General features: G+C 60.7%; 52 protein-coding genes, 6 tRNA genes and 1 pseudogene (1 of these 59 cut by a window edge). 14 read left to right on the forward strand and 45 right to left on the reverse strand.

What is annotated here, in order from left to right; translation table 11 throughout:
- The 14 genes from B1722_RS21210 to B1722_RS21275 all read right to left on the reverse strand — a co-directional run.
- On the reverse strand, positions 1-273 hold the beginning of the coding sequence (locus B1722_RS21210; RefSeq protein ID WP_007950805.1) for a TetR/AcrR family transcriptional regulator. The gene continues 366 nt to the left of window position 1, outside the view; 273 of the gene's 639 nt are visible here — the first part of the coding sequence; the start codon lies at positions 271-273; its stop codon lies off the left edge, out of view.
- Between the two features lie 352 nt (positions 274-625).
- Positions 626-1,417 (reverse strand): TatD family hydrolase, encoded by a 792-nt coding sequence (locus B1722_RS21215; protein WP_041069202.1) that lies wholly within the window; start codon positions 1,415-1,417, stop codon positions 626-628.
- A gap of 15 nt (positions 1,418-1,432) precedes the next feature.
- Positions 1,433-1,789, reverse strand: coding sequence for a PilZ domain-containing protein (locus B1722_RS21220; RefSeq protein ID WP_027612362.1), 357 nt, complete (start codon positions 1,787-1,789; stop codon positions 1,433-1,435).
- Positions 1,790-1,831: 42 nt separating this feature from the next.
- Positions 1,832-2,815, reverse strand: a complete 984-nt coding sequence (locus tag B1722_RS21225; RefSeq protein WP_086794188.1) for a DNA polymerase III subunit delta' — start codon at positions 2,813-2,815, stop codon at positions 1,832-1,834.
- Entirely contained in the window at positions 2,808-3,440 is a 633-nt protein-coding gene (gene tmk / locus B1722_RS21230; RefSeq protein WP_041069196.1) for a dTMP kinase, read from the reverse strand. Before tmk ends, B1722_RS21225 begins: the two co-directional genes overlap by 8 nt.
- Before the next feature lie 19 nt (positions 3,441-3,459).
- Complete coding sequence (mltG, locus tag B1722_RS21235; protein WP_041069194.1) at positions 3,460-4,614, reverse strand: endolytic transglycosylase MltG; 1,155 nt, start codon at positions 4,612-4,614, stop codon at positions 3,460-3,462.
- A 3-nt stretch (positions 4,615-4,617) separates the two neighbouring features.
- Positions 4,618-5,433 carry an aminodeoxychorismate lyase gene (pabC, locus tag B1722_RS21240; RefSeq protein WP_041069189.1) on the reverse strand — a complete coding sequence of 272 codons (816 nt, stop codon included), beginning with the start codon at positions 5,431-5,433 and terminating at the stop codon, positions 4,618-4,620.
- Complete coding sequence (gene fabF, locus B1722_RS21245) at positions 5,433-6,677, reverse strand: beta-ketoacyl-ACP synthase II (protein ID WP_003227039.1); 1,245 nt, start codon at positions 6,675-6,677, stop codon at positions 5,433-5,435. Before fabF ends, pabC begins: the two co-directional genes overlap by 1 nt.
- A gap of 108 nt (positions 6,678-6,785) precedes the next feature.
- The gene (acpP, locus tag B1722_RS21250; protein ID WP_003175607.1) at positions 6,786-7,022 is read right to left on the reverse strand and encodes an acyl carrier protein; all 237 of its coding nucleotides are present in this window, start codon (positions 7,020-7,022) and stop codon (positions 6,786-6,788) included.
- A 196-nt stretch (positions 7,023-7,218) separates the two neighbouring features.
- The gene (gene fabG, locus B1722_RS21255; RefSeq protein ID WP_007967600.1) at positions 7,219-7,959 is read right to left on the reverse strand and encodes a 3-oxoacyl-ACP reductase FabG; all 741 of its coding nucleotides are present in this window, start codon (positions 7,957-7,959) and stop codon (positions 7,219-7,221) included.
- Between the two features lie 16 nt (positions 7,960-7,975).
- Positions 7,976-8,914: an ACP S-malonyltransferase gene (gene fabD / locus B1722_RS21260; RefSeq protein ID WP_041069180.1), complete on the reverse strand. Its 939-nt coding sequence runs from the start codon at positions 8,912-8,914 to the stop codon at positions 7,976-7,978.
- Positions 8,915-9,037: 123 nt separating this feature from the next.
- Complete coding sequence (gene plsX, locus B1722_RS21265) at positions 9,038-10,048, reverse strand: phosphate acyltransferase PlsX (RefSeq protein ID WP_084234183.1); 1,011 nt, start codon at positions 10,046-10,048, stop codon at positions 9,038-9,040.
- A gap of 4 nt (positions 10,049-10,052) precedes the next feature.
- On the reverse strand, positions 10,053-10,235 hold the full coding sequence (rpmF, locus tag B1722_RS21270; protein WP_003179396.1) for a 50S ribosomal protein L32: 183 nt from the start codon (positions 10,233-10,235) through the stop codon (positions 10,053-10,055).
- 13 nt (positions 10,236-10,248) lie between these two features.
- On the reverse strand, positions 10,249-10,776 hold the full coding sequence (locus B1722_RS21275) for a YceD family protein (RefSeq protein ID WP_003204262.1): 528 nt from the start codon (positions 10,774-10,776) through the stop codon (positions 10,249-10,251).
- A 105-nt stretch (positions 10,777-10,881) separates the two neighbouring features.
- Between B1722_RS21275 and B1722_RS21280 the strand changes: the two genes are divergently transcribed.
- Positions 10,882-11,460, forward strand: a complete 579-nt coding sequence (locus B1722_RS21280) for a nucleoside triphosphate pyrophosphatase (RefSeq protein ID WP_041069150.1) — start codon at positions 10,882-10,884, stop codon at positions 11,458-11,460.
- An 86-nt stretch (positions 11,461-11,546) separates the two neighbouring features.
- Here B1722_RS21280 and sppA read toward each other — a convergent pair whose 3' ends face one another.
- The 3 genes from sppA to rluC are packed head-to-tail and all read right to left on the reverse strand — an operon-like array spanning position 11,547 to position 14,172.
- Positions 11,547-12,536, reverse strand: coding sequence for a signal peptide peptidase SppA (sppA, locus tag B1722_RS21285; protein WP_027612352.1), 990 nt, complete (start codon positions 12,534-12,536; stop codon positions 11,547-11,549).
- A gap of 24 nt (positions 12,537-12,560) precedes the next feature.
- The gene (locus B1722_RS21290; protein WP_086794189.1) at positions 12,561-13,223 is read right to left on the reverse strand and encodes an HAD-IA family hydrolase; all 663 of its coding nucleotides are present in this window, start codon (positions 13,221-13,223) and stop codon (positions 12,561-12,563) included.
- Complete coding sequence (gene rluC / locus B1722_RS21295; protein WP_007950779.1) at positions 13,210-14,172, reverse strand: 23S rRNA pseudouridine(955/2504/2580) synthase RluC; 963 nt, start codon at positions 14,170-14,172, stop codon at positions 13,210-13,212. The genes B1722_RS21290 and rluC overlap by 14 nt, the downstream gene beginning before the upstream one ends.
- A gap of 699 nt (positions 14,173-14,871) precedes the next feature.
- On the opposite strand from rluC, the gene rne reads away from it, so the two are divergent.
- Positions 14,872-18,108 carry a ribonuclease E gene (rne, locus tag B1722_RS21300; RefSeq protein ID WP_086794190.1) on the forward strand — a complete coding sequence of 1,079 codons (3,237 nt, stop codon included), beginning with the start codon at positions 14,872-14,874 and terminating at the stop codon, positions 18,106-18,108.
- 148 nt (positions 18,109-18,256) lie between these two features.
- Here rne and B1722_RS21305 read toward each other — a convergent pair whose 3' ends face one another.
- From B1722_RS21305 to B1722_RS21360, 12 genes are all read right to left on the reverse strand, one after another.
- Complete coding sequence (locus B1722_RS21305) at positions 18,257-18,847, reverse strand: nucleotidyltransferase family protein (RefSeq protein WP_041069139.1); 591 nt, start codon at positions 18,845-18,847, stop codon at positions 18,257-18,259.
- Positions 18,844-19,824 (reverse strand): XdhC family protein, encoded by a 981-nt coding sequence (locus B1722_RS21310; RefSeq protein WP_041069137.1) that lies wholly within the window; start codon positions 19,822-19,824, stop codon positions 18,844-18,846. Before B1722_RS21310 ends, B1722_RS21305 begins: the two co-directional genes overlap by 4 nt.
- A complete protein-coding gene (locus B1722_RS21315) occupies positions 19,824-22,145 on the reverse strand; it encodes a xanthine dehydrogenase family protein molybdopterin-binding subunit (RefSeq protein ID WP_086794191.1) in 2,322 nt (773 codons plus the stop codon). The genes B1722_RS21310 and B1722_RS21315 overlap by 1 nt, the downstream gene beginning before the upstream one ends.
- The gene (locus B1722_RS21320; RefSeq protein ID WP_041069131.1) at positions 22,142-22,612 is read right to left on the reverse strand and encodes a (2Fe-2S)-binding protein; all 471 of its coding nucleotides are present in this window, start codon (positions 22,610-22,612) and stop codon (positions 22,142-22,144) included. Before B1722_RS21320 ends, B1722_RS21315 begins: the two co-directional genes overlap by 4 nt.
- Before the next feature lie 395 nt (positions 22,613-23,007).
- Entirely contained in the window at positions 23,008-24,027 is a 1,020-nt protein-coding gene (gene murB / locus B1722_RS21325; protein WP_041069128.1) for a UDP-N-acetylmuramate dehydrogenase, read from the reverse strand.
- On the reverse strand, positions 24,024-24,488 hold the full coding sequence (locus tag B1722_RS21330) for a low molecular weight protein-tyrosine-phosphatase (RefSeq protein WP_041069125.1): 465 nt from the start codon (positions 24,486-24,488) through the stop codon (positions 24,024-24,026). The genes murB and B1722_RS21330 overlap by 4 nt, the downstream gene beginning before the upstream one ends.
- Positions 24,488-25,252 carry a 3-deoxy-manno-octulosonate cytidylyltransferase gene (gene kdsB / locus B1722_RS21335; RefSeq protein ID WP_041069122.1) on the reverse strand — a complete coding sequence of 255 codons (765 nt, stop codon included), beginning with the start codon at positions 25,250-25,252 and terminating at the stop codon, positions 24,488-24,490. The genes B1722_RS21330 and kdsB overlap by 1 nt, the downstream gene beginning before the upstream one ends.
- Positions 25,249-25,434, reverse strand: coding sequence for a Trm112 family protein (locus B1722_RS21340; RefSeq protein ID WP_003174668.1), 186 nt, complete (start codon positions 25,432-25,434; stop codon positions 25,249-25,251). The genes kdsB and B1722_RS21340 overlap by 4 nt, the downstream gene beginning before the upstream one ends.
- Before the next feature lie 21 nt (positions 25,435-25,455).
- On the reverse strand, positions 25,456-26,466 hold the full coding sequence (gene lpxK, locus B1722_RS21345) for a tetraacyldisaccharide 4'-kinase (RefSeq protein WP_086794192.1): 1,011 nt from the start codon (positions 26,464-26,466) through the stop codon (positions 25,456-25,458).
- Entirely contained in the window at positions 26,466-26,894 is a 429-nt protein-coding gene (locus B1722_RS21350; RefSeq protein WP_027612340.1) for a biopolymer transporter ExbD, read from the reverse strand. Before B1722_RS21350 ends, lpxK begins: the two co-directional genes overlap by 1 nt.
- The gene (locus tag B1722_RS21355) at positions 26,891-27,526 is read right to left on the reverse strand and encodes a MotA/TolQ/ExbB proton channel family protein (RefSeq protein WP_003227083.1); all 636 of its coding nucleotides are present in this window, start codon (positions 27,524-27,526) and stop codon (positions 26,891-26,893) included. The genes B1722_RS21350 and B1722_RS21355 overlap by 4 nt, the downstream gene beginning before the upstream one ends.
- Positions 27,527-27,637: 111 nt before the next feature.
- On the reverse strand, positions 27,638-29,851 hold the full coding sequence (locus B1722_RS21360; protein WP_086794193.1) for a DNA internalization-related competence protein ComEC/Rec2: 2,214 nt from the start codon (positions 29,849-29,851) through the stop codon (positions 27,638-27,640).
- Between the two features lie 136 nt (positions 29,852-29,987).
- Between B1722_RS21360 and B1722_RS21365 the strand changes: the two genes are divergently transcribed.
- Positions 29,988-30,506: a DUF2062 domain-containing protein gene (locus B1722_RS21365; protein WP_041069099.1), complete on the forward strand. Its 519-nt coding sequence runs from the start codon at positions 29,988-29,990 to the stop codon at positions 30,504-30,506.
- Positions 30,507-30,671: 165 nt separating this feature from the next.
- On the opposite strand, the gene B1722_RS21370 is transcribed toward B1722_RS21365, so the two are convergent.
- The 4 genes from B1722_RS21370 to B1722_RS21385 all read right to left on the reverse strand — a co-directional run bounded on the left by B1722_RS21370 (position 30,672) and on the right by B1722_RS21385 (position 33,840).
- Positions 30,672-31,451 carry an ABC transporter permease gene (locus B1722_RS21370; protein WP_041069097.1) on the reverse strand — a complete coding sequence of 260 codons (780 nt, stop codon included), beginning with the start codon at positions 31,449-31,451 and terminating at the stop codon, positions 30,672-30,674.
- Positions 31,448-32,380, reverse strand: coding sequence for an ABC transporter ATP-binding protein (locus B1722_RS21375; protein WP_041069096.1), 933 nt, complete (start codon positions 32,378-32,380; stop codon positions 31,448-31,450). Before B1722_RS21375 ends, B1722_RS21370 begins: the two co-directional genes overlap by 4 nt.
- 133 nt (positions 32,381-32,513) lie before the next feature.
- Positions 32,514-33,137 (reverse strand): glutathione S-transferase family protein, encoded by a 624-nt coding sequence (locus B1722_RS21380; protein WP_041069094.1) that lies wholly within the window; start codon positions 33,135-33,137, stop codon positions 32,514-32,516.
- Between the two features lie 43 nt (positions 33,138-33,180).
- Positions 33,181-33,840, reverse strand: coding sequence for a transglutaminase family protein (locus tag B1722_RS21385; protein WP_041069092.1), 660 nt, complete (start codon positions 33,838-33,840; stop codon positions 33,181-33,183).
- 247 nt (positions 33,841-34,087) lie between these two features.
- On the opposite strand from B1722_RS21385, the gene B1722_RS21390 reads away from it, so the two are divergent.
- A complete protein-coding gene (locus B1722_RS21390; protein ID WP_047295702.1) occupies positions 34,088-36,535 on the forward strand; it encodes an acyl-CoA dehydrogenase in 2,448 nt (815 codons plus the stop codon).
- Between the two features lie 89 nt (positions 36,536-36,624).
- The gene (locus B1722_RS21395) at positions 36,625-37,032 is read left to right on the forward strand and encodes a PA2817 family protein (protein WP_041069086.1); all 408 of its coding nucleotides are present in this window, start codon (positions 36,625-36,627) and stop codon (positions 37,030-37,032) included.
- A 64-nt stretch (positions 37,033-37,096) separates the two neighbouring features.
- Here B1722_RS21395 and B1722_RS21400 read toward each other — a convergent pair whose 3' ends face one another.
- On the reverse strand, positions 37,097-38,095 hold the full coding sequence (locus B1722_RS21400) for a LysR family transcriptional regulator (RefSeq protein ID WP_041069083.1): 999 nt from the start codon (positions 38,093-38,095) through the stop codon (positions 37,097-37,099).
- A 90-nt stretch (positions 38,096-38,185) separates the two neighbouring features.
- On the opposite strand from B1722_RS21400, the gene B1722_RS21405 reads away from it, so the two are divergent.
- The 4 genes from B1722_RS21405 (at position 38,186) to B1722_RS21420 (ending at position 42,251) form a co-directional block, all read left to right on the forward strand.
- Positions 38,186-38,812 (forward strand): serine-tRNA(Ala) deacylase AlaX, encoded by a 627-nt coding sequence (locus B1722_RS21405; protein ID WP_041069080.1) that lies wholly within the window; start codon positions 38,186-38,188, stop codon positions 38,810-38,812.
- An 89-nt stretch (positions 38,813-38,901) separates the two neighbouring features.
- Positions 38,902-39,672, forward strand: a complete 771-nt coding sequence (locus B1722_RS21410; protein ID WP_041069077.1) for a 2OG-Fe(II) oxygenase — start codon at positions 38,902-38,904, stop codon at positions 39,670-39,672.
- Between the two features lies 1 nt (position 39,673).
- On the forward strand, positions 39,674-40,312 hold the full coding sequence (locus tag B1722_RS21415; protein WP_041069074.1) for a LysE family translocator: 639 nt from the start codon (positions 39,674-39,676) through the stop codon (positions 40,310-40,312).
- 199 nt (positions 40,313-40,511) lie between these two features.
- Complete coding sequence (locus tag B1722_RS21420; RefSeq protein ID WP_041069071.1) at positions 40,512-42,251, forward strand: dipeptidase; 1,740 nt, start codon at positions 40,512-40,514, stop codon at positions 42,249-42,251.
- 131 nt (positions 42,252-42,382) lie between these two features.
- On the opposite strand, the gene B1722_RS21425 is transcribed toward B1722_RS21420, so the two are convergent.
- The 6 genes from B1722_RS21425 to B1722_RS21450 form a co-directional block, all read right to left on the reverse strand.
- Positions 42,383-42,458, reverse strand: a tRNA-Gly gene (locus B1722_RS21425).
- A gap of 3 nt (positions 42,459-42,461) precedes the next feature.
- Positions 42,462-42,537: transfer RNA gene (locus tag B1722_RS21430), tRNA-Glu, on the reverse strand.
- A gap of 55 nt (positions 42,538-42,592) precedes the next feature.
- A tRNA-Gly gene (locus B1722_RS21435) sits at positions 42,593-42,668 on the reverse strand.
- Positions 42,669-42,674: 6 nt separating this feature from the next.
- Positions 42,675-42,747: transfer RNA gene (locus B1722_RS21440), tRNA-Glu, on the reverse strand.
- Positions 42,748-42,851: 104 nt separating this feature from the next.
- Positions 42,852-42,927 (reverse strand) — tRNA-Gly (locus B1722_RS21445).
- 2 nt (positions 42,928-42,929) lie between these two features.
- Positions 42,930-43,005 (reverse strand) — tRNA-Glu (locus tag B1722_RS21450).
- A gap of 384 nt (positions 43,006-43,389) precedes the next feature.
- On the opposite strand from B1722_RS21450, the gene B1722_RS21455 reads away from it, so the two are divergent.
- A complete protein-coding gene (locus B1722_RS21455) occupies positions 43,390-44,148 on the forward strand; it encodes a hypothetical protein (protein ID WP_174377049.1) in 759 nt (252 codons plus the stop codon).
- Positions 44,149-44,792: 644 nt separating this feature from the next.
- Here B1722_RS21455 and B1722_RS30175 read toward each other — a convergent pair.
- From B1722_RS30175 to B1722_RS21475, 4 genes and pseudogenes are all read right to left on the reverse strand, one after another.
- Positions 44,793-45,674 (reverse strand): methyl-accepting chemotaxis protein, encoded by an 882-nt coding sequence (locus tag B1722_RS30175; protein WP_371851394.1) that lies wholly within the window; start codon positions 45,672-45,674, stop codon positions 44,793-44,795.
- Positions 45,654-46,760: pseudogene (locus tag B1722_RS30180) on the reverse strand (HAMP domain-containing protein); the annotation flags it as partial. The pseudogene B1722_RS30180 and the gene B1722_RS30175, both read right to left, overlap by 21 nt.
- Before the next feature lie 108 nt (positions 46,761-46,868).
- The gene (locus tag B1722_RS21470) at positions 46,869-48,221 is read right to left on the reverse strand and encodes a PLP-dependent aminotransferase family protein (RefSeq protein WP_086794195.1); all 1,353 of its coding nucleotides are present in this window, start codon (positions 48,219-48,221) and stop codon (positions 46,869-46,871) included.
- 193 nt (positions 48,222-48,414) lie between these two features.
- The gene (locus tag B1722_RS21475; protein WP_041073750.1) at positions 48,415-49,176 is read right to left on the reverse strand and encodes an SDR family oxidoreductase; all 762 of its coding nucleotides are present in this window, start codon (positions 49,174-49,176) and stop codon (positions 48,415-48,417) included.
- 237 nt (positions 49,177-49,413) lie between these two features.
- Here B1722_RS21475 and B1722_RS21480 point away from each other — a divergent pair, with 237 nt between their 5' ends.
- Positions 49,414-50,418, forward strand: a complete 1,005-nt coding sequence (locus tag B1722_RS21480; RefSeq protein WP_086794196.1) for an NADP-dependent oxidoreductase — start codon at positions 49,414-49,416, stop codon at positions 50,416-50,418.
- A gap of 130 nt (positions 50,419-50,548) precedes the next feature.
- Here B1722_RS21480 and pyrF read toward each other — a convergent pair whose 3' ends face one another.
- On the reverse strand, positions 50,549-51,247 hold the full coding sequence (gene pyrF, locus B1722_RS21485; RefSeq protein ID WP_041073746.1) for an orotidine-5'-phosphate decarboxylase: 699 nt from the start codon (positions 51,245-51,247) through the stop codon (positions 50,549-50,551).
- 283 nt (positions 51,248-51,530) lie between these two features.
- Here pyrF and B1722_RS21490 point away from each other — a divergent pair, with 283 nt between their 5' ends.
- From B1722_RS21490 to xopAW, 3 genes are all read left to right on the forward strand, one after another.
- On the forward strand, positions 51,531-52,292 hold the full coding sequence (locus B1722_RS21490; RefSeq protein WP_371851393.1) for a response regulator: 762 nt from the start codon (positions 51,531-51,533) through the stop codon (positions 52,290-52,292).
- The gene (locus B1722_RS21495; RefSeq protein WP_086794198.1) at positions 52,292-53,341 is read left to right on the forward strand and encodes a HAMP domain-containing sensor histidine kinase; all 1,050 of its coding nucleotides are present in this window, start codon (positions 52,292-52,294) and stop codon (positions 53,339-53,341) included. The genes B1722_RS21490 and B1722_RS21495 overlap by 1 nt, the downstream gene beginning before the upstream one ends.
- A 145-nt stretch (positions 53,342-53,486) precedes the next feature.
- Positions 53,487-54,332: an EF-hand domain-containing protein gene (gene xopAW / locus B1722_RS21500; RefSeq protein ID WP_041073739.1), complete on the forward strand. Its 846-nt coding sequence runs from the start codon at positions 53,487-53,489 to the stop codon at positions 54,330-54,332.
- The last annotated feature ends 190 nt before the right edge of the window (positions 54,333-54,522 follow it).

A 54,522-nucleotide genomic window follows, 5' to 3' on the forward strand; every position in this document is an offset into this window, starting at 1 on the left:
GGCACGGGACAGCGCTTCCTTGTCCTTGTCGACATCGGCCGAATGCAGCAGCTCGTTCAAATCGCGCTCGTAATCGAGCATCAGCCGCAGATAGATCTCGGCCTTGGATTTGAAGTGCTTGTAGATCGTGCCTTTGCCGATACCCACGGCATCAGCAATCATCTCGACGGTGACACTGTCTTCACCTTGTTCGAGGAACAGCTTGAGCGCGGTATCGAGAATTTCTTGCTCGCGGCGACGAAACTCACGGACCTTACGAGGTTCTTTGTGCATAAGAAAAGGTCTGTAGGGGTCAAAATTCGAAGCCGCGTATTATGCCTAACTTGCACAAAAATGCACGGATCATCCGACCATATCTGTGTTTCTTGTTCATTTTGCGAACGCTGAGGCGGCAATGAGAACTCAACTGAAGCGCACGTATTCCAAATTTGTTTAAAAACCCCGACCGCTCAACTGGACTGAACGCCAGACTGATCAATACTTGAACTGTCGGGCGGCATCTCCCCCAAGTGCCGTGCCGGTAAAGGTACCAAGGGACCGCGTGCCTTTGTTTTACTCCTAATGGTCTTAACCCGGATTCACCCCCCAGAACCCGGGTTTTTTTTGCCTGCGATTTGCCGATGACCTACATGGCAGATTTGACAGAGGCCAGCGGAAACAGGCGCTTGAAGTTCTCGGTCGTCTGCTCGGCAAACCGCTCATAGTCTTCCCCACGCAGCATCGCCAGAAACTCCGCCACCTCGCGCACGTACTGCGGCAGGTTCGGTTTGCCGCGATACGGGATCGGCGCCAGATACGGCGAGTCGGTCTCCACCAGCAAGCGATCGGCCGGCACCTTGCTCGCCACATCGCGCAGAGCGTCGGCGTTGCGGAAGGTGACGATGCCCGACAGGGAAATGTAATAACCCATGTCCAGCGCAGCCTTGGCCATGTCCCAGTCTTCGGTGAAGCAATGCAGCACACCGGCCTGGGGCAACGCCGCTTCGCGCAGCAGTTCGAGGGTATCGGCACGGGCGCCACGGGTGTGGATGATCACCGGTTTACCGGTCTGCCGGGCAGCTTGCAGGTGCAGGCGGAAGGATGCCTGTTGCAGCTCGGCGGCTTCCGGCTCGTAGTGATAATCCAGACCGGTTTCACCGATCGCCACCACTTTCGGGTGATTGAGCTCATGCAGCAGCCAGTCCAGCGCCGGCGCCGCGCCCGGTTGCACATCCAATGGGTGCACACCGACCGAGCAATCGACGTCGTCATAGCGCTCGGCGAGGGCTTTGACGTCGGCGGCGTTGTCGGCACTGACGCCGATGCACAGAAAATGCCCGACCCCACGCTGGCGGGCCGCATCAAGTGCAGCATCCAGCGAGCCGTCATGGGCGGCGAGGTCGAGGCGATCAAGGTGACAATGGGAATCTACGAGCATAAAAGAGACGGCTACTTACATCGTATGAGTGGGACGGTCGGATTTCAGGGCTCCGGCCAGATGGGTTTCGATGCGACTGCGGGCGGTGTTGTCGCCCTCGTTGAATTGCACGCCGACGCCGGCTGCGCGGTTGCCCTGAGCGCCTTTGGGGGTAATCCAGGCGACCTTGCCGGCCACCGGGATCTTCTCCGCCTCGTCCATCAGGTTCAGCAGCATGAACACCTCGTCGCCCAACTTGTAGCTCTTGTTGGTCGGGATGAACAGGCCACCGTTCTTGATGAACGGCATGTAGGCGGCGTAAAGCACCGATTTGTCCTTGATCGTCAGGGATAGGATGCCGTTGCGCGGCCCGGGGCTGATGGCTTCATTCATGTTGACCTCCACTGCTGATGTTCAGAGTCTAGGTACACATTCTTATCTTTGACCAGGCAAACCCGCCCATTGCACCAACAACGCTTCCAGCAGCAGTGCCGGGTTGAGGTTGGCTTTGCTCAGGACTTTCTGCCGCTGGGCGAGAATCCAGTCCTGAATATCGAGGACTTTGCCCTGAGCGCTTTTCTGCGCCAGGTACTGCACGACTTTGCGCATATCGGTCAGGCCGAGGCCGGCTTCATCCTGGGTCAGTTGATAGCACAGGATCAGGCTCGACCAGTCGCAGAACCAGTCGAACAGGCGCAGCATCGGAATGCTTTTCCATTCTTCGGCCAATTGTGTCGGCGATTGCTGCTGCTTGAGCAACTTCTTCACCCCTTCGACCACCTGCGCCCGCTGCTCACGCACGCCCTGGGACTGCAGACTGACTGCCGCCAATGGCGAACCTGCCGCCAGCGTCAGCAATTCGATGCGCTCCTCTTCGGAACACTCCGGCAGCGCCTGTGCCAGCCATTGCAGGCTCATGGCCTCACCGGGCAGCGGACACGCCTGCTGCACGCAGCGGCTCTTGATCGTCGGCAGCAAACGGCTCGGCTGGTGGCTCACCAGCAACAGCACGGTATCGCCGGAAGGCTCTTCAAGGCTTTTTAGCAAGGCGTTGGCGGCGTTGATGTTCATCGACTCCACCGGTTCGATCAGCACCACCTTGCGCCCACCCAGTTGCGCGGTCTGCACCACGAAACTGACCAGATCGCGGACCTGATCGACCTTGATCGCCTTGTCGGCTTCCTCGGGCTCAAGGATGTAATTGTCCGGATGACTGCCTGCCTTGAGCAGCAGGCAGGATTTGCACTCGCCGCACGCTTCCGGCGTAGGACGCTGACAAAGCAGGCTGGCCATCAGACGTTCGGCCAGCGCGCGCTTGCCGATCCCGGCCGGGCCGTGCAGCAAATACGCGTGAGCGTGCTGACTGCGTCCGGCCAGTTGCTGCCAGAGGCTGTCCTGCCATGGATAGGCCTCAGCCACGAATCAGCTCCAGCAAGTTCGGAATCAAGGTATCCAGCGATTGCTGAACCTTGACCAATGGCTGACCGGCATCGATGCGCACATAGCGCGCAGGATCAGCCTCAGCGCGCTTGAGAAACGCATTGCGCACGGCTTCGAAAAACGCCCGGCCTTCCAGCTCGAAACGATCCAGACGGCCACGGGCACTGGCACGAGCCAGGCCCATTTCCACCGGCAGATCGAAAATCAGTGTCAGATCCGGACGCAAGTCGCCCTGAACGAACGTCTCCAGCGCAGCAATACGCTCCATTGACAAACCACGACCGCCGCCCTGATAGGCATACGTCGAATCAGTGAAACGATCACACAACACCACCGCGCCACGGGCCAGTGCCGGACGAATCACTTCGGCCAGATGCTGGGCGCGCGCGGCGAACACCAGCAACAACTCGGTGTCGGGGTTCATGACCTCATCGGCCGGGGCCAGCAGCACGTCGCGAATCCGTTCGGCCAGTGGCGTTCCGCCGGGTTCGCGAGTCAGCACCACTTCGATACCTTCAACGCGCAGACGCTCGGCGAGGTACTCGCGGTTGGTGCTCTTGCCGGCGCCTTCCGGGCCTTCCAGGGTAATAAACAAGCCAGTCACAGGCAGTCCTTAATCAAAGTCATTGCGCGTTTTGCGGTGCCGCCGTCTCAGGCTCGGCAGCAGGGGCTGGCGCAGGTTCCTGAGGCGGAACTTGCGGTAGCGCCTCAGGGCCGGTGTCCGGGGACGCCGCCGGCGCATTCGCCGGGGCCGGGCTGGAGCGGTAATCGGCGCGGCGCTTGAGCTGGAATTCGCGCACCGCAATATTGTGTGCGTCCAGGTCATCGGAGAACACGTGACTGCCATCACCACGGGCGACAAAATACAGACTGTTGCCTTCCACGGGGTTCAGCGCGGCGTGAATCGCCTCGCGACCGACCATGGCAATCGGCGTCGGCGGCAACCCGGGAATCACATAGGTGTTGTAGGGCGTCGGCTCCTTGAGATGAGCACGGGTCAATTTGCCGGTGTAGCGGTCGCCCAGGCCATAGATCACGGTCGGGTCGGTCTGCAACTGCATGCCCAGCGCCATGCGGCGCACGAACACGCCGGCAATCTGCCCACGCTCCTGCGGCACACCGGTTTCCTTCTCTACCAGCGACGCCATGATCAGCGCCTGATAAGGCTCGCTGTACGGCGCATCGGCCGAGCGGTTTTCCCACTCCTTGGCCAACACTTCATCGAGCCGGTCAAAGGCCTTCTTCAGCAATTCGACATCGGAAACGCCCCGCACGAAACGGTAGGTATCCGGGAAGAACCGACCTTCCGGGAACAATCCACGATGACCGATTTTCTCCATCACTTCGCTGTCGCTCAAACCCTTGAGGGTTTGCTCGATCTTTTCATCTTTTGCCAGCGCGGCGCGGACCTGGTGGAAATTCCAGCCCTCGACCAGCGTCAGACTGTATTGCACCACTTCGCCACGCTTCCACAAGTCGATCAGACCGTTGACGGTCATGCCTGGCAGCATGCGGTACTCGCCGGTATGGATCGGTGTGCCGGCCAGATTGAAGCGCCAGTAAATGCGCAACCAGAAGGCGTCCTTGATGACCCCATCGGTTTCGAGTTCAAGAAAGGTGCGGGTCGGTGTCGAGCCTTTCGGCACATCCAGCAGTTCTTCCCGCGTGATGTTCAGAGGCTGTTCCAGCGCCGAATGAATTTTCCAGGCGCTGGCGCCCAGTAGCAGCCCTGCCAGAACCAGTCCGGTTTCCAGCAGCAGCAAGAATTTACGTCTCACGAATCAGGCATCCAGTAGCGCGCGGGCAATGGTTTGCAGTTTACGGGTGAGCGGGCCAACCGGCCAGCTCAGTGCAGCGTAGGCGCGTACCGGCCAGACGCCATAAACGCTGTTGCAGATAAAGACTTCGTCAGCCCATTGCAGCTGTTCGAGGCTGACATCGGTAATTTGGGTGGGGATGGCCAATGACTCGGCCTGAAACAATAGTTCGGCACGCATCACACCGACCACGCCACAGCGCTTCAGATCCGGGGTGATCAGTACGCCGTCGCGCACCAGAAACAGGTTGCTGAACACGCCTTCGATGACGCGTCCGGCCTGATCAAGCATCAAGCCTTCGGCGTGTTCGCCGTCGCGCCATTCGGCGCGGGCAAGCACTTGCTCCAGACGATTCAGATGCTTGAGCCCGGCCAGCAACGGCTGGCTCGACAGCCGCGTGACGCAGGGAAACAGACGCACACCCTGCTCGCCATGCACCGCAGGATAAGCCGCAGGCGGGTTGCCTTGCAGGATGCGCCGACCCTGCGCCGCAGGATCGGGCGCGTAGCCACGCAAGCCATCACCACGGGTGAGGATCAGCTTGAGCACGCCCTCGCCCATTGCTGCGGCATAGGCCCGCAGTTCCGTGCGAACCTGATCAATATCCGCAGCGATAGCCAGACGCGAGCAGCCCTCGGCCAACCGCGTCAGGTGACGATCCAGCAATATCGGCTGGCCGCCGTGCACGGCGATGGTCTCGAACAGCCCATCGCCATAAGCCAGGCCGCGATCTTTCAGCGACAGAGCGTCAGCCGGCTGACCGTCGACCCAGCTGTCCATCAGCCGGCGAACCGACGGAACGCCAACGTGCCGTTGGTGCCGCCAAACCCGAAGGAGTTGGACAGGACGACATCGATGTCCATGTTGCGCGCCGTGTGCGGCACGAAATCGAGATCGCAGCCTTCATCCGGCTCGTCGAGGTTGATGGTTGGCGGGGCCACCTGGCTGTTGATTGCCAGCACACTGAAGATCGCCTCGACCGCGCCCGCCGCACCCAGCAGGTGACCGGTCATGGACTTGGTGGAGCTGACCGCCAGGTTGTAGGCGTGATCACCGAACACGGTCTTGATCGCGTTGGCTTCGGCAAGGTCGCCGGCCGGGGTCGAAGTACCGTGGGCGTTGATGTACTGCACCTGGTCGATGTTGATTTTCGCATCGCGCAAAGCATTGGTGATGCAGCGCGCTGCACCAGCGCCATCAGCGGGTGGCGAAGTCATGTGGAACGCATCGCCACTGGTGCCGAAGCCGATCAGCTCGGCATAGATGGTCGCGCCGCGAGCCTTGGCGTGCTCGAGCTCTTCGAGCACCAGCGCGCCGGCACCGTCGGACAGCACGAAGCCATCACGGCCCTTGTCCCATGGACGACTGGCGCGAGTGGGTTCGTCGTTGCGGGTCGACAGCGCACGGGACGCGCCGAAGCCGCCCATGCCCAGACCGCATGCGGCCATCTCGGCACCACCGGCGATCATCACGTCGGCTTCGTCGTACATGATGTTGCGCGCCGCCATGCCAATGCAGTGCGTACCGGTGGTACAGGCAGTGGAAATGGCGTAGTTCGGCCCCTGTGCACCCAGATGGATGGACAGAAAACCGGAAATCATATTGATGATCGAGCCTGGCACGAAGAATGGCGAGATTCGGCGCGGGCCCGTCTCATGCAGGGTACGGCTGGTTTCTTCGATATTGGTCAGACCGCCGATGCCCGAACCCATGGCCACGCCAATGCGTTCACGGTTGGCGTCGGTGACTTCCAGACCAGCATTGCGAACAGCCTGAAAACCCGCGGCCAGACCGTACTGAATGAACAGGTCGAGCTTGCGTGCTTCCTTGACCGACAGGTATTCCTCGACATTGAAGCCCTTTACCGAGCCGCCAAAACGGGTGGAATAGGCAGAAAGGTCGGTGTGTTCGATCAGACCAATGCCACTGCGGCCAGCCAGAATGCCCTGCCAGCTGCTTGGCACATCCGTGCCCAGTGGCGACAACATACCCATACCGGTGACTACGACGCGTCTACGCGACACAGCACTCTCCTTTTTCAAATGACGACTTTGCATCAGGCCTAAAGAAAAAACCGCACGCCATGATGGCAGTGCGGTTTTTCCATGACAGCAGACAACGATTACAAACTATTACGCCTGGTGGCTAGTAACGTAGTCGATTGCAGCTTGTACAGTAGTGATCTTCTCAGCTTCTTCGTCAGGGATTTCGGTCTCGAATTCCTCTTCCAGAGCCATCACCAGCTCAACGGTGTCAAGGGAGTCGGCACCCAGGTCTTCAACGAAGGAAGCAGTGTTGACCACTTCTTCTTCTTTAACACCCAGTTGCTCGGCAACGATTTTCTTGACGCGCTCTTCGATGGTGCTCATACCTTGTTTTCACTCCTAATGGACAAATTCAGGCAGCTGGCCAGTGGGTAAGTGTATAGAAAGGCTTTTCAGCTTTTCAACTGAAAGCTTCACTCCTCAAACCCTGCGGCCCTCTGCCTATAAATAGATTGCAGCTTTATAACGGATTTTAGACAGCTCGTATGACATTTTTTTGAAGCAATCCGTCACATTTTACTTACATGTACATCCCACCGTTCACCGGGATTGTAGCCCCAGTGACGTATGCCGCACCGTCGGATGCAAGAAAAGCGACCACCGAGGCGATCTCTTGAGCTTGCCCCAGACGGCCCAGCGGAATCTGCGTCTGCAAGGCTTCACGCTGTGCTTCCGGCAGTTCGCGGGTCATATCGGTGTCGATGAACCCTGGGGTTACCGAGTTGACCGTAATCGAACGCGAACCGACTTCACGCGCCATCGCACGGCTGAAACCTTCCAGACCGGCCTTGGCGGCTGCATAGTTTACTTGGCCTGCGTTGCCCATGGCACCCACCACCGAGCCAATACTGATAATTCGGCCCCAGCGCGCTTTGGTCATGCCACGCAAAACGCCCTTGGACAGGCGATACAGACTGTTCAGATTGGTATCGATCACGTCGTACCATTCATCGTCTTTCATGCGCATCATCAGATTATCGCGGGTGATGCCAGCATTATTGACCAGAATGGCCGGCGCACCGAACTGCTCCTGAATGCTCGCCAGCACCGCGCTGACCGATTCGTCGCTGGTGACGTTCAGTTCCAGACCCGTGCCCTGGATACCGTGCTCTTTCAGGGTGGCAGCAATGGCCTCGGCGCCTTTGGCGGAGGTCGCGGTGCCAACAACGATGGCGCCCTGACGACCCAGTTCCAGTGCGATGGCCTGGCCGATACCGCGGCTTGCACCGGTGACCAGTGCAACTTTACCTTGCAGACTCATGCAAGTTTCTCCTGATTCAGGCCAGCGCTGCACGGGCGGCAGCGAAAGCGTCTGGGGTATTGAGGTTGGAAGTCGAAACGCCTTCGGCGCAACGTTTGTTCAGACCGGCCAGGACTTTGCCCGGACCGCATTCGACCAGACTGGTGGCGCCTTTGGCGGCCAGGGTCTGGACCGATTCAACCCAGCGAACGGGCTTGTACAGTTGTTCGAGCAGATCACGCTTGAGGGTTTCCAGATCGGCCGGCACTTGCGCGCTGACGTTCTGTACGACCGGGATCTGCGGTGCCTGCCAGTCGATGGCAGCGATGGATTCGGCAAAGCGCTCGGCTGCCGGACGCATCAGCTCGCAGTGCGACGGCACGCTCACCGGCAACGGCATGGCACGTTTCGCACCACGGGCCTTGCAACCTTCAATGGCACGCTCGACGGCAGCCTTGGCACCGGCAATCACCACCTGGCCCGGCGAGTTGAAGTTCACCGCGCTGACCACTTCGCCTTGCGCCGCTTCGGCACAGGCGGCCAGCACATCAGCGTCTTCCAGACCGAGAATCGCAGCCATGCCACCCTGCCCGGCCGGAACGGCTTCCTGCATCAGCTGGCCACGGCGCTCAACGAGTTTCACCGCATCAGCCAGGCTCAGGCTGCCAGCAGCAACCAGCGCGCTGTATTCACCCAGGCTGTGACCGGCAACGAATGCCGGACGCGCGCCACCTTCAACCAGCCACAGACGCCACAGGGCGATCGAGGCGGTCAGAATGGCCGGTTGGGTTTTATCGGTTTGATTGAGCAGCTCTTCCGGGCCCTGCTGGGTCAATGCCCACAGGTCATAGCCCAGAGCCTCAGAGGCTTCTTTGAAAGTTTCGAGGATCAGCGGATGTTCCGCGCCCAGCTCGGCCAGCATGCCGAGGGACTGCGAACCCTGTCCTGGAAAGACGAATGCGAGGGAAGCAGACATGTAACAAGCCCCTAATGATCTTGTCGTCGGAAAGTGACGCCCCACCGGGGGACGCAAGAAACTGACAGTTGGATGGCCCTTTGAACCGGGCGGTCACATTTAAGCATTGTCCGACGAAAACGCCTAAGACAACAGATCCTCCAGACGACCGTGGAGGCGCTCGGGGAGGTTCTCCTGAATCTCGATCAGCGCGCGCTGAATCGCGCTCTGAAAGCCCTGAACCCCGGCCGAACCGTGACTTTTCACCACGATGCCCTGCAAGCCGAGAAAACTTGCGCCGTTATGTCGCGCAGGCGCCAGATCCGCCTGCAGACGCTTCATCAATGGCAGGGCCAATGCACCCACCACGCGGGAAGCGAAGCTTTGCTTGAACAAGGCCTCGATACGCGCAGCGATCATCGTCGCCAGGCCTTCGCTGGACTTGAGCAGGATATTGCCGACAAAACCGTCACAGACCACCACATCCGCCTCGCCGCGATACAGGCCATCGCCCTCGACAAAACCGATGTAGTGGATGCCGCGCGCCGCCTGCAACAAAGTCGCCGCCAACTTGACCTGCTGATTGCCCTTGATGTCTTCGGTGCCAATATTCAGCAACGCGACACGCGGCCGGGCGATGCCCAGCGTCTGCGCCGCCACCGAGCCCATCACCGCGAACTGCAACAGATGCTCGGCGCTGCAATCAACGTTGGCGCCCAGGTCGAGCAACTGGCAATAACCCTTCTGCGTCGGAATCGCCGCCACCATCGCCGGCCGATCAATCCCCGGCAAGGTCTTGAGCACGAAACGCGACAGCGCCATCAACGCCCCGGTATTGCCGGCGCTGACACAGGCCTGGGCCTTGCCGTCACGCACCAGCTCCAGGGCGACACGCATCGACGAATCCGGCTTGCCACGCAAGGCCTGGGTCGGCTTTTCGTCCATGGTGATGACTTCAGACGCCGGGACAATCGTCAGGCGCGCGCGATCGGCAGCCGATTGGCCGTTGATCAGTTCTTCAAGAAGGGAGGGTTGACCGACGAGGGTCAGGTGCAGCGAGGGCGTAGCAGAAAGGCAAGCAAGGCTGGCCTGAACAATGCTGCGGGGACCGAAGTCCCCGCCCATTGCGTCAATCGCGATGACTTGAGCGGACAAGTGATTACTCGTCAGCGCCCTTGTCGATCACTTTACGGCCACGGTATACGCCTTCTGGCGATACGTGGTGACGCAGGTGAACTTCACCAGTGGTTTTTTCTACAGACAGGGTGCTAGCCTCGAGAGCGTCGTGCGAACGGCGCATGTCACGGGCAGAGCGGGATTTTTTGTTCTGCTGAACAGCCATAATTGATTAACTCCTAAACGTTTGGGTCACGCTTTAACTGCGCCAATACACTGAACGGGTTGGACCGCGTTACCTCGTCCTCGCTCGGTTCGGGCTCATCTGCTCCCGCCGGCTGCTGGCATTCTTCCGGATGATGAGCAGGCACAATGGGCAAGGCGAGCAGAAGCTCCTCCTCGATCAGTGACTGCAGATCCAATGGATCTTCGCCCAGTTCCAGCACGTCATAACCTTTCGGTAACGACTGGGTATTCGCACCCTCCTTCACAACAGCGTAACTGCATTCGCTGTGGATCGGCAGGGTGACCAGCTCAAGACAACGCTGGCAAACCATTTTGACTTCGGTGTCGATAAAGCTGTGGATCACCACAGATTTACGTTCATCTCGCTCAAAAACGAATTTGGCCTGCACCGTACCGACATCGTCGGAAAGCGGGTCGCAGAGTCTCTTCAAATCGGCCAGCAGCAGTTCACCTTGAAGGGTGGTGCCACGGTCAGCCAATTTGCGCGGGTCAACGTGAGGTGGAATCGGGTCATTCAACATAGGCGCAGCATTATAGGGATGCCCCCACCCATGTCAAAGGAAATTGTGCCCTGTCCGTCACTTGCGTGCCTCCGCTAGAATTCGCGCCTGCCTCAGGAGACGTCAATGCTGCCTTTATTACTTGCTTCGAGCTCGACTTATCGCCGTGAATTGCTCGCCCGCCTGCACCTGCCGTTCGTCTGCAGCTCGCCGGATATCGACGAAAGCCACCAGCCGGGCGAATCCGCCATCGAACTGGTCAAGCGCCTCGCCGAACAGAAAGCCCGCGCACTGGCCGCCAGCTACCCCGCTCATCTGATTATCGGCTCAGACCAGGTCGCAGTGCTCGGCGAACGGATCATCGGCAAGCCACACACCTTCGACAGGGCTCGCGAGCAACTGCTGGCCGCCAGCGGCGCCAGCGTGACCTTCCTCACCGGCCTGGCCCTGCTCAACAGCCAGACCGGCCACTGCCAGGTCGACTGCGTGCCATTTACCGTACACATGCGCCAGCTCGACGAGGCGCGCATCGAGCGCTACCTGCGCCTCGAGCAGCCCTACGACTGCGCCGGCAGCTTCAAGGCCGAGGGCCTGGGTGTGAGCCTGTTTCAGTCCACCGAAGGGTCTGACGCCACCAGCCTGATCGGCCTGCCACTGATTCGCCTGATCGACATGTTGCTGGCCGAAGGCGTGCAAATCCCTTAAAGCAAAAGATCGCAGCCTGCGGCAGCCCCTACATTGTTCTCTGTAGGAGCTGCCGCAGGCTGCGATCTTTTGATCTTTACAACGAATCAGCGCAACGAAGGCCCGTGGAACCCCATCCACATCGCCAACTGCTCAGCGACACTGGCACCGAGCTTTTTCGAGAAGCGGTCGAACGGCGATTCCTGAACCGTGAAATCCACCAGCTCTTTCTCGCCAATCACGTCCCGCGCCACCGAACTGGCATTCCCCAAACCATCGATCAGGCCCAGCGGCAGCGCCTGCTCGCCGGACCAGACCAGCCCGGAGAACAGCTCCGGATGCTCCTTGTCCTTCAGACGATCGCCACGACCCTGCTTGACGCTATTGATGAACTGCTTGTGCGTGGTGTCCAGCACGGTCTGCCAGAACGCAGTCTCATCAGGCTTCTGCGGCTGAAACGGATCGAGGAACGACTTGTGCTCACCCGATGTATAAGTGCGACGCTCGACGCCGAGCTTGTCCATGGTGCCGACAAAACCGTAACCGGCCGCCGTTACACCGATAGAGCCGACCAGACTGGCCTTGTCGGCATAGATCTGATCCGCCGCACTGGCGATGTAATAGGCACCGGACGCACCGAGATCGGAAATCACCGCGTACACCTTGGTATCCGGATGCAGGCCGCGCAGACGCTTGATCTCGTCATACACATACCCCGACTGCACCGGACTGCCGCCAGGACTGTTGATCCGCAGGATCACGCCCTTGACCTTCTTGTCCTCGAAGGCTGCCCGCAGACTACCGACGATATTGTCAGCGCTCGCAGGCTCCTTGTCAGCAATCATGCCGGTGACGTCGATCAGCGCGGTGTAGTTCGGGCCACGGGTGGCGCTCTTCTCCATGTCCATCAGCGGCGTGAACAGGATCAGCGCAACAAACAGATAAACAAACGTCAGCAGCTTGAAGAAGATCCCCCAACGCCGTGAGCGACGCTGCTCCTGCACACTGGCCAGCAGAGTCTTTTCCAGCAGCTTCCAGCTTTTCTCGTCACCGTCGTCGGCACTTGCCTTGGCCGGTGCTTTCCATTCGTCGGTCATGCGCTGTACCCCAGCAAAAACGTATTAAGCCTGCTGCCCCAGCCAGGCGTGCAATTCACTAAAACGGTCGATCGACAGGCGCGGCTCGAACTGCTGCAGCGACTCGATCGACTGCGCGCCATAGCTGACAGCCACCGACGCCATGCCCGCATTGCGCGCCATCAGCAGATCGAAGGACGAATCCCCGACCATCAGCGCCTGCTCGGGCCGCACGCCGCAATGCGCGAGAATCTGCTCCAACATCAACGGATGCGGCTTGCTCGCGGTCTCGTCGGCGGCGCGGGTGATATCGAAATAATCTTCCCAGCCATTGGCCTTGAGCACCCGGTCCAGTCCACGACGATTCTTGCCGGTCGCGACCGCCAGGTGATAGCCCTGCTCGCGAAACGACGCCATCGACTCGACCACACCCTCGAACAGCGGCGAAGGCACGGCTTCTGCCGCGATGTAATGATCGGCGTAGTACTCGCGAAACAGGGTCATTTCGGCATCGCTGATGTCCGGGTACAAGGTACGGATTGCCTCGGGCAAGCCCAGACCGATGATGCCCTTGACGGCAAAATCATCGCGCAACTCGAAACCGGAACGAGTGGACGCCGAATGCATCGCCTCGACAATCCGACCAATGGAATCGGCGAGGGTGCCGTCCCAATCGAAAATCAGCAGTTTGTAATCAGATGGGCGCACTCAATCGCTCCACGGTCTTGGCCCACATTTCATCCACTGGGGCTTGCAGCTTGAGTTCACCGCCATCGGGCAGTGGCACGGTCAGCATGTAGGCGTGCAGAAACAGGCGCTTGCCGCCCAGATCACGGATTTCCTTGCTGAAACCGTCATCGCCGTACTTGGTGTCGCCGGCAATGCAATGCCCGGCGTGCAACGTGTGGACGCGGATCTGGTGGGTGCGCCCGGTGATCGGCTTGGCTTCGATCAGGGTGGCAAAGTCACCAAAGCGGCGCAGGACCTTGAACACGGTCACCGACTCCTTGCCCTCCTCCTCGTCGACCTCGACCATGCGCTCCCCGGAGCGCAGGTTGCTTTTACCCAGTGCCGCGCGGACTTGCTTGATCGAAGTCGCCCAATTGCCACGCACCAGTGCCATGTAGCGCTTGTCGACACCATCGCCACGCAAGGCGGCGTGCAAGTGCCGCAACATGCTGCGCTTCTTGGCGATCATCAGCAGGCCGGAAGTGTCACGGTCGAGACGATGAACCAGCTCCAGCTCCTTGGCATCGGGACGCAACTGACGAAAGGCTTCGATCACCCCGTAATTCAAGCCGCTGCCGCCGTGAACCGCAATGCCGGCGGGCTTGTTGATCACGATCAGGGCTTTGTCTTCGTAGACAATCGAGGCTTCCAGACGCTGCAACAGGCCTTGAGCCAATGGCACCGGTTCGTCGCGCTCAGGCACACGAACCGGCGGCACGCGCACGATATCGCCGGCCTGCAGCTTGTATTCGGGCTTGATCCGCCCCTTGTTCACGCGCACTTCGCCTTTACGCAAAATGCGGTAAATCAAGGTCTTGGGCACGCCTTTGAGCCGGGCAAGGAGGAAATTGTCGATTCGTTGGCCGGCATACTCCGGCGAGACTTCAAGCAGTTGAACGCCTGGAGTCGAAGGGGCAGTAGTTGTCATGCCGCGGATGATAACAATTTTTATGGAATTGAAGCACTTAATCATTGCTGCTATAGTCGCGAACGCCGCCAAAAGCGGCCTGGACAGCGGAACCACGGTCAAAAACCGGCCCTGACCAACGCAATTCACCAGGACGCGAGGCCGTCCTACGGGGCTTTCGCTACGTAACGGTGGAGTTTGCAGTTGTAACAAGCGCAGGTGACATGAGGCCTGAATTACACCGTCGAGCAGAGTTTTCACTCGCCTGACAGGCACACATTCAAGGCCAGTTCACAAAGTGCAGTCAGCTGCAGATGACCCCGAGCGAAGGCTTCGGAAACATCGCCTGAATTAGCCATGATGCGTGACCTCCCCTTTCGGAGCTCACGGTAAATGCCAACCCGCTGCGGATTCTGCGCGCGGCAGCACCCGAATTATCAGGGATACGTGTAGGGTGGAGATGCACAACCGCCGGACTGTGTAGCAATAGGCTTTATCAAGACGCTTCATCTCGTCCACAGCCGCTGGTTGATTCCTCCTCCTGACTGAGTGCTTAAGTAGCCACAGCAAGCAGGACGCGTACGTCGCGATATCGGCCCAATTGGCCTGACATCGCTGGACACGGGAATGGCCAACCACTCCCGACGCACCTGACACCGACCGTGAGAAGTCGTGTGTGCCGAACGCCGTTTCCGGCAGCCCGGAAACCGACGGTACTACATGAAAAGAATGCTGATTAACGCAACTCAACCCGAAGAGTTGCGTGTTGCACTGGTAGATGGCCAACGCCTCTACGACCTGGACATCGAATCCGGTGCACGCGAGCAGAAGAAGGCCAACATCTACAAAGGCCGTATCACTCGCATCGAACCAAGCCTTGAGGCTGCCTTTGTCGATTTCGGCTCCGAGCGCCACGGCTTCCTGCCCCTCAAAGAAATCTCCCGCGAATACTTCAAGAAAGCCCCTGAAGGCCGCGTCAACATCAAGGACGTCCTGAGCGAAGGCCAGGAAGTCATCGTTCAGGTCGAAAAAGAAGAACGTGGCAACAAGGGCGCCGCCCTGACCACGTTCATCAGCCTGGCCGGTCGTTACCTCGTACTGATGCCGAACAACCCGCGTGCCGGCGGTATCTCCCGTCGCATCGAAGGCGAAGAGCGCAACGAACTGCGTGAAGCGCTGAACGGCCTGGTTGCCCCAGCCGACATGGGCCTGATCGTGCGCACTGCAGGCCTTGGCCGCAGCAGCGAAGAAATGCAGTGGGACCTCGATTACCTGCTGCAACTGTGGACCGCCATCAAAGAAGCCTCGCTGGATCGCTCCGCGCCATTCCTGATCTACCAGGAAAGCAACGTGATCATCCGCGCCATCCGCGATTACCTGCGCCAGGACATCGGCGAAGTGCTGATCGACAGCGTTGAAGCCCAGGACGAAGCCCTGACCTTCATCCGCCAGGTGATGCCGCAGTACGCCAGCAAGATCAAGCTGTACGAAGACAGCGTGCCGCTGTTCAACCGTTTCCAGATCGAAAGCCAGATCGAGACCGCCTTCCAGCGCGTCGTCGAACTGCCTTCCGGCGGCTCCATCGTCATCGATCCGACCGAAGCCCTGGTGTCCATCGACATCAACTCGGCGCGCGCCACCAAAGGCAGCGACATCGAAGAAACCGCGCTGCAGACCAACCTTGAAGCCGCCGAAGAAATCGCCCGTCAGTTGCGCCTGCGCGACATCGGCGGCCTGATCGTCATCGACTTCATCGACATGACCCCAGCCAAGAACCAGCGCGCCGTGGAAGAGAAAGTCCGCGAATGCCTGGAAGCCGACCGCGCTCGCGTGCAGATCGGCCGCATTTCGCGCTTCGGCCTGCTGGAAATGTCCCGTCAGCGCCTGCGTCCATCGCTTGGCGAAAGCAGCGGCATCGTCTGCCCACGCTGCAACGGCACCGGCATCATCCGTGACGTCGAATCGCTGTCGCTGGCAATCCTGCGCCTGATCGAAGAAGAAGCCCTGAAAGACCGCACTGCCGAAGTGCGCGCTCAGGTGCCGATCCCGGTTGCCGCGTTCCTGCTCAACGAAAAACGCAACTCGATCACCAAGATCGAACTGCGCACCCGTGCCCGTATCGTCATTCTGCCGAACGATCACCTGGAAACCCCGCACTTCGAAGTTCAGCGTCTGCGTGACGACAGCCCGGAAGCTGCGACCAACCAGTCCAGCTACGAAATCGCTGCTGCCGCTGCCGAAGTCGAAGAAGTCCAGCCAGCCGCTGCGACCCGCACCCTGGTTCGCCAGGAAGCCGCGGTCAAGACAGCTCCGGCCCGCGCCAACGCGCCAGTGCCAACCGAAGTCGCCGCACCAGCCCCCGCGCCGGCTCCGGTTGCCGCGCCAGAGCCAAGCCTGTTCAAGGGTCTGGTGAAATCGCTGGTCAGTCTGTTCGCTACCAAAGAAGAGCCAGCCGCTCCGGTCGTCGTTGAAAAACCGGCCACCGAGCGTCCGGCCCGCAACGAAGAGCGTCGCAACGGTCGTCAGCAGAGCCGCAACCGTAACGGTCGCCGCGATGAAGAGCGCAAGCCGCGCGAAGAACGTGCACCGCGTGAAGAACGCGCCCCACGCGAGCCGCGTGAAGAGCGTCAGCCACGTGAAGCCCGTGAAGTCCGCGAGCCACGTGAAGCCCGTACCGAGGCGCCAGCCGCTCGCGAAGAACGTGCTCCACGCGCTCCGCGTGAAGAACGTGCGCCACGTGCTCCACGTGAAGACCGCAAGCCACGTGGCGAGCGTGAAGAGCGTGTGCGTGAACTGCGCGAGCCTCTGGACGCCGCTCCGGCTGCACCCGTAGCGGCTGCCACTGCCGCCGTGGTCGCAGAAGAGCGTCCGGCCCGTCAGCCACGCGAAGAACGCGCACCGCGTCCGCCGCGTGAAGAGCGTCAACCGCGCGCCGAGCAGGCCGCTGCTGCCGTCGCTGAAGAAGAAGTGAACACTAACGAAGAGCAACTGCCGGAAGACGGTCAGGACAACGCCGAAGGCGATCGTCCACGTCGTCGCTCCCGTGGTCAGCGCCGTCGCAGCAACCGTCGCGAGCGTCAGCGTGATGCCAACGGCAACGTGATCGAAGGTTCGGAAGAATCCGAGTCCGGCGAAAATGCCGCTGCTCCAAGCGCTGCCGATCTGGCTGCCGGCCTGGCCGTGACCGCCGCTGTTGCCAGCAGCGTGATCAGCGCTCCGGCCGAAGCACAGGCTCACGAGCAAGCCGAACGTGCTACCGCCGCAGTTCAGGAAACCGCTCCAGTGGAAGCGCCGGTTGTTGAGGCCACCACCCCGGTGGAAGTGATTGCTGCTCCGGAAGTCGAAGTCGCGCCGGTTCGCGAAGCTCAGCATCAAGCTGACGTCGCTGCCGAACCTGCTCCGGCAGTTGAAGCGCCAGTCGTGACCGCAGAGCCGGTTGCTGAAACCGTCGCTGAAACCGTGACCGAAACCGTGCGTGAAGTTCGCGAAGAACAGACCGCGTTCAACTGGGTTGCCGAGCCTGCCGTCGCTTCAACGCCAGCGCCAGTCGTTGAAGCCCCAGTGGTTGAAGAAGCCAAGGCTGCCGCGCCAGTGGTTGAAGCCGCTGCACCGGCTCCAGCGCCAGTCGTTGAAGCACCGGTCGAAGCACCTGTGGTGGCCGAAGAGCCTGCTCCAGTGGTTGAAGCCACTCCGGTCAGCGCCCTGACGCCAAACGGCCGTGCGCCAAACGACCCACGTGAAGTGCGTCGCCGCAAGCGTGAAGCCGAGCGCCTGCAGAAGGAAGCCGAACTGGCTGCCGCTGCTGCTCCGGCTATTGAAGTGGTCGAGGTTGCTGCCGTGACTGAAGAAGCCGTGGTTGAATCGGTCATCGCCGAAGCACCACGCTCCGTTCAGGACGCGGTCGAGCATCACCAAGCGGCCGAGGAAAAAGAACACGAGCCTAAACCGCTCGTCTGATTCCGAAAGCCAATAAAAAGCCCCGCCGGGTGAAAACCTGGCGGGGCTTTTTTATTTCATTTAGAAGATCAAAAGATCGCAGCCTTCGGCAGCTCCTACATAGGTCTCCTGTAGGAGCTGCCGAAGGCTGCGATCTTTTGATCTGGCTTTATTTGAACACCAACGCTTCTGGCACATCGATATCCCACAACACCCCGGGATCATCCACCGCTACCTCAATCACCCTGCCCTGCTTGAACAAAGGCCTGGCGCCGCGATCACCACTCAAGGCCTGCAAGCCCGGCCCGAACGAACGCCCAAACCCCACCGGATGGCCAAATTCGCCCTCCTGCACCGGCACACTAACCGCGTCATCGGTCATTGCCGCCACCACCCGCTCAATGCTCGACGGCAAAATAAACGGCATGTCCCCCAACACGATCAGCCAGCCATCCGCCTCGGGGCAGGCGGCAACGCCCGCCGCAATGCTGTCACCCATCCCGCTCGATTCAATCGAGACCACGTCACAGCTATAAGCCTGAGCCATGCGCATCGCCTGCGGCCGTGCTTCAGTGGTCACCAGCACCCGCTTGTCGAGATTGGCCGGCAGATTCAGCAACACTTGCTCGATCACCGAGCGCACCGCGCCATCACGCCCGGTGCAATCGGCCAGCAACTTGTCCTTGTCGGCACCGGCAACCTGGCGAAAGCGACTGCCCTCGCCCGCCGCCAATACGATCACTGCGATGGATCGACTCATGCGCCCTCCACGGCTTTCTTCTGTTTCAACTCGACACCATTCTTGATCGCCACAATCTCCGCCAACAACGACAGGGCAATCTCCGCCGGTGAATGGCTGCCGATGTGCAGACCGATCGGCCCATGCAATCGCGCAATGGCTGATTCTGACAAGCCTAGCTGAGCCAGATTGTCCCGGCGTTTCTGACTGTTGACCCGAGAGCCGAGTGCACCGACATAGAAGGCCGGCGAATCGAGCGCCGTAAGCAACGCCATATCATCCAGACGGGGATCGTGAGTCAGCGCGACGATGGCTGTGCGTTCGTCCGTCTGAATGCTCAACACCGCGTCATCCGGCATACCCGGGACGAACCGTCCGTGGTGCTCTTCCCAGCCATAGACGAACTCGGTACGCGGATCGCAAATCAGCACTTCGAAATCCAGCAGCCGGGCCATGTCCGCCACGTAGCGCGACAGCTGCCCGGCACCGATCAACAGCAGACGCCAGCGCGGGCCATAAATGGCGCGCAGGGTCTTGCCGTCGAATGCCAGCACATCGGATTTGCTCGCCGCTGATAGCACCACTTCGCCGGTTTCGATGTTCAGCTCACGGGCGACAATTTCATGCGCCTCACACCGCGCGAGCAATTCGGCGACCCACGCCGGATCAGCGACCCGCTCCTCGGTCAGGCGCAGCGTACCGCCACAGGGCAAGCCGAAGCGCGCAGCCTCCTCGCGGGTGACGCCATAGGTAATCAGCTGCACCGGTGGTCCGTCGCTGGCGATGCGCCCGTCGTGCAGACGGGCGATCAAGTCATCCTCGACACAACCGCCGGACACCGAGCCAATCACCACGCCGTCCTCGCGCAACGCGAGCATCGCGCCGGGTGCACGGGGCGCGGTGCCCCAGGTCTGCACAACGCTGAACAGCACCACCCGCTGCCCGGCGCGGCGCCATTCGAGCACGCTGCGCAGAACGTTGAGATCGGCGCCGTCCATCACGCTTGCGCCTTCTGCCAACCCTGCAACTGATAACGCACCGGCAGGTTGCGGATGCGCTGGCCGGTGGCAGCGAAGATGGCGTTACACAGCGCCGGCGCAATCGGTGGCACGCCGGGTTCACCGACACCACCCAACGGCACGTCGCCCGGCGGCGTCACCAAATGCACCGCGATTGCCTTCGGCGCCAGCGACATGCGCGCCACTTCGTACATGTGGAAGTTGTCCTGCTGGACCTTGCCGTCCTTGAAGCTGATTTCACCCAGCACCGCGTTGCCCAGGCCCATCACACAGGCGCCTTCGAACTGCGAGCGGATGCGTTCCGGGTTGATCTGCGGGCCGCAATCGACGGCGATGTCAGCCTTGTGCACGATCAGCGTACCGTCGTCCTTGACCTCGACTTCGATCACCGCCGCCACATAGGTGACGAAGCTGTAATGCACCGCCAGACCCAGACCACGGCCCTTGGGCAACTGACGTCCCCAACCGGCAGCCTTGGCCGCAGTTTCCAGTACCGTGCGCATGCGTCCGGTGTCGATCGGGTAGCGCTCGGGGGATTCGCCGTAGTTCCACTCCTCGCTCAGGGTGCGTGGATCGATCTGCCGATCCGGGCCGAGCAACTTGATCTGATATTTGAGCGGATCGACGCCGGCCTTGTGCGCCAGTTCATCGACAAAACTCTGAATCGCAAACCCGTGAGGAATGTTCGACACCGAGCGATACCAGCCGACGCGGGTATGCACCGTGGCTTCGGGGTTTTCCAGACGCACGTTGGGAATCGCGTAGGCCATGTTGGTAAAGCCCATGCCCAGTTCGAACGCCGCTTCATGGTTCATGCCCGGCGCAAACAGCGCGGTAATGCTCGGCGCCACGGTACGGTGCAGCCAGCCGGACGGCATGCCGTCCTTGCCGACAGCCGCCTTCAAATACTCGGCGGACACTGTGTGGAAATACGAGTTATGGATGTCATCTTCGCGGGTCCATTGCACTCGCACGGCTTTACCGGGGAACTCCTTGGCAAGGATCGCCGCTTCGACGACGAAATCCGGCTTGGATTTACGGCCGAAACCGCCACCGAGCAGCGTGACGTTGAAGGTGACATTGTCGAACGGCAGCCCCAGGCGCTCGGCGATGCGCTCGCGAGTCACCTGCGGCGCCTGGCTCGGCGCCCATGCTTCACACACACCTTTGTCGTAGCGAGCGATGGCGACCATCGGCTCCATCGGTGCCTGCGCCAGATGCGGCAAATAGTAGGAGGCTTCGAGGCTACTGGCAGCGCCGCTCAGTGCCTTGTCGATATCACCGGTGTTGCGCACCACTTTGCCGGGTTTGCGCGACGCCGCTTCCAGCGCTTTGCGGTAAGCGATCGAGTCGTAACTGGCGTTGGGGCCATCGTCCCATTGGATCTTCAGCGCCTCGCGCCCCTTGATCGCCGCCCAGGTATTGCTGGCAATCACCGCAACGCCGCCCAGCGGCTGGAATTCCGACGGCAGCGGACGGCTTTCGATCTGCATGACCTTCAGCACACCCGGAACCTTCAGCGCGGCGCTGTCATCCAGCGACTTGACCTTGCCGCCGTACACCGCCGGACGGGCGATGGTCGCGTAGAGCATGCCGTCGAAATGCACGTCGGCGCCGTACACCGCGCGCCCGTTGACGATGTCGGCACCGTCGATGGCTTTGGTGCCTTCCTTGCCGATGTAGCGAAACTCCGACGGCTGCTTGAGGCGCAAGCTGTCACGGGCCGGCACCGCCAGCGCACTCGCTGCGGCGGCAAGTTCGCCGTAACCCAGCTCGCGGCCGGACGGTGTGTGCAGCACTTTGTGCAACTGCACATGGCACTCGCCCACCGGCACCTGCCACTGCGCAGCGGCGGCTTGTTCCAGCATGGTCCGGGCCGCCGCGCCGCAACGGCGCATCGGTTCATACCAGTGACGCATGCTGCGTGAACCGTCAGTGTCCTGGTTGCCGAACCGCACTTCATCGCCCGGCGCCTGCTGCACGTTGACCTTGGCCCAATCGGCGTCCAGTTCATCGGCGACCACCATGGTCAGGCTGGTGCGCACACCCTGGCCCATTTCCGAGCGGTTGCAGACCACGGTGACCGTGCCGTCTGCGGCAATGCTCACGTAAACCTTGGGATCGTCGATCCAGCCGTTGGGCATGCCATCAGCGCCAAACTTCTTCGGCGCGTCTTCAGCAAATGCATCCTGCCAGCCCCAGCTCGCGGCCAGCACCAATGCGCCCGTGGCGCCGACGCCTTTGAGAAAACCGCGGCGGCTGAGATTGCTCAGGGCGAAATCATTCGGCAAGCGGCTCATGCCTTGGCCTCCTTCAGGTGAGTTGAAGCCTGACGGATCGCGGTCTTGATCCGGTTATACGTGCCGCACCGGCAAATGTTGCCGACCATTGCCTCTTCGATCTGCTCGTCGCTCGGATTAGGGTTGGTCTTGAGCAATGCGGTGGCAGACATGATCTGCCCGCCCTGACAGAAACCGCACTGCGCCACGGCGCTGTCGAGCCAGGCTTGCTGAACGACTTGTCCAACCGGATCGGCGTGCAGATTGTCGATGGTGGTGACGCTTTGCCCGACCACCGAGCCGATCGGCGTAATGCAACTGCGCGCCGGCAAGCCGTCGATGTGAATGGTGCAGGCGCCGCACAGGCCCATGCCGCAGCCGAATTTGGTGCCGTTGTAACCGGCGACATCACGAATAGCCCACAACAGCGGCATGTCTTCGCTGACATCCAGTTGATGGTCCTGGCCATTGAGTTTCAGGGTAATCATGGGCACGCCCGCCTATTCTTGGTGGTTATGGGGTCGAGCAGAACTGGCGGTGATTCACGCAGATCGACTCAGGCTAATGGGCCAATACACATCAGTGAAGCCGAACACTGAACCTGTGGCGAGGGAGCTTGCTCCCACTGGACTGCGGAGCAGGCCCTTCTTGAAAGCGGGGCCGCTACGCGCCCCAGCGGGAGCAAGCTCCCTCGCCACAGGGTCATCGCTGACTGATATGTGGTTGGCACAGGCTCTCTTGTGCCGACGCGAACGTCTGCACCGGGCCTTTGGTGGAGCAAATGACGGTTATCGTTAGCTGGCTAAGTTTACCCACCGTTAACAAAAAAGCCCTGCACTTTTTGTTCAGTGCAGGGCTTTGGATACCGACCTGAAGCGTAGCCTCAATAGCGGTTCGGCTCCATTTCCAGCTCGACATTGAAACGTTCGGCAATATCTTTCTGGATGCGTTGCGCCAGCTCCAGCAATTGCAGACCGGTCGCGGTGCCGTAGTTGACCAGCACCAGCGCCTGCAATTTATGCACGCCGGCATCGGCCTCGCGGAAACCTTTCCAGCCAGCGCGCTCGATCAACCAGCCGGCGGCCAGTTTCATCTGCCCGTCCGCTTGCGCATAGGCCACCAGATCCGGGTGCTGCGCCTTGATCTGCTCGACCAGTGCGGCCGACACCAGTGGATTCTTGAAGAAACTGCCGGCATTGCCGAGCACCGCCGGGTCCGGCAGTTTTTCGCTGCGGATACTGCAGATTGCGCGGCTGACGTCGCTCGGCGTTGGTTGCTCAATGCCCTGCTCAGCCAGGCGCTGGCGCACCGGGCCGTATTCCAAATGCAGATGCGCGACACGATCAAGCTTGAAGCGCACCCGCAGGATCAGCCAACGTCCCGGCTGCTGCTTGAACAGACTGTCGCGGTAGGCGAAGTTGCACTCCTCCAGGCTGAAGTCGCGCAGTTCGCCGGTCTGGCGGTTCAGCGCGGTCAGCCCGGCGAACACATCCTTGATCTCAACGCCGTAGGCGCCGATGTTCTGCATCGGCGCCGCGCCAACAGTGCCGGGGATCAGGCTGAGGTTTTCCAGGCCGGAAAAACCCTGCGCCAGCGTGTGCTGCACGAACGGATGCCACGGCTCGCCGGCCTCGGCTTCGATCACTACACGGTTGCCGTCGTCACTGATCAGCCGAATGCCTCGGGTCGCCATGCGCAGCACCAGCGCCGGAATATCTGCAGTCAGCAGCAGGTTGCTGCCGCCGCCGATCACCAGCAACGGCACGTCATGGGCAGTCGCGTAGGCCAGCGCTTCGCGGACGTCGGCGTCGCTGTGCGCCTCGGCGAACAACTGCGCGCGAACGTCGACGCCAAAACTGTTGAACGGTTTCAGCGAAACCTGTGATTGAAGCTGCAAACTCATAACCGGCCCTTCACTTCGATCAACAGTTGGTCACACGCCGCTTCGATCAGGTCCAGCACCTGCTCGAAGCCCTGATCGCCGTCGTAGTACGGATCCGGCACTTCATCGACCACACCGGCGTAACGGCGCAGGAACAGGTCCAGTTCGGCCTTGCCGGTGGACGGTTGCAAGGCCTTGAGGTTGCGCAGATTGCTGTGGTCCATGGCCAGAATCAGGTCGTAACTGGCGAAATCGGCACGGCTGACCTGCTGCGCGCGTTGCGCCGACAGGTCATAACCGCGCACTTTGGCTGCGGCCTGGCTGCGTTTGTCCGGCGGATTGCCGACGTGCCAGTCACCGGTGCCGGCGGAGGCCACTTCGACCTGATCCGCCAGCCCCGCTGCGCGCAGTTTGTGGCGCAACACGCCTTCAGCGGTGGGCGAACGGCAGATGTTGCCCAGGCACACGAACAGAACGCGCATCAGGCCTCCAGCAGGCGACGAACGCGCTCGAGGTCTTCAACGGTGTCGACCCCGGTTGGCGGCGCGATCAACGCATCGGCCACATGAATCCGCACGCCATGCCACAGAGCACGCAGCTGTTCCAGCGATTCAGTGTTTTCCAGCCAGCACGGGCCCCAGCTCACAAAGTCCTGAAGGAAGCCGGCGCGGTAGGCATAAATGCCGATGTGGCGACGGTATGGCACGCCTTCCGGCAACACGTCACGGCTCTTGGCGAAAGCATCGCGGGCCCACGGCAAGGTGGCGCGACTGAAGGTCAGCGCCAGACCGTTAGTGTCGCTGACGACCTTGACTACGTTGGGGTTGAACAGGGTTTCAACGTCTTCGATCGGCTCGGCCAGGGTGGCCATGCGCGCTTCGGTGTGGGCCGCGAGGTTGGCGGCGACCTGGTCGATCACGCTTGGCGGGATCAACGGTTCATCGCCTTGCACGTTGACCACGATCGCGTCCGGCGCAAGGCCCAGCTTCGCCGCGACTTCCGCGAGGCGGTCAGTCCCGGAATTGTGATCTTCACGGGTCAGCACCACTTCCGCGCCGAACGCCTTGCAGGCCTCGACGATGCGCGCATCGTCAGTCGCAACCACCACGCGGCTGGCGCTGCTTTTGCTCGCCTGTTCCCAGACGTGCTGAATCATCGGCTTGCCGGCGATATCCAGCAGTGGTTTGCCCGGCAGGCGGGTCGAGGCGTAGCGCGACGGGATGACAACGGTGAAGGCGGTGGTCATTTATCCAGACGCTCGTCGGTGGTCAGGGTGCGCGCTTCGCTTTCGAGCATCACCGGGATGCCGTCGCGGATCGGATAGGCCAGCCCGGCCCCCTTGCTGATCAGTTCGGTCTTGTCGGCGCTGAGCTTGAGCGGGCCTTTGCAGATCGGGCACGCGAGGATATCGAGCAATTTGGTGTCCATGAACATTCCCTGGATAAAGAGTTAAGGCAAAAGACGATTGGGCAACAGGCGCATCAACTGGGTGTCGAACCAGGCCACGAAGGCCGGTGACGGCACGGCATCGACCGCCAGATACCACCAGTCGTCAGCCGCGAAGGCACGGCACTTCACCGCATCCTTCTCGGTCATCACCAACGGCAATGACGGTGTGAAATTCAAGGCCTGCACGCTGTACTCGGCGTGGTCGGCAAACGCATGGGGGATTGCCCGCCAGTCTAGCGCTTCGAGGGTATTGAAGAAACGTTGCGGATTGCCGATCCCGGCCACCGCGTGCACTGATTGACCGGGCGCAAAATGCGCCAGCGGCTGGCGCTCGCCGCTGCGCAGATTGACCAGCGCCGTCGGCCGCAGGTGAAAGGCGAAACCCTCTTCACGATCCGCCGTGGCACCGTTGAACAGTACGCCATCGACGCTTTGCAGGCGCTCGATCGGCTCGCGCAACGGGCCTGCCGGCAGGCAGCGTTTGTTGCCCAAACCTCGGGCGGCGTCGATCAGTACCAGCTCCAGATCCCGCGCCAGACGGTAATGCTGCATGCCGTCGTCGGAGAGGATCAGATCCAGCGGTTCACTGGCGAGCAAGGCTTTGACCGCTGCGCTGCGATCAGGGTCGATCATCAGCGGTACGCCGGTGCGCTGCACGATCAACAGCGGTTCGTCGCCGGCGATATCGGCGCCCTGCTCGGCGGTGACCCGCCATGGCAGTTGCGGTGGTTTGGCGCCGTAACCACGGCTGACCACGCCAACGCGCAGGCCGGCACGGCGGCAATGCTCGATCAACCACAGGATCATCGGCGTCTTGCCGGTGCCACCCACCGTGATGTTGCCGACCACGATCAACGGCACCGGCGGCTGATAGATCGGGCCTTCACCGTCGAGAAAACGCTGGCGCTTGTTGACCACCACGTGGCGGTAGAGCATTTCCAGCGGCCGCAGCAGCGTCAGGGCCGGATGCCCCTGATACCAAGCGGCGAGCAAACGATCGGACAGGCTCATCAGGATTTGGGCGCCGCCTCGACCGTGGTCATGCGCAGATGGCTGAAACCGAGCTTGCCGGCCGCATCCATGGCGGTGATCACCGATTGGTGTTGGGTCTTGCCGTCGGCACTGATCGACAACGGCATGTTGGTGTCACCGTTGGCTTCTTTCTGCATGGCTTCCATCAGCGTCGCCAGGTCGTTCTTCGGCAGAATCTTGTTGTTCACCGAGAACACACCTTCGGCGCTGATCGCGACGTCCAGTTGCTTGAGCTGCTGGTCTTCGGCAGGCGAGCCGCTGACCGATTCCGGCAGATCGACACGTAGCTGGGTTTCGCGGGTGAAGGTGGTGGTCACGACGAAAAACAGCAACAGGATGAAGACCACGTCGATCAGCGAAGCGAGGTTGATGTCGATCGTTTCCCGGGGTTTGCGACGGAATTTCACGCTTTGTCCCCGGCCAGATCGACGTCACGGTCGCCCTGCACCACTTCGACCAGTTTGATCGCTTCCTGCTCCATGCCCACCACCAGCTCATCGATGCGGCGCTGCAGGAAACGGTGGAAGAACACCGACGGAATACCGACCATCAGGCCAGCCGCCGTGGTAATCAGCGCCTTGGAAATACCGCCGGCCAGGACCGAGGCGTTGGTGGTCATGCCGGAACCGGTGAAGGCGCTGAAAATGTCGATCATGCCCAGTACCGTGCCCAACAGGCCCAGCAACGGCGACATGGCAGCAATGGTGCCCAGCGCGTTGACGTAACGTTCGAGCTCGTGAATCACCCGCGCCGCGGCTTCTTCGATGCATTCCTTCATGATCTCGCGACCATGCTTGGAGTTGGCCAGGCCCGCGGCGAGGATTTCACCCAGCGGCGAGTTGGCGCGCAATTCCTTGAGCTTTTCTTTATTGAGCTGCTTGTCCTTGATCCAGACCCAGACCTGGCCCAGCAGATGCTCGGGGGTGACGCGGCTGGCGCGCAGGGTCCACAGGCGCTCGGCGACAATCGCCATGGCCGCGATGGAACTCAGAATGATCGGCAACATCATCCAGCCGCCGGATTTGACCAATTCCCACACAGTGACAGTCCCCTCGAAAAAGTGCGCCACTTTACCATACCGGTTCGCGATTAAGACCCGCTGCCCCGACGACCTGATGCCGCATTCGGCGATCCCGCGATCAATGGTGTTTCACCGCCAGAAACGCCGCTGTTGACGCATCAGCCATGGCGCCTGAAAGCCGCCCAGGCGCAGATGAATGGCGCCGTGCTGCGCGCTGTCGTAGATGCGCAGCCCTTGCTGGCGATAACGCGCCAGCACCAGCGGATGCGGATGCCCGAACGAATTGCCCTGCCCCCGGGAGATCAGCACCGAATGCGGCCTCAGAGCCCGAAGCAGTGCCATTGAAGACGAACTGCGGCTGCCATGATGCGGCGCTTGCAGCCAGTGCGTCGGCCGCGCCAACGGACTCTCCAGCAGAGCCCGTTCGGCAGCCGTGTCGATATCGCCGGTCAGCAGCAGACGCTCGCCATTGGCCTCGATCTGCAACACGCAGGAGCGCTGATTGCTGTCATGGGCCGCCGACCATTGCCACAGTTGAAACCGCACCCCGTCCCACTGCCATTGACGTCCGCTTTCACAGGCTTCGGCCCGCAGGATGGCGGGCAGCCCCGGAGGATCGCCGCTGATCACCCGCGTCACTTTCAGACCCCGCGATACCGCCAGCGCACCACCGGCATGGTCGGCATCGGCATGACTGAGCAGCATCAGGTCGATGCGTTCAACCCCCAGTTTGTGCAGCGCCGGCAACACCACCCGCTTCCCCAGATCGAAATCGCCGAAACGTGGACCGGCGTCGTAGAGCAGCGTGTGATGACGCGTGCGGATCAGGATCGCCAGGCCCTGACCGACATCGAGTTGCCAGATATCAGCCAGTCCCTCGGCCACCCGCTCGCGAGGCGGCGCCAGCAAAATCAACAGCAACGGCCAGCCCAATGGTCGCAATGGCACACCGCGCGGCAACAGCAACAATACAGCCCCGAGACTGCCAATCAACAAGGTCCACCACGGCAGCGACGGTGAGATCCATGCCGGCCAGGCGCCGGCGATCACCGACAAGCCACGAAACAGCCAGTCGATCAAACCACCGGCCAGCCACAACAAGCCTGCACCGACGTAAGGCACCGGCAACAACATCGTGCCGAGCAGCGCCGGTGGCAGCACCAGCAGACTGACCCACGGCACCGCCAGCAGATTCGCCAAGGGTCCGCTGAGGCTGATCGGCAGGTTCAGCGCCAGCAACACCGGGCACAGGCCCAGCGCAATCAGCCATTGCGCGCGAGTCCAGGTCTGCCACCATGTCCACGCGCCGAGGCGCCCGCCGAAGGTAAAAATCAAAATCCCCACCGCGGCGAACGACAGCCACAAACCGGGACGCAAACTGGCCAACGGATCGAATAACAGCAGCGCATTGAATGCCAGCAACAGCGGCCACCACGCGCCGAGATGGCGAAAGCGCAGGCGCCACAACAACACCAGCCCAACCATCACGCAGGCCCGTTGCACCGGCACATCAAACCCGGCGAGCAAGCCGTAGCCGAGCGCTGCGGCAAACGCCAGCCCACAGGCCCATGGCAGCCAGGGCCAGCGCAGCGGCCACCAGCCGTAGCGCGCCAGCCCGGCGACCAGCAGATACACGACCGCCGCCAACATCCCGATGTGTTGACCGGAAATCACCAGCAGATGCACGGTGCCGGTGTCCTGCAGGATCTGCCAATCCTCGCGACTGAGCCCGGAGCCGTCACCGAGCACCAGCGCCGCCAATGCACCGCCCCGGCCCTGCGTGTCCACTTCAAGCAAGCGCTGGCGAATGCTGCCGCGCCACGCCCAACCTGCCTCGGCCAGGCGCTGACCGTCCTTGATCGTGCCGGTCGCGCCGATGCGTTGCGCCAGTAGCCACGCTTCGTAATCGAACGCATCGGGATTGAGCAGGCCACTCGGGCGCTTGAGCTTCACCGCCAGCCGCCAACGCTCGCCGCTGTTGAGCGGCGGCCCGGCGTGCCACGCCAGACGCATCAACGACGGCAATTTCTCGTGTCGCGAGCGGGCATCGGCCAACTCGAATCGCACCACGCCCTCGCTGGTTTGCGGCAAACCGACCACCCGCCCTTCGACCCAACGGGTTTCGCCGTCAAGCGCTTCCGGCAGGCGATCATTCAACGCCCATTGCGCACTGACGCACGCCCAGGTGAAACCGAACAGCAGAAACGCCAGGGGATAGCTGCGAAACGGCAGCAACATCAGTCCCACCAACGGCAACAACATCATCAACCCGACCGGCGGTAAAACCGGCAAAAAAACCGGAACCAGCAGACCGACTGCCAGCGCCATCATCCCTGTGCGCATAAGCCCGTCCTTGAGAGTTCCTGCATTAGGGGTAGCTGGTATGAGGGAGGGTCGTCGTCAACAATTGTCACAAAGTCTGAATGGGCGCTTCGTAGAATCCAGACATACTTGCCGCCTTAACCGACCGAGAAGCCTTATGCCCCGGCGCTTATTCAAACGTTACATGCCCGACCCGACGAGCATCAGGGAACACAAATCCTTACGCTTTCTCGGCAAGTTGCTGCATGACCCGAACCTCTGGCACCTCAATCGTCACTCGGTGGCCCGGGCGATGGCCGTCGGCCTGTTCGCCGCGTTCCTGCCGATTCCGGCGCAGATGCTGGTGGCGGCCGCACTGGCGATCACCGTACGCGGCAACATGCCGATTGCCGTCAGCCTCGTGTGGCTGACCAACCCGATCACCATGCCGGCGGTGTTTTTCTGTACTTATCAGGCCGGAGCCTGGTTGATGAATGTGCCCGCCCGCACCCTGCCCGACTCCTTGACCTGGGAATGGATCAGCGGAGAGCTCTCGACCATGTGGCAGCCGTTTTTGCTGGGGTCGGTGGTATGCGGACTGCTTCTGGGCATCCTCGCCTACTTCACGGTGATGCTGTACTGGCGCTGGTGGGTGGCGCGGCAATGGGCGCGGCGCAAAAAAAACCGCATGCATTGAATGCAAAACGGCCTCCGCAGTGGGAGGCCGTTTTTTGTAGCGTCTGAATGGGCCCCATCGCGGGCAAGCCCGCTCCCACAGAATCTGGTTTGCCCGAAATTATTTGAACGACACAAATCCCTGTGGGAGCGGGCTTGCCCGCGATGGCAGCGACGTGGTATCGGATCAGGTCCGCATTCCGCGCCCACTCACCAGCAACCGCGCACAACCGAGGTACAACACCACGGTCGCCACCAGCATGAAGGTGATCGCGATACCGATGCGGATATCCGACACCCCGAGAATGCCGTAGCGGAAGGCGTTGACCATGTGCAGCACCGGATTGGCCAGCGACACGGTCTGCCAGAACGGCGGCAGCAAGGTGATCGAATAGAACACGCCACCGAGGTAGGTCAGCGGCGTCAGCACAAACGTCGGGATGATCGAAATATCATCGAAGTTGCGCGCAAACACCGCGTTGATGAAGCCCAGCAGCGAGAAGATCGTCGCGGTCAGAATCACCACCAACAAGGTCACGCCGAGGTGATGCACCTGCAGATGGGTGAAGAACAGCGACAGGATGGTCACGATCACCCCGACCATCAGACCACGCAGCACGCCGCCGATGGTGTAGCCGATCAGAATGGTGTGCGGCGACACCGGCGAGACCATCAGTTCCTCGATGGAACGCTGAAACTTGCTGCCGAAGAAGCTCGAGACCACGTTGCCGTAGGAGTTGGTAATCACCGACATCATGATCAGCCCCGGCACAATGTACTCCATGTAACTGAAGCCTCCCATGCCGCCGATCTGCTTGCCGATCAGGTTACCGAAGATCACGAAATACAGAACCATGGTGATCGCCGGCGGCAGCAGGGTCTGCGGCCAGATCCGGGTAAAACGCCGGACTTCACGGTAAACGATGGTATTGAGGGCGACGAGGTTGGGGCGCAATTCGGAACTCATACCGCCACCTTCGACAGATTTTTCTCCACCAGGGACACGAACAGCTCCTCGAGGCGATTGGTCTTGTTACGCAGGCTCAACACTTCGATGTTCTGTTGCGCCAACTGAGTGAACAGCGCGGTGATGCCCATGGATTTGTCGACCTGGACCTCCAGCGTATGGCCGTCGAGCAACCGCGCGGGATAGCCGATCAATTGTGGCGCAGCGTGCAAGTCGTTTTTCAGATCCAGCAGGAAGGTCTCGACGTGCAACTGGCCCAGCAGTTGTTTCATGCTGGTGTTCTCGACGATGGTGCCGTGGTCGATGATGCCGATGTTGCGGCACAACTGCTCAGCCTCCTCCAGATAGTGCGTGGTGAGGATGATGGTGATGCCTTTCTGGTTCAGCTCGGTGAGGAATGTCCACATCGAACGACGCAGTTCGATGTCGACGCCTGCGGTCGGCTCATCAAGGATCAGCAGGCGCGGCTCATGCACCAGGGCGCGGGCAATCATCAGACGCCGCTTCATGCCGCCGGACAGCGAGCGCGACGGCACATCGCGCTTGTCCCACAGGCCAAGCTGGGTCAGGTACTGCTCGGCGCGCTCCTTGGCGACTTTCGCCGGAATGCCGTAGTAACCGGCCTGGGTCACGACGATGTCGAAGGTCTTTTCGAACTGGTTGAAGTTGAATTCCTGGGGCACCACGCCGATCGAGCGCTTGAGCGCGGCGGGGTTCTTGTCCAGGTCATGACCGAAGATATTCACCGTGCCGCTGGTCTTGTTGACCAGGGTCGAGAGAATGCCGATGGTCGTGGATTTGCCCGCGCCATTGGGGCCGAGCAAGGCGAAAAAGTCACCTTCGGCGACGTCCAGATCGATACCACTCAAGGCCTGGAACCCGTTGCCGTAGGTTTTGGTTAGCTGCCGGATGGACAGAGCGGAACTCATATCGGATTTACGCACCAAGAAGGGAAGAAAAGGAAAGATTGGGCCGGGCGGCGAACAAAACAACCACGGCGCGTGAACGCAATGGTGCTTGCCGCCGCCACACAAGTACAGTCAAGAGTGTCGATAGTTATTATCAAGTCAACGCGGTCATGACCGCTTTCTGATAAGCCGGACGCTGCTTCAAACGTGCGTACCAGACCTCCAGATGCGGCTGCGCGGCACGGTCGATGGGCATCTCGAACCAGGCATAAATGAAACTGCCGAGGGGAATATCGCCCATGCCGATTTCGCGGCCGGACAGGTATGGCTGGCTGGCGAGGGCCTGATCGGCCATGGCCAGCAGCGCCGTGCATTCTTTGATCGCGGCGTTGATCGCCGGCCAATCCTGCTTGTCCGCTGGCGTACGCAGCACACCCCAGAACACGGTACGGAAAGGTCCGGCAAAACTCGAGGTGGTCCAGTCCATCCATTTGTCGGCGATGGCCCGGGCTTGCAGGTCTGCCGGAAACCATTGGCTGTTCGGCGCATGTTTGGCCAGCAGGTAACGGACGATCGCATTCGATTCCCACAGCACGAAGCCGTCATCCTCGATCACCGGGACCCGGCCGTTCGGGTTCATCGCACGATATTCAGGTGTGTCGACCACCCCGAAGGCGCCACCGGCGTCAATCGCCTCGTAAGCCAGGCCCAGCTCCTCAGCGGCCCACAGTGGCTTCCTGACATTCGATGAGTTTTTCCGTCCCCAGATCTTCAGCATGACCGCCTCTTTTCCAATGCGTGGGCAGGCAGCATACGCCGGATCATGTGCGGCTCAAATCACTCTGCATATCACCCAGCACCTTCGCCTGATGTTCGCCGAACAGGTGCGGGTAGCACTTTTCCAGATGTTCGAAGAAGAACTGTTCCGGCACGTCGGCGAACTGCCCGTGATCGACCAGATACTCCATCAGCAACGCGCCGTCTCGGTTGTACGGGTGGAAAACGCTGTCATGGATGCCGTCGAACTCCAACGGTGCGACGTTGAACAGTTCGCAGAGTTGCTGGTTGAAGGCCGGCGTGGCCTTGACCCAACGGTCGTTAAGGAACAGCTCGGTGTAGCCGTGCATGGCGAACACATCGCTACGCAGCAGTTCCAGCAACCGCGGGGTCGACAGGTGATTCCTGACGTCGGCCAGACCGATACGCGCCGGGATGCCGCAATGCCGCGCACACCCGGCCAGCAAGGTGGCCTTGGGCACGCAATAACTTTCTCCGGTCGCCAACGCATGGCTGCCACACAGGGTCTGCGGGTCGAGGCTGAACGTGTACGGGTTGTAACGCACTGCTTCGCGCACGGCGTAATAGAGACCGAGCGCCTGCTCGAGCGGGTCGCGGCTGGCACCGCGGTGTTGTTCGGCGAACTCCACCACCGCCGGGTGGTCACTATCGATGAAGCGGCCGGGACTCAGATACTCGCGCATGACGATGTTCTCCTGGGGGAGCCCCGAGTCTAGCGACAGCTCAAGCACAGAGATAACGACGTTTCGGCCAAACATGCACGCGAAGATGCGGGAACGGCGAACGATTTCCCACGGGTGTTGCCCACCGAACCTACGAAAACCATCCGGGGTTTCCCACGAGTTCAATCACCATGTTCTGACCACCCGTTTTACAGATGCCGTCTAAGCTCTGGTGGGTCGGTTGGCCTTGGTTCACGGAGGATTACATATGCTGTTGTTGTGGATACTGGTTCTGATCGTCGGTGTGGCGTACCTCGCTCACCGCCGCATCGCCCCGCTGCCCGCGTTGGGCATCGTCGCCATTTACCTGCTGGCGATGGGTATTTTCAGCCATGCTCCGGGCTGGTTGCTGCTGGTGCTGTGGGTCGTGCTCGCAGTGGTTGCCGCGCCGTTGCTGCTGCCCGACCTGCGCCGCAAGCACTTCACCGCGCCGCTGTTCAACTGGTTCCAGAAAACCCTGCCGCCGATGTCGCAGACCGAACGCGACGCGATCGATGCCGGTACCGTCTGGTGGGACGGCGAGCTGTTCAGCGGCCGTCCAGACTGGGACAAGCTGCTGTCCTACCCGAAGGCGCAACTGAGCGAAGAGGAACAGGCCTTTATCGACGGCCCCACCGAAGAGCTCTGCGCGATGGTCACTGACTGGCAGATCGGCCAGTCGATGGACCTGCCGCCAGAAGCCTGGAGCCACATCAAGGAACACGGCTTCTTCGCCCTGATCATTCCCAAGGAATTCGGTGGCAAGGGATTTTCCGCCTATGCTCACTCGCAAGTGGCGATGAAACTCGCCACCCGCAGCGGCGACCTCGCCTCCACCGTAATGGTGCCCAACTCCCTCGGCCCGGCCGAATTGCTCCTGCATTACGGCACCGACGAGCAGCGCAATCACTACCTGCCGCGGCTGGCCCGTGGCGACGATATTCCGTGCTTCGCCCTCACCGGCCCGCTGGCCGGTTCCGATGCTGGCGCCATGCCGGACACCGGGATCATCTGCAAAGGTCAATGGGACGGCCAGGAAGTCATCGGTCTGCGCCTGAACTGGGAAAAGCGCTACATCACCCTCGGCCCAGTCGCGACCCTGCTCGGTCTGGCCTTCAAGGCTTATGACCCGGAGCATCTGCTGGGCGACAAGGAAGATCTCGGTATCAGTCTGGCGCTGATCCCCACCGATACACCGGGTGTGGAAATCGGCCGTCGCCACCTACCACTGGGTGCCGCATTCATGAACGGCCCGAACTCGGGCAAAGACGTATTCATCCCGCTGGACTATCTCATCGGCGGCCAGGAAATGCTCGGCAAGGGCTGGATGATGCTGATGAACTGCCTGTCGGTCGGGCGCTCGATTTCGCTGCCAGCCGTCGGCACTGGCGCGGCCAAGTTCACCAGTCTGGTGACCGGTCAGTACGCGCAGATTCGTGAGCAGTTCAACGTTCCACTGTCGGCCTTCGAAGGCATTCAGGAAGCCATGGCGCGTATCGGCGGCAACGCCTGGATGATGGACGCCGCACGGATGCTGACTGCCAACGCAGTGGATCTGGGCGAAAAACCGTCGGTGCTGTCGGCGATTCTCAAGTACCACCTGACCGAACGCGGCCGCGAGTGCATCACCCACGCCATGGATGTGCACGGCGGCAAGGCGATCATCATGGGTCCGAACAATTACCTCGGGCGCAGCTGGAACGGCGCGCCGATCTTCATCACCGTGGAAGGCGCCAACATCCTTTCGCGCAACCTGATGATCTTCGGTCAGGGCGCCATTCGCTGCCATCCCTTCGTCCTCAAGGAAATGGCCCTCGCCGGCCGTGAAGACAAGGAACAGGCACTGAAAGAATTCGATGGCCTGCTGCTCAAGCACATCGGTTTTGCCGTCGGCAACGCCGCCAGCACCTTGGTGCTGAACCTGGGCTTTGGCCACTTCGAACATGCGCCAGGGGACAGGATCAGCCAAGGTTATTTCCGCGCACTCAATCGGCAGGCGGCAGCGTTCGCCATGCTCGCCGACTTCAGCATGATGTTGCTGGGTGGTGAACTGAAGCGGCGCGAACGCCTGTCGGCGCGTCTCGGCGATGTATTGAGCAACCTGTACCTGGCCTCCGCCGCGCTCAAGCGTTATCACGACCTGGATTCGCCGGCGCATATGGAGCCGCTGTTCCGTTGGGCGATGGAAGAAAGCCTCGGTCAGTCGGAACGGGCACTGGATGAGCTGCTGAGCAACTTCCCGAACAAAGTGTTTGGCTGCCTGCTGCGGGTGATCGTGTTCCCGTTCGGCCGTCGCCACAAAGGCCCATCGGACAAGCTCGGTGCCGAAGTGGCAGCTGTTATTGGTCGCGCCAAAGGTGATCCGACTCTCGAAGAACTGCTCGCCGGTTGCTATCGCCCGCAGTCCGCCGACGATGCCGTGGGTGCCCTGCAACACGCCAGCGATCTGCTGGGTGCCGCGCAACCCCTGCACAAGAAACTGCACACTGCGCTGAAAAGCGGCCAGGTCAAACCGGCGGCGGGCGAACACGCCATCGACGCCGCGCTGGAGGCCGGGGTGTTGCAAGCGGCGGAGGCGCAAACCCTGCGCGATGCTGAAGCGGCTCGGCGCAAGGTGATTGATGTCGATGATTTCGACAAGGAAGAACTGAAACAGGCAGAAGGCAAAGTCCGCTGATGCTGACGACCGTGTAGCTGTTTATTTGTGAAAAACGGGCGCGAGAGCTTTATACTCCCGCGCCCGTTTTGCTCTTGAGGACTTATCTCGTGTCCAACGTCGTTGCCGATCATCTGGTTTTGCTCGACCACCTGCGCAGTATCCTGGTCGCCGTAGGTGAGGCCGATCAGGTTCCCGAAGAAAGCCATGCCTTGTTCCTGGAGCGCTTTGACGAACTGCTGGCATCCCTGCCGATCGATCCGATCGAAAGCCAGTACCTGGGCCAGGACATCCTGACCCAAGTGATTACCCGCTATCCGCAAATTGCCCACCTGATCCCGCGGGATCTGCTGTGGTTCTTCGCTGGTGACTGCCTGCACTACTTGTCTGATGAAGAAATCGACCTGTATCAGGCACTGGAAGAACGTCGCTACGAAGCCGAACAGAACGACGAACCGTTCGACTGGAATCAGGAAAAACAGCTGCTGGCGATGTCTGCCCAGGACAGCAAGCACTGATTTTCTGCTCGGTTAAGAAAAGGCCCGCATGGTGATCCATGCGGGCCTTTTTATTGTTCGGCGTTTACAACAATCCTTCGCTTTCGGGCAGCTCGTAGGCCATCGCCAGATTATTCGGCGCCCCCGCCTTGCCCGGCTTGCTCAACGTCGGCTCCTTCTCCAGGCACTCCACCAGATAGTCGATGAACACCCGCAGCTTCGGCGGCAGATAACGCGTCGGTGAATGCAGCAGCCACAGCCCACCGTGATAGGACGCGAGGAATGTCCACTCCGGCAACACCTGCACAATCAGTTTCTGCTCCAGCGCATAACGCGCGGTGAAGTACGGCAAGCTGCCGATACCAATGTGCTGCAACACGGCTCCGAGCCGCACGCCGGTATGGTTGGCGGCATAGCGGCCACGCACGCCGACCGTCACTGCTTTACTGCCCTTCTTGAATTTCCAGCGGGCATCGCTCGGGGTTTCTCCCAGATAGATACAACTGTGATTGAGCAGATCATGCGGATGCGTCGGTGTGCCGTGGTCGGCCAGGTATTGCGGGGTGGCGCAGAGCAAATGGTCGATGGTCAGCAACTGTCGCCCGACCAGCCCGGCCGGCGGACGGTCCGTAATTCGAATCGCCAGGTCGACATGATCGTCAATCAAATCAACCTGGCGGTCTTCCAGCAGCAACTCGACATCGACCTTTGGATAACGCCGCAGAAACTCGGGCATGTGCGGATGAATCACGAAGCGTCCGACCGCTTTCGGCACACTGACCCGCACCAGCCCTTCTGCCTCGTGGGTGAACTGCCCACTGATCTCCATCACCGACTTGGCGGCGCTGACCATCTCCTGACAGCGCTTGAACACTTCTTCACCACCGTCACTCAGGCGCAATTTGCGCGTTGTGCGCTGCAGCAAACGCGTGGCCAGAGCCTTTTCCAGTCGGGAAATGCTGCGACTGATCGCCGACGGCGAGGAACCCAGCTGGCGGGCGGCTTCGGAGAAACTGCCGGTCTCCACGACCTTGACGAAGATCGCCATTTCACCGAGCAGTGGCAGCGGAAGATTGATGCTCACAGCGCACAAGTCCTTTGATGTTTGAACGGATTATCACGTTATTGCACGATTCATATAATAAAAAAAGACACTTTAATAAGGGCATGGAATATGACGCTTCGCCTCTTTTTCCATAGTGATGACCTCAAGGCTAATGTGGAAGTCCTCGACTGCACGCCCCACGAGAACGAATTTGCCGTGGTGTTGCGCGCCACGCTGTTTCATCCGCAAGGCGGTGGGCAGCCTTGCGATACCGGCATGATCGGCGAAAGCCAGGTGCTGCGCGTGGTCCAGGAGCCGGATCGGATCGTGCATTACGTCGACCGTCCGGTGAAACTCGGCATGACCTGCATCCACGTCGATGAACAACGTCGCCGCTACAACACCCGCATGCATTCAGCCGGGCACCTGATCGGGCATTTCGTGCAAGCGATGGGCTGGACGCCAGTCAAGGCGCACCACTGGCCAGACGAAGGTCGGGTGCAGTTCAAACCGGGCGATGCTGCTCAGGAAGTCGACGCACCAACCGTTCAATACGGTATTCGTGAGTGGATCGAACACGACCTGCCCCGCCTGACCTCGCTGCGCGAAGGCGCGCGGGAAATCGGTTTTGGCGAGCTGCCGGCCTACGGTTGTGGTGGCACCCATGTACGCAGCCTGAAGGATTTGGGCACAGTCACGATCGCTTCCCTTTCGCAGAAGAAAGGTACGTTATCCGTCCACTACAGCGTGGATTAAGCATCTCGGGCGCTGCCACGCGCAGCGTCCGGCGCCGGGGGAACCGCACTCGCCGGTTCCGTTGACTATCGATAGATGGACCTAAAACAATGATGCTAGACGTCGAGCGTCTCGATGAGACGTGCATAAAAAAACTGGCCAACGAAGAAGTCCTCGCCATCCGCGTCAAAGGCTTTCTGCCGGAGCCGCTGGCGGTTCAGCTTGGCGACAAGATTCTGGCTCCGGGCTTTGAGGGCTACATCAACGCGCCGAGCATCGGCCGCATCGGCATGGCGTTTTACGAGGCGGAAAACCAGCCGCTGCTGATCGAGGACTACTTCGAACGCGCCACCCGCAACATCGCGGAACTGCGCGAACGTTGCGCCCCCTACTCCTCGCCGGTCGATACCCTGCGCTGCATGCTCGACGAGTCCTGGCCGGCCGGCGCTCATCTGGAAAACCTCTATGGCCGCAAGATGTATGTCGGCCTGTCGCGGGTGGTCAAACCCGGTGTGTGTTTCCTCGCTCATCACGATATTTTCGCCAAGGACGCCCCGGACAGCTTTCAGGCCCGCAGCCTGGAGGCGCAGTTCGCCTGCAACGTGTACCTGAACATGCCGACCGAGGGCGGCGCACTGCAGATGTGGGACGACGACATCACCCCGGATCAGTTCGACCAGATGCGCGGCGACAGCTACGGCATCGACCCGGCGCTGCTCGGCCCACCGACTCTGGAAGTGCGGCCGGAGCCGGGCGATTTCATCATGTTCAATTCGCGCTGCATGCACTCGGTGACGCCGGGCGTAGCGGATCCGCGACTGAGCCTTTCATTCTTTGTCGGCTATCGCGGCAATGCTTCTCCCCTGACCTTCTGGAGCTGAGATGTTATCGAACTACCTGGGCGAGTTTCTGGCACTGGCCACCATTCACTTTCTGGCCGTGGTCGCTCCCGGCCCGGACTTCGCCGTGACCATCCGCCAGAGCGTACGCTTCGGCCGACTGGTGGGCATCTGCACCGCACTGGGCATCGGCGCCGGTATTTCGGTGCACGTTCTCTACACCTTGCTCGGCGTTGGCGCGCTCATGCACACCACGCCGTGGTTGCTGACCGTGGCCAAGGTGATCGGTGGCGCGTACATCTTTTACCTCGGCATCAGCCTGATTCGCAGTAAACCGAAGTCCACGCTCGAGGGTGAAAACAATACCGACGAGCCGCTGGTCGCGCAGTCACTGTTCAAGGCGTTCAGCACCGGTTTTCTGACCAATGCCACCAACCCCAAGGCCACGCTGTTTTTCCTGGCGATCTTCACCACGATCATCAGCGCCACTACCCCGCTGAATATCCAGGCGCTGTACGGGGTGTGGATGTGCTTCGTCAACGCGCTGTGGTTCGTGATCGTCGCACTGTTTTTTTCCAGCAGCCGGGTGCGGACCCTGTTCATGCGCATGGGCCATTGGTTCGAACGCAGCATGGGCGTGATCCTGATTCTGTTCGCCGGCAGGCTGGTGCTGTCGATGTAAACGCTGCGCCCAAAGACAAGGCCCGATCAGTTGCACACTGCTCGGGCCTTTTTCGTTTGTGCGCCGCTTTTGCATTTCTGTGCGACGGATCCCACTTCAGGGGCTCCCCTTCAACACCTTCGCGGTGTTAGTTTGGAAAAGATTTGTTTCAACTTTCAAACACTTCCCTTCAAATGCCTGCAAAGGAATGCCCACTGCAATGAATTTTTCCCTCAAGCGTCTGGCTGCCGCCAGCCTGATTCTGGCCAGTCTTTCGTCGTTCACCCTGCCGGCCCAGGCCAACATCAGCACCGAGCAAAGTGCTGCGATCCTCAAGGCCTTCAGCGATACGACGGTCAGCGATTTTCGTCAGTTTCTCGGTGCGGTAGCGAGCAGCAATCCGGGCAAGACCGACAACCTCGCCCCGGCGATCAATGGTTTTCTCGACAACAAGACCCTGACCGCCGAGCAACAGAACGAGATCCACCGTCTACTGGGCCTGTACACCCGCGCCAAGTACGGCAAGGCCGCCCTCGAGACCCTGCGCGAGCTGGTGGAAATCCCGACCTTCCGCAAAGAAGGCGTGGCCCAGCACGACAATCCCGAGTTCATCAAGATCGCCGAAAAGATCAAAAACCTCGCCGAATCGTTCAACCTGAAATTCCGCAACGTCGACAACCGCGTCTATGAAATTTCCCTCGATGGCAGCGGCGATGACGTCGTGGGCATTCACGCGCATGCCGACGTGGTACCGGTCACCCCGGAAAACTGGGTGCTGAAGGACGGAACCAAACTCGATCCATTCAAAGTGACGTTGATCGGCGACCGCATGTATGGCCGTGGCACCGAGGACGACAAGAACGGCATCGTCGTCGCCATGTACGCCATGAAAGTGATCAAGGAAGAAAAGCTGCCACTGGCACGCAACTTCAAACTGCTGGTGGACACCACTGAAGAAACCACGGGTGACGCGATCCCCTACTACTTCGAACACAACCCGACGCCGAACTACAACATGGCACTGGATGGCGGTTACCCGGTGGTCATCGCCGAGAAAGGCTACGGCACGGTCATGGCCAATTTCCCGCTGCGCAAGGCTGAAGGCAGTGGCGCCGAAATCACTTCGATGACCGGCGGCCTGGCGACCAACCAGATTCCGTCGGTTTCGGTCGCCACCCTCGTCACCGACAAGCCGGAGCAATTGGCGGCGAGCCTGCAGAAGGCCGGCAACGAGTACGCGAAAAAACACGGTGGCGACTTCAAAGTGGCGGCAAAAGTTGACGGCAAAGACGTCAAGCTGAGCGTCACCGGTGTGTCCGCGCACTCCTCCGAACCCGAGTCCGGCGTCAACCCGGTCGCGCGGATGCTCGACTTCATCAACGGTCTCGACGGCAAGGTGGCGCTCAAGCACAACCAGATCACCGACGCTGCACGCTATGCGTCCAACAACTGGGGCCTGGATTATCTGGGGAAAAAACTTGGCGTCGGCTTCTCCGATGCGTTCATGGGCCCGCTGACTGCTTCGCTGACCTACGTCGGTGTGGACGACAAGGCCTTCAAACTGGCTGTCAACTTGCGCGTGCCGAAGGGTAAATCGCCAGAAGTGCTGCAGAAGGAAATCGCTGACAAACTCGCCGCCTGGAGCAAGAAAACCCACGTCGCTGCGGACTTCACCTACTCGATCGACGAACCGATGTACCGCAACCCGGAAGGCGAATGGGTCAAAGCACTGTTGGCGGTGGCCACGGAGAACCTGGGCATGAAGCACGAGTTCGGCACCTCGGCCGGGGCGACCTCGGTGCATGACCTGCCGAACGGCGTGCAATTCGGCCTGGCCCGTCCTGAAGTCAAATACACCGGCCATACTGACGGTGAGTTCAAGACGGTTGACCAGTTCCTGCTGGACCTGCAGATCGTCACTGAGATGATGGGCCGTGTCGGCCAACTGCCGAAGCTCTGATAAGACACGGGCCCGTGATTCAGCGGGCCTGACGTGAAAACAGAAAAGGACCCGAAGGTCCTTTTTTGTTGCGTGCAAAATGCTGCACAAACAAAAACGCCGATCATCACTGATCGGCGTTTTTGTGAAATTGGAGCGGGAAACGAGACTCGAACTCGCGACCCCGACCTTGGCAAGATCGTGCTCTACCAACTGAGCTATTCCCGCAAATGGCGTCCCCTAGGGGACTCGAACCCCTGTTACCGCCGTGAAAGGGCGGTGTCCTAGGCCACTAGACGAAGGGGACAGGCTACAACTTTCACTAATAAAAACGCCGCTCACTGAGCGGCGCTTTTAGAATTTGGAGCGGGAAACGAGACTCGAACTCGCGACCCCGACCTTGGCAAGATCGTGCTCTACCAACTGAGCTATTCCCGCAAATGCCGTCCCCTAGGGGACTCGAACCCCTGTTACCGCCGTGAAAGGGCGGTGTCCTAGGCCACTAGACGAAGGGGACACGCTACCCGGAACACATGGTGTGTGTTTCGGTTTCCAGAGCCGTCTCCGAAGATCAGGTTCTGGTTTCACTCAGCCCTGCCCGAAAGCAGTGCTGTTTAAAATTGGAGCGGGAAACGAGACTCGAACTCGCGACCCCGACCTGGGCAAGGTCGTGCTCTACCAACTGAGCTATTCCCGCATTGGCGTCCCCTAGGGGACTCGAACCCCTGTTACCGCCGTGAAAGGGCGGTGTCCTAGGCCACTAGACGAAGGGGACACACTACAACATTCACTCCCTGCCGCGTTTCGCTGTGTGCTTTACGCTGCAAGTGGCGCGCATTCTATGGATGGTTTGAGAGGTCGTCAACCCCCGAATATAAATTTATTTAAATCAATGACTTCGACCTGCTTTACGAGAGCATTCGGGCTTTTCCGTCGCCCGACGATTGACGCCTATATTCCGCCACTCGCCAAGGCGTTATAGTCCGCAACACAATGATGGCAATCTGCGCACTCTGCGCCAGCATTCATATAAGCAGTGTGCAGCCGATATACACAGAAGCTGCTGAATCAACTCGTCGAGCGGCGCTGGGCGCCTGAATGTCCAGCCACTACACTCGCATGCGAACCCTATAAAGAGGTCTTACCGGTGACACCACTCATGATCACCCTGCTAGTCGTAGCCGGGATCGCAATTCTGATCGCCATTGGCTACATGAACCATGTGGTGGAAAACAACAAACTGGAGAAGGCCCGCACCAAAGTCGAACTCAACGACCGCCTGCGCCGCTGCGGCGAACTGACCGAAACCTTCCCCGGTCAGTTCATGACGCCGGCACTCAAGCTGCTGCTGACCCGCCTGGAACTGAACGTCTGCCAGCGTCTGCTGAACCTGGAAAAAACCAGCGCCACGATCAAGGCACGGATCACTGAACTCAGCGCACTGGTGGCTCAAGGCGAATCGATCCCGGTCAACAACCCGCCGGCACCGATCCTGACCGAAGCCAAAGCCAAGGACGTCCGCTTCCTGCTCGAAGCCCTGCACGGCCAGATCACCCGCGCCGCCCACGACGGCTTCCTGCCACCGAACGAAGCCAAACACTGGATCAAGGAAGTCCGCCACATCCTGGTCCTGCTGCACATCGAGTTCTTCAACAACCTCGGCCAACAATCCCTGCAACAAAACCAACCCGGCCAGGCCCGCCTCGCCTTCGAACGCGGCGTGCAATACCTGCGCAAACAGCAAGACCCGCAGATGTACTCGGAACAACTGCAATACCTGGAAAAACTGCTGGCCCGCGCCAACGCCCAGGTCATGGACAAAATTGCACCGGTCGAAGGCGAAGTGAACCAGTTGACCGAAGGCCTCAAGGAAGTTGAAGCCGACGCGGACTGGAAGAAGAAAGTGATCTACGACTAAGTGTCGAGAGTTAAGAAAAGCCACCGAGAGGTGGCTTTTTTGTGGGGGGGTTGGACTGGCTGCGATTGAGGACATTCAGTTAGAGATTGGTCGACTGTCAGGCCGCCATCGCTGGCAAGCCAGCTCCCACAAGATCAAGATCAAGATCAAGATCAAGATCAAGATCAAGATCAAGATCAAGATCAAGATCAAGATCAAGATCAAGATCAAGATCAAGATCATGATCAAGATCAAGATCAAGATCAAGATCAAGATCAAGATCAAAAGATCGCAGCCTTCGGCAGCTCCTACACAGGATGAGCGCAAGCTCGGCTGCAGCTCTTGATCTTGCCGTGCCGGCCCCGTCGGCAGGCTGAGTGGAGGGATTTATCCGGGGGGTGGGAGCGCAGCGACCGTTCGACGCAGTCGAACACATCGAGAGGAGGTGCAGCGAAGCAAACCGGAGGCGATGCCCCCGGATGAATCCCGGAGCGAAGGAACCCGAGCCACGGCGAGGGCCGTACGTTGGGGCCAAAGACCTTTGCTTCCTTTGGGGCGTTTGCCAAAGGGAGTCGCTGTAAGAGCGAAACCGTCAGCCGCAACACCCAAAAAAACGGATATACACCCAAAACCCCAAGAACCTGGTCGGCCCAGAGGCCGCCAAGTCAAAGCCGAAAATGCCCCACCATCCCCTTGAGCTCCCCCCCCAACCGCGCCAGCTCAACACTCGAAACCGCATTCCCCTGCATCGCCATCGAAGACTGATCCGCACTCGCACGAATACTCGTCACACTGCGATTAATCTCCTCGGCCACCGAACTCTGCTCCTCGGCCGCCGCCGCAATCTGCTGATTCATCTGCTGAATCAACGACACCGCCGCCGCAATACTCCCCAGCGCACTTTCAGTCTGCAGGGCATCACTGACCGCCAGCTTCACCAACTCGCCGCTGCTCTGAATTTGCTGCACGGAAGCATGCGCTGCCGAACGCAACGCGCTGACCAGCCGCTCGATCTCCTCCGTCGACTGCTGCGTACGTCGCGCCAACGCACGAACCTCATCAGCCACCACCGCAAAGCCCCTGCCCTGTTCCCCGGCCCGCGCCGCCTCGATCGCGGCGTTGAGCGCCAGCAGATTGGTCTGCTCGGCAACGCTCTTGATCACATCCAGCACCGTACCGATGTTCTGGATCTGCGCACTGAGGCTTTCGATGCTCGAACTGGCTGATGTCGCCGAATCCGCCAGTTGCTCGATCCGCACCATGCTCTGGCGCACCACCTGCTGCCCGCTCTCGACCTTGTCATCCGCCGTTTGTGCGGCCAGCGCGGCTTCCTCGGCATTGCGCGCCACGTCATGCACGGTGGCGGTCATCTGGTTCATGGCCGTGGCCACTTGCTCGGTCTCTTCCTTCTGGCTGTTGACCTCAAGGTTGGTCTGCTCGGTGACCGCCGACAGCGATTGCGCGGAACTGGCCAACTGCTCGATGCCCGCCTGCAAACCGCTGACGATCGTGCTCAACCCGGCCCCCATCTGCTGCATCGCCAGCATCAACTGGCCGATTTCATCACGCCGGGTAACCTCCACTTTGGCGCTCAAATCCCCGGCAGCAATCTGCTGGGCGACGCGCATCACTGCGCGCAGCGGCGCGACGATCAACCGGGTAATGACCCACGCGGCAATCAGCCCCACCAATAAGGCCAACGCCGAAGAACCGAGGATCAGCACCGAGTTTTTCTTCAATTCCACCTGCATCGCGCTGTCTTCGGCCACATAGGCCTGGTCAACACGCGACATCACTTGCGCCGCGCGCTGGTGCAACTGTTCATAGACGGTTTTTTCCTGGGCCAGCAGACCGGTGTACTCGGCCAGTTTGTCGTTGAAACCGGCGATGTGCCCGGACACTTCGTTGAGCACCGTCAAATAGCCCTCATCCTTGACCGTGGTCTTCAACTGCTCGGCCTGAGCCTGGGCCTGGGCCGCCTGCTCAATGCTGCCCTTGCCGGCACTGTCGGCATCGCCTTTGCGGCTCTGATCGAGACGAACCCGTGCCTCGTTCATCGCTTGCAGCATCAACCGCGACACCTGACTGACCTGACTGGCCTGTTCGATGAACTGCGCGCCATCCTTGCCTTCGCTGTCCTTTAACGTGTACGCGCCATCATCGGCCAGCCCGGCTTGCAGCACGTCCAGGTTATTGGCCACGCTGGACACCGACCAACTGGCCATTTCCAGCGCCAGGTCCTTGGCCTGGGTCAGTGAAACGAACTCGTCAAACGCCTTGCGATAGTCGCCCAAGGCTTGCTCGACATCGCTCATCACCGCCCCGTTCGCCGGCGTCTGCGCCTTGAGTTGCGCGGCCTGGGCCAACAGACCGTCGACGCCCTCGTGCACGGCATCAACCGTTTTCGGGTTGCTGTGCAGCGCATAGTCCTGCTCCAGCAACCGCACTTTGAGCAAGGCACTGTTGAGCGACGACATTTGCTTCAAGCCGTCGAAGCGCTGGCTGATCGTCTGCAGGGACCAGACTCCAATGGCAGCCACCAGCGCAGTCAACAGCAGCACCAGTACGAACCCGAGACCCAGTTTCTTTGCCATACCGAGGTTGGCAAAACGTCCTTGCACGGCCGAAATCATTGCGCGTAGTCCCCTGCCAAAGTCTGTTGCCGAAGATTCGCAACGGTCATGGAGCAGCACAAGTCTCTGGCGTCGGAATAATGGCAAAAAGCTACGCACGCGTCGTTTTCAGAACGCTTGAGGTCGATTCACGCCGGTACTGCGAAAAAACTGCCGGGCCCGTGGATCACAGGCATAGGCCACATTGATTCGCTGCCACTCACTGATCTCGCCGCTCGGACTGAAAGCCCCCGCAGGACTGAGACTGACACCACTGCACTGCGCATGCCTGTGCAAGCGGTCCGGATCACTCAGCGGGGAGCGGGCCCAGATGAACAGGCCGCCACACGGCTTGCCGAAAACCTCCCAGCCTGCGTCCTCCAATGCCTGCAATGCGGCGACGCGGTCGGTATTCAGGCGTTGACGCTGGCGCTGGACCATTTTTCGATAGGCGCCACTGGCCAGCAGGCTCGCCAGCACCGCTTCATTGAAACTCGAGGCTCCCATGCTGCTGATCATCTTGACCCGGGCCAGACGCGCGATCATTTCTGGCCCGGCGTACACAAACCCGACGCGCAACGAGCTGCTCAGCGTCTTGGAAAAACTGCCGACATAAATCACCCGTTCATCAAGCGCCGCCAGGCGTACACCGTTGCCATTGTGCAGATCGGCGTAGACATCGTCTTCGATCAGTTGCACATCGTGCGCGTTGCACAATCGCAGGATCTGCTGTGCCACACACGGACTCAGGCAGGAGCCGGTGGGATTGTGGTGATGGCTGTTGACGAACATCGCGACGGGCCGGCACTGGCGCAACAGTGCCTCCAGCGCCTGAGGGTCAGGCCCGCTTGGCGTACGCCGGACTTCCAGCAACTGCGCGCCACGCAGGCGCAACAGCTCGAACAGCGGCGCATAGCCCGGGGTTTCGACAACAACGCAGTCCCCGGCCTTAACCAGCGTGCGCACGAGCAGATCGAGCGCCTGGCTGGCACCGGAGGTCGTCAGCACCTGTTCCGCCGGGGCCTGGATGTCGATCAGCCTGAGACGCCTGACGATCTGCGCACGCAGCGCCGCAAACCCCAGCGGGGTGCTGTAATTGAACAGACTCGCCATGTCGGTTCGCGCCACCTGACGGATTGCATAGCTGAGGTCATCGGACTCGCGCCAGCTTTGCGGCAAACCGCCCTCGCCGAGTTTCAAACTGCTCTCGGCCCGCCCGTATTCAAGCCCGAGCAAAGCGCGGCTGTGCGCGGCGACCATGAATCCCGCGCCCTGCCGCGGGGCCAGGATACCTTGCGCCACCAGCCGCTCGCAGGCCTCGGCCACACACGACTGGCTGAGCAGATTGGAGCGTGCTATCTGTCTGACGGAGGGCAGTCGCGTGCTCGGCGCCACACCCGTTCGCGAGATCCACTCGGTCATTCCATCAACAATCTGCTGTACGACCGGCACCATTGCCTGTCGGTCAATTCTCAATTCCATGAGCACGCAAACTCCTGTCCGTTTTGCTGGCAGCAGTAAATCACAGCCGCGTCGTTCAGGCTGTGCGACAACGCCGTCAAAAGCAGCCGTTCTAACCGTTTGATACACATTGTTTAGCGGTTTAACGGAACGGATCGCCAGCCATGAAAAAACCCGCACGATGGCGGTTTTTTTCATGGCTGACAGAACCGTTTCAGAAAGCAGTGACGCCGCCATCCACCGCCAGGGAGTGACCGGTGGTGAACGCCGCGCCATCACTGCACAGATACAGCACGGCACTGGCGATTTCCTCGACCTTGCCGATACGCCCCACCGGGTGCATCGCATTGGCGAACTCGCCTTTTTTTGGATCGGCCTCGTAGGCCCGGCGGAACATGTCAGTGTCGATCACCGCCGGGCACACAGCGTTGACGCGGATTTTTTTCTTCGCGTATTCGATCGCCGCCGATTTGGTCAGGCCAATCACCGCGTGTTTGGACGCCGCATAGATGCTCATCTTCGGTGCCGCGCCAAGCCCTGCCACCGAAGCAGTGTTGACGATCGCCCCGCCGCCCTGGGCCAGCAGCAACGGCAACTGGTACTTCATGCACAGCCAGACGCCCTTGACGTTGACGCCCATGATCGCGTCGAACTCGTCCATCGAGCCGTCTGCCAACTTGCCCTGTTCGATTTCGATCCCGGCATTGTTGAAGGCATAGTCGAGACGTCCGTAAGTATTGATCACCTCGTCCATCAGATTCTTCACTTCGCTTTCAACGGTAACGTTGCAGCGCACGAAGGTTGCTTCACCACCGGCTGTACGAATCAGCGCCACCGTACCCTCGCCCCCTGCCGCGTCCAGATCGGCCACCACCACTTTCAGGCCTTCGGCGGCGAACGCCTGGGCGGTCGCGCGGCCAATGCCATTGGCCGCGCCAGTGACTACGGCAACCTGACCGGAAAACGTCATGCTCATTGTTATGTCCTCGGAGGAGAGATGCAGGAGGGTTTGCAGACTCGCAGCATAGCCATCACGGCCCGCCCCGCATCAGCACTATCAGAAGGCTGTTTATGCCTTCATGCGTCGCAGTGATAAAACCCGCCGGGCGACTATCACTGCACTGGATCATTGTGCATTCGCCGCATCAGCTCACCTTGCAGCATTGGCCTTGAGGGTCTATCAACAAGGCTTCATTCAGTTCGAGTGCCTGCCATGACCAGCCAGACCAATCGCCAATTCCTGCTCGCCAAACGCCCAGTGGGTGCTGCCACCCGCGAGACCTTCACTTATCAGGAAGTCCCGGTCGGCGAACCTGCGGCAGGGCAGATTCTGGTCAAGAACGAATATCTGTCCCTCGACCCGGCCATGCGTGGCTGGATGAACGAGGGCAAGTCCTACATCCCGCCGGTGGAAATCGGTGAAGTGATGCGCGCTCTGGGCGTCGGCAAAGTCATCGCTTCGAACAACCCGGGCTTTGCCGTCGGCGACTACGTCAACGGCGCCGTCGGTGTGCAGGATTACTTCCTTGGCGAGCCCAGAGGTTTCTACAAGGTCGATCCGAAACTGGCGCCGCTGCCGGTGTATTTGTCTGCACTGGGCATGACCGGCATGACCGCTTACTTCGCGTTGCTCGACGTCGGCGCACCAAAAGCTGGTGACACCGTGGTGCTGTCCGGGGCTGCGGGCGCGGTAGGCAGCATTGCCGGGCAGATCGCCAAGATCAAGGGTTGCCGGGTGGTGGGCATCGCCGGCGGGGCCGACAAGTGCAAGTACCTGATCGATGAACTGGGCTTCGACGGCGCCATCGATTACAAGCACGAAGACGTGCTGGCCGGGCTCAAGCGCGAGTGCCCGAAAGGCGTGAATGTGTATTTTGATAACGTCGGCGGCGAGATCCTCGACGCCGTGCTCAGTCGTCTGGCGCCAAAAGCCCGGGTGGTGATTTGCGGCGCCATCAGCCAGTACAACAACAAGGAAGCGGTCAAAGGCCCGGCCAACTACCTGTCATTGCTGGTCAACCGCGCACGCATGGAGGGCTTTGTGGTGATGGACTACGCCGCGCAATACGCCAGTGCCGCGCAGGAAATGGCCGGCTGGATGGCCAAGGGACAACTCAAAAGCAAGGAAGACATCGTCGAAGGTCTGCAGACCTTTCCAGAGACACTGATGAAATTGTTCAGCGGGGAGAACTTCGGCAAGTTGGTGCTGAAAATCTAAACAAAAGATCGCAGCCTCTGTAGGAGCTGCCGAAGGCTGCGATCTTTTGATCTTGCCTTTAAAAAGCAAAATCAACAGATCGCAGCCTTCGGCAGCTCCTACAGGTAATCCTAATACCTGCGGAAACTGATCAGGCCAGTTCGGCCACGACCGACGCCAGGGCCTTGGCTGGATCCGCCGCCTGGCTGATCGGACGGCCGATCACCAGGTAATCGGAACCGGCATCCAGTGCCTGACGTGGGGTCAGGATACGGCGCTGATCGTCCTGCGCACTGCCCGCCGGGCGAATCCCCGGGGTCACCAGTTGCAGCGAAGGATGCGCCGACTTCAGTGCGGTGGCTTCCAGCGCCGAGCACACCAGACCGTCCATTCCGGCCTTCTCGGCCAGCGCGGCCAGACGCAGCACCTGCTCCTGCGGCTCGATGTCCAGACCGATGCCGGCCAGATCCTCGCGCTCCATGCTGGTCAGCACGGTCACGCCGATCAGCAGCGGTTGCGGGCCGCTGCGCTTGGAGAGCTCTTCACGGCAGGCCGCCATCATGCGCAGGCCACCGGAGCAATGCACGTTGACCATCCACACGCCCATCTCGGCAGCGGCTTTCACGGCCATCGCGGTGGTGTTGGGAATATCGTGGAATTTCAGGTCGAGGAACACCTCGAAGCCTTTGTCACGCAGGGTGCCGACGATTTCCGAGGCACAACTGGTGAACAGTTCCTTGCCCACTTTGACCCGGCACAGTTTCGGGTCCAACTGGTCAGCCAGCTTCAGTGCGGCGTCACGGGTGGGGAAATCCAGGGCGACGATGATAGGAGTCTGGCAGGCGGACATGGATGGGCTCTCAGGCAAGTCGAAATCGGCGCGCATTGTAGCGGAAGCGGCGACGGCGCGGCACCCGATGATCGGTAAATCGTCGCCGCAACCGTGATCAGCATAGCGCTCGATGCTATTGTGTCGAACCCGATACACAACCGACACGCCGCCAACATGTGCCCGCGCTAGCCTCGCCAGCCGCAACACGTCCTTACATCAGCACTTCCCGCCTCACGGCAGGACGCCTATGCTGAAACCACCACCTCGCAGCCCATCTTTGTGGTTGGCGGCCTACTGGCAGATGAACAGCCCCATGCACAACACCCAAACGACCGTGACTGATGAGCAGAAAGACGACAAGCGCTGGAGCATCCGCGCGCTGATCGTCGATGACGATGTGCCGATCCGCGAGCTGATGATCGACTACCTCGCGCGTTTCAACATCCACGCCAGCGGCGTCACCGACGGCGCAGCCATGCGCCAGTCGATGCAGGCCGAACATTTCGACGTGGTGGTGCTCGACCTGATGCTGCCCGGCGAAGACGGCCTGTCGCTGTGCCGCTGGCTGCGTGCCGAATCGGACATCCCGATCCTCATGCTCACCGCCCGCTGCGAACCCACCGACCGCATCATCGGTCTGGAACTGGGCGCCGACGACTACATGGCCAAACCGTTCGAGCCACGGGAACTGGTGGCGCGGATCCAGACCATCCTGCGCCGGGTGCGCGATGACCGCACCGAACAGCGGGCCAACATCCGCTTCGACAACTGGCGCCTGAACAGCGTGCTGCGTCAGCTGATTGCCGACGATGGTCTGGTGGTGCCGCTGTCCAATGCCGAATTCCGCCTGCTCTGGGTCTTCATCGAACGCCCGCGCCGGGTACTCAGCCGCGAACAACTGCTGGATGCCGCCCGTGGCCGTTCGATCGAAGCGTTCGACCGCAGCATCGACTTGCTGGTGTCGCGCCTGCGACAAAAACTCGGCGACGACCCGAAAGCCCCGCAGTTGATCAAGACTGTGCGCGGCGAAGGTTACCTGTTCGACGCGCGGGACATCGGCTGATGCGAGGGCGCTTCGACACGTTGTTCGGCCGCCTGTTTGGCATGCTGTTCGTGGCGATCGTCCTCGCGCATCTGCTGGCTTTCGCCTGGTTTCACCACTACGGCCCGCCCCCACCGCCGCCCCCGCCGGAATTTGCCGAGGGGGTCGACGGCCAACATCCGCCGCCGGATCCGCGTTTCGCCCATCGCCCGCCACGTCCGTGGTTCGGCGGGCCGCTGGTGCCGCTGACGTTCCAGTTCATCTCGCTGATGATTGCTGCGTGGTACGGCGCCAAACTGCTCAGCCGACCGATCCAGCGCCTGAGCGACGCCGCCGAGCGTCTGAGCGAAAACCTCGACAGCCCACCGCTGGACGAGTCCGGCCCGCGTGAGGCACGGCAAGCGGCGCACACCTTCAATCTGATGCAACAACGCATCCGCGAACAGGTGCAACAACGAGCACGCATGCTCGGCGCCGTCTCCCACGACCTGCGCACCCCGCTGTCGCGACTGAAACTGCGACTGGAACAGATCGACGACGAAAAACTGCAAGGTCAGATGCGCCAGGACCTCAACGACATGATCGGCATGCTCGACGCCACCCTCACCTACCTGCACGAACAGCGCACCAGCGAAGCCCTGCAGTTGATGGATGTGCAGGCGCTGGTCGAATCATTGTGTGAAAACGCCCAGGACCAAGGCGCGGACGTTGAAGTCAGCGGCCATTGCGCGCCGCTGCAGGTGCAACCGATGGCGCTGCGCTCGTGCATCAATAACCTGATGGACAATGCCCTGCGCTACGCCGGGCAGGCGCGCATCGAACTGCAGGATCAACGCGAACAACTGCTGATCCGCGTGATCGACCACGGCCCGGGCATAGCCGCAGACCAACGCGAGGCGGTGTTCGAACCGTTCTATCGCCTGGAAGGCTCCCGCAACCGCAACTCCGGGGGCGTCGGCCTGGGCATGACCATTGCCCGTGAAGCGGCGCAGCGTTTGGGCGGGCAATTAAACCTGGAAGAAACTCCCGGCGGCGGCCTGACCGCAATCATCCGCCTGCCGCGCGCCTGAGAAGAGCACCTGTCCCCCTGTGGGTTTCTGGTGTTTCCGCGACTGTGTACCACCCGGTACAAAATCCAAATACCCAGGACAACTAGCTCCTTGAGTCTGTACCAGCCGGTACACCGACCGGCTTTACAGTCCAAGGAGTGAGCCCATGATCGGTAGCGTCAGCAACTACACGAGCTATACCAGCACCAGCAGCACCCAGAACGCCCGCAGCCAGCAACTGCAAAAGCAACTGTTCGCCAAACTCGACAGCAACGGCGACGGCGCGGTGGACCAGGACGAACTGAAAAGCGCCCTGTCGCAGAAATCCGACGACGGTTTGCTGGTCAACCTGAGCAAGCAATTCGGCGACCTGGACAGCGACGCCAGCGGCAGCCTCAGCGCCGAAGAAATGACCGCCATGGCGCCCCCTCCGGCGCCCAACGACCAGGCCCCGAACACCGACCTCGCCGACGCCCTGATCAGCGCCCTCGACACCGATGGCGACGGCGCCATCAGCAGCGACGAACTGAGCAACGGCCTCACCAGCGCCGGCAGCAGCGCCGACAGCAACCAGATCTTCTCCGCGCTGGACAAGAACAAGGACGGCACCGTCAGCCAGGACGAACTCACCGCCAGCCTCACCCCGCCACCACCGCCACCGCAGCAAACTTCCAGTGATGAACTGTTCAGCCAACTGGATGCCGATGGTGACGGCAGCATCAGCGCCACCGAACTGAGCAGCGCGCTACAGACCCGCGACAACACCTCAACGAACAGCACCGACACCAGCGCTGCACTGCTCAAAGCGCTGGACAGCGACAGCAGCGGCGACGTGAGCAGCGACGAACTGAAAGCGGCGCTACAGGCAGGTCGGGAACGCCCGCCTGAAGAAAGGACCGCCAGCAACCAGACCACCAGCGAAGCGCTGAACCGGATGATTGCCAACTTGAGCAAACAGTACTCGCTGGACAATGCTGCGCCGGTGGGCAAGTACCTGAATGTGGCGACTTGAGTTGATGTAGTGATGAGTGATCGTTTCCATGCAGTGGTGTGGGAACGGTCATTTGAGTACAGCGAGAAGAGAGTGTTGCCTGAGAGGGCCTCATCGCCAGCAGGCTGGCTCCTACAGTGGGAATGGGTGTGATCAGTTAGAGATTGGTCGGCTGTCAGTCCGCCTTCGCGAGCAAGCTCGCTCCCACAGT

This window comes from Pseudomonas sp. SCPG-7, assembly GCF_002156405.1.
In the GTDB taxonomy this organism is placed as follows: Bacteria; Pseudomonadota; Gammaproteobacteria; order Pseudomonadales; family Pseudomonadaceae; genus Aquipseudomonas; species Aquipseudomonas parakoreensis.

What these genes read in the sequence shown, in the direction of transcription:
- B1722_RS21215 (WP_041069202.1), bottom strand. Translation starts at nt 1,417, where the DNA reads ATGCTCGTAGATTCCCATTGTCACCTTGATCGCCTCGACCTCGCCGCC.
- B1722_RS21220 (WP_027612362.1), bottom strand. Translation starts at nt 1,789, where the DNA reads ATGAATGAAGCCATCAGCCCCGGGCCGCGCAACGGCATCCTATCCCTG.
- pabC (WP_041069189.1), bottom strand. Translation starts at nt 5,433, where the DNA reads ATGGACAGCTGGGTCGACGGTCAGCCGGCTGACGCTCTGTCGCTGAAA.
- acpP (WP_003175607.1), bottom strand. Translation starts at nt 7,022, where the DNA reads ATGAGCACCATCGAAGAGCGCGTCAAGAAAATCGTTGCCGAGCAACTG.
- fabG (WP_007967600.1), bottom strand. Translation starts at nt 7,959, where the DNA reads ATGAGTCTGCAAGGTAAAGTTGCACTGGTCACCGGTGCAAGCCGCGGT.
- fabD (WP_041069180.1), bottom strand. Translation starts at nt 8,914, where the DNA reads ATGTCTGCTTCCCTCGCATTCGTCTTTCCAGGACAGGGTTCGCAGTCC.
- rpmF (WP_003179396.1), bottom strand. Translation starts at nt 10,235, where the DNA reads ATGGCTGTTCAGCAGAACAAAAAATCCCGCTCTGCCCGTGACATGCGC.
- B1722_RS21275 (WP_003204262.1), bottom strand. Translation starts at nt 10,776, where the DNA reads ATGTTGAATGACCCGATTCCACCTCACGTTGACCCGCGCAAATTGGCT.
- B1722_RS21280 (WP_041069150.1), top strand. Translation starts at nt 10,882, where the DNA reads ATGCTGCCTTTATTACTTGCTTCGAGCTCGACTTATCGCCGTGAATTG.
- sppA (WP_027612352.1), bottom strand. Translation starts at nt 12,536, where the DNA reads ATGACCGACGAATGGAAAGCACCGGCCAAGGCAAGTGCCGACGACGGT.
- rluC (WP_007950779.1), bottom strand. Translation starts at nt 14,172, where the DNA reads ATGACAACTACTGCCCCTTCGACTCCAGGCGTTCAACTGCTTGAAGTC.
- rne (WP_086794190.1), top strand. Translation starts at nt 14,872, where the DNA reads ATGAAAAGAATGCTGATTAACGCAACTCAACCCGAAGAGTTGCGTGTT.
- B1722_RS21305 (WP_041069139.1), bottom strand. Translation starts at nt 18,847, where the DNA reads ATGAGTCGATCCATCGCAGTGATCGTATTGGCGGCGGGCGAGGGCAGT.
- B1722_RS21310 (WP_041069137.1), bottom strand. Translation starts at nt 19,824, where the DNA reads ATGGACGGCGCCGATCTCAACGTTCTGCGCAGCGTGCTCGAATGGCGC.
- B1722_RS21315 (WP_086794191.1), bottom strand. Translation starts at nt 22,145, where the DNA reads ATGAGCCGCTTGCCGAATGATTTCGCCCTGAGCAATCTCAGCCGCCGC.
- B1722_RS21320 (WP_041069131.1), bottom strand. Translation starts at nt 22,612, where the DNA reads ATGATTACCCTGAAACTCAATGGCCAGGACCATCAACTGGATGTCAGC.
- murB (WP_041069128.1), bottom strand. Translation starts at nt 24,027, where the DNA reads ATGAGTTTGCAGCTTCAATCACAGGTTTCGCTGAAACCGTTCAACAGT.
- B1722_RS21330 (WP_041069125.1), bottom strand. Translation starts at nt 24,488, where the DNA reads ATGCGCGTTCTGTTCGTGTGCCTGGGCAACATCTGCCGTTCGCCCACC.
- kdsB (WP_041069122.1), bottom strand. Translation starts at nt 25,252, where the DNA reads ATGACCACCGCCTTCACCGTTGTCATCCCGTCGCGCTACGCCTCGACC.
- B1722_RS21340 (WP_003174668.1), bottom strand. Translation starts at nt 25,434, where the DNA reads ATGGACACCAAATTGCTCGATATCCTCGCGTGCCCGATCTGCAAAGGC.
- lpxK (WP_086794192.1), bottom strand. Translation starts at nt 26,466, where the DNA reads ATGAGCCTGTCCGATCGTTTGCTCGCCGCTTGGTATCAGGGGCATCCG.
- B1722_RS21360 (WP_086794193.1), bottom strand. Translation starts at nt 29,851, where the DNA reads ATGCGCACAGGGATGATGGCGCTGGCAGTCGGTCTGCTGGTTCCGGTT.
- B1722_RS21365 (WP_041069099.1), top strand. Translation starts at nt 29,988, where the DNA reads ATGCCCCGGCGCTTATTCAAACGTTACATGCCCGACCCGACGAGCATC.
- B1722_RS21370 (WP_041069097.1), bottom strand. Translation starts at nt 31,451, where the DNA reads ATGAGTTCCGAATTGCGCCCCAACCTCGTCGCCCTCAATACCATCGTT.
- B1722_RS21375 (WP_041069096.1), bottom strand. Translation starts at nt 32,380, where the DNA reads ATGAGTTCCGCTCTGTCCATCCGGCAGCTAACCAAAACCTACGGCAAC.
- B1722_RS21380 (WP_041069094.1), bottom strand. Translation starts at nt 33,137, where the DNA reads ATGCTGAAGATCTGGGGACGGAAAAACTCATCGAATGTCAGGAAGCCA.
- B1722_RS21385 (WP_041069092.1), bottom strand. Translation starts at nt 33,840, where the DNA reads ATGCGCGAGTATCTGAGTCCCGGCCGCTTCATCGATAGTGACCACCCG.
- B1722_RS21390 (WP_047295702.1), top strand. Translation starts at nt 34,088, where the DNA reads ATGCTGTTGTTGTGGATACTGGTTCTGATCGTCGGTGTGGCGTACCTC.
- B1722_RS21405 (WP_041069080.1), top strand. Translation starts at nt 38,186, where the DNA reads ATGACGCTTCGCCTCTTTTTCCATAGTGATGACCTCAAGGCTAATGTG.
- B1722_RS21410 (WP_041069077.1), top strand. Translation starts at nt 38,902, where the DNA reads ATGATGCTAGACGTCGAGCGTCTCGATGAGACGTGCATAAAAAAACTG.
- B1722_RS21415 (WP_041069074.1), top strand. Translation starts at nt 39,674, where the DNA reads ATGTTATCGAACTACCTGGGCGAGTTTCTGGCACTGGCCACCATTCAC.
- B1722_RS21420 (WP_041069071.1), top strand. Translation starts at nt 40,512, where the DNA reads ATGAATTTTTCCCTCAAGCGTCTGGCTGCCGCCAGCCTGATTCTGGCC.
- B1722_RS21455 (WP_174377049.1), top strand. Translation starts at nt 43,390, where the DNA reads ATGATCACCCTGCTAGTCGTAGCCGGGATCGCAATTCTGATCGCCATT.
- B1722_RS30175 (WP_371851394.1), bottom strand. Translation starts at nt 45,674, where the DNA reads ATGCTGGCGATGCAGCAGATGGGGGCCGGGTTGAGCACGATCGTCAGC.
- B1722_RS21470 (WP_086794195.1), bottom strand. Translation starts at nt 48,221, where the DNA reads ATGGAATTGAGAATTGACCGACAGGCAATGGTGCCGGTCGTACAGCAG.
- B1722_RS21475 (WP_041073750.1), bottom strand. Translation starts at nt 49,176, where the DNA reads ATGAGCATGACGTTTTCCGGTCAGGTTGCCGTAGTCACTGGCGCGGCC.
- B1722_RS21480 (WP_086794196.1), top strand. Translation starts at nt 49,414, where the DNA reads ATGACCAGCCAGACCAATCGCCAATTCCTGCTCGCCAAACGCCCAGTG.
- pyrF (WP_041073746.1), bottom strand. Translation starts at nt 51,247, where the DNA reads ATGTCCGCCTGCCAGACTCCTATCATCGTCGCCCTGGATTTCCCCACC.
- B1722_RS21490 (WP_371851393.1), top strand. Translation starts at nt 51,531, where the DNA reads ATGAACAGCCCCATGCACAACACCCAAACGACCGTGACTGATGAGCAG.
- B1722_RS21495 (WP_086794198.1), top strand. Translation starts at nt 52,292, where the DNA reads ATGCGAGGGCGCTTCGACACGTTGTTCGGCCGCCTGTTTGGCATGCTG.
- xopAW (WP_041073739.1), top strand. Translation starts at nt 53,487, where the DNA reads ATGATCGGTAGCGTCAGCAACTACACGAGCTATACCAGCACCAGCAGC.